Origin of the sequence: Corynebacterium sp. CCUG 61414, assembly GCF_024453945.1 — a bacterium.
GTDB lineage: Bacteria > Actinomycetota > Actinomycetes > Mycobacteriales > Mycobacteriaceae > Corynebacterium > Corynebacterium pseudogenitalium.
The window spans coordinates 1-55,422 of sequence record NZ_JAGPYU010000008.1; the positions used below are offsets into that span (position 1 = coordinate 1).

Here is a 55,422-nt window from a genome sequence, read left to right on the forward strand (position 1 = left end):
CCCTCCAAGCGGCCAGGCCGCTCGTCGGCAACGAGGGATAACTTAACCACGAACCAACAAACAACACAAATCGCCTGGGAGGGACCGGTTTTTAAGCGTTCTCATCGTTGACTCGTTGCACCTTCGCACCGAGTTCATTGAGCTGCTCCACAAACCGTGGGTAACCACGGTCAATGTGGTAGACATCGTGCACCGTGGTCTGCCCTTCCGCGACAAGGCCAGCGAGGACGAGTCCCGCGCCCGCACGAATGTCGGAGCTCCATACATCCGTGGAGGAGAGCGTCGAAACGCCACGAAGAGCCACATGGTGGCCATCGATGTTGGCGTCAGCGCCGAGGCGCATCATTTCGTCGACAAACCGGAAGCGCGCTTCGAAGACGTTCTCCGTAATGACTGAAACGCCGTCGGCTACCGCGGAAAGTGCAATCGCCATTGGTTGCAGGTCTGTCGGGAAGCCGGGGAACGGCAGGGTCTGGTAGTCGACGGCCTTGGGGCGTTGGTTCATGCGTACGCGGAAACCGTTGTCGTAAGTCTCCACCTGCGCGCCAGCCAGCTTGATCTTCTGCAAAGGAAGGTGCAGGTGACCTGGTGCAATGCCGGATACCGTGATATCGCCCTGAGTAATTGCAGCTGCGTAAGCCCAGGTTCCGGCAACAATCCGGTCGCCAACCACGGTGTGTTGCGTCGGCTCCAGCTTTTGGACGCCATCGATAACAATTGTCGACGTTCCCGCACCCTCGATCTTCGCCCCCATGGCCCGGAGTATGTCGCAAAGGTCGACGATCTCCGGTTCACGTGCCGCGTTTGAGAGTGTAGTACGCCCCTCAGCAAGAACTGCCGCGGTGATGATGTTCTCGGTCGCACCAACCGAGGGGAAGTCGAGTGCGATGTCTGCGCCGTGCAGCTGCTGGGCGCGGGCAACAACGGCTCCGTGCTCAATGTGTGTCGTCGCCCCGAGCTTCTCCAGGCCAGACTGGTGCATATCTAGAGGTCGGGACCCAATCGCGTCGCCACCAGGAAGGGCGACATAGGCCTCACCGCAGCGAGCGACAAGCGGGCCAAGCACCGCGACGGATGCGCGGAATTGCCGGACGGCTTCGAAGTCGGCGTGGGGAGAAACCTCGGCAGGAGCGTGGATGGTGACGACGGTGCCGTCGATATCTACGGAGCAGCCGAGTCCGACGAGGACGTCCCGCATGAGGGGGACGTCGAGAATTTCGGGGCAGTTAAATAGCGTTGTTGTACCTTCGGCGAGCAGCGCTGCCGCCATGAGCTTCAACACGCTGTTCTTGGCGCCGTCTACCTTTACGACGCCTTCAAGCCGGGTACCGCCAGAGACTAAAAATCGTTCTTTCACGGAACCCAGCGTACCCAACAACGGTTACGGCAACGCCCCGATGCGACGAGCTGCGTTAACGGCCTCGTAGCGGGTGTGGGCCCCAAGCTTGCGCATCACGCTGCGGAGGTAGGACTTCACCGTCTCGGCACCGATACCCATCTCGGCCGCGGCTTCAACATTGGTATGGCCGAGCGCAACACAGGAAAGAACGTCGAGTTCACGGGCAGAAAGCTTCGTCGTCTGCTTCACGCGCACCGGGGAAACCATCTGGTCACACAGCTGCTCGATTTCCTTGCGAAGATTCTCATCGCCCACACGATTTGCCAGCATGCGCAGCTTCGAGTGCGTGGAGCGAACCTGCTCCCACTCCGCACTGTTCATAACGCGACCCGTCTTCTGTCCGGCGCGCGCGCCGTCGCCCTGCCTCAGGGCGGTATTGACCGCGAGGTCCTGCTCGAGACAGCGAGCCGTCATAGCAACCTCTTCAATCACCTTGTCGCCCAAACGCACCGGCGAGTGCACACCCACGTAAAGGACGCCACGGATCTCGCGCTGGGTAATTACCGGGACTGCAACGATGGAGTGCAGGCCTTCGTCTTGAATCTGCTTGTCGTACTCGTGGGAGATGACATTCGCGCGTGTGTAGTCGGAAATACCCACCGCGCGGCGCGTAGCGACGACCCTTCCACCTACACCGGCACCTGACTCAATGACAAGCTCCTGCAGAGCTGGAGTGCGTAGTCCGATCCATTGCGTGATCTGCAAACGGTTATCTGCCAGAAGGGTGCCATACATGGCTACGGGGATACCGGTTGCGGTTTTCAGCGTGGTCAACGCTGCCCGGATGGCGTCGTCGTCTTCCTTAAGGCACTGTGCGTCGGTCAATGATCTCTCGCTTTCCACCCGTTCGAGTGTCCCCTGTTTAGGGACACTGCTTGTCGAACTTGACTCAAAGCCCTTTCATCATAACGCGTTTTCGGGGGTAGCCAAACTTTGCACTTGCCACACATTCACAGAAACACAACCCCGGAAGTAGGTGAACAAATCGGTCTATTTGACAAAGACTAGCTGGTTCATGTCGCGAGTGTATAATCGCGCAACAAGAACGCAACGTAAGCGAAACATACAGGTAAAGGAGTTATTTTCATGGCAAAGATCGCAAAGTCAGTATTGGACCTCATCGGCAATACGCCGCTCGTAGAGCTCAACGGCATCACTGACGGGCTCAAGGCACGCGTCCTAGCAAAACTTGAGTTTTACAACCCGGCAAATTCCGTCAAGGACCGTATTGGTGACGCTATCGTCCGCGCGGCGGAAGCCTCCGGCGAACTGAAGCCAGGCGGCACCATCGTGGAAGCGACATCGGGCAACACCGGCATCGCACTCGCGCTCACCGGCGCTGCGAAGGGCTACAAAGTCATCCTGACCATGCCGGAGACAATGTCGCAGGAGCGTCGCGTGGTCCTTCGCGCGTACGGGGCAGAGATCGTATTGACGCCAGGCGCGGCAGGCATGAAGGGGGCCGTCGATAAGGCGAACGAGATCGTCGAGACGACGGAAAACACAATCCTGGCCAGCCAGTTCGAAAATGAAGCCAACCCGCAGGTCCACTACGAGACCACCGGCCCCGAGATTTGGAACGACACTGATGGGGAGGTCGACATTGTGGTTGCCGGTGTCGGCACAGGTGGCACGATCTCTGGCTCCGCGAAGTACCTCAAAGAGCAGAAGGAATCCGTCAAGGCCGTCGCAGTCGAGCCAGCTGCTTCCCCACTGCTGTCCACCGGCGAGGCAGGCCCGCACAAGATTCAGGGCCTCGGTGCGAACTTCATCCCTGGCACGTTCGACCGCAACGTCATCGACGAGATTATTACAGTCTCAAACGAAGACGCCGTCGCCACCTCACGCGAACTTGCGCTGAAGGACGGTGTCCTCGGCGGCATCTCGGCGGGCGCAAACCTCAAGGCGGCGCTCGAACTCGCCGCCCGCGACGAGAACGAAGGCAAAACGATCGTCGTGATCATTCCGGACTTCGGCGAGCGCTACGTCTCCACCGTGCTCTACGAAGACATCCGCGACTAGACCCAACGGGCACGACGCCACCCCGCGGGTGGTCGTTGATAGGATCGCCACATGATCAAAACGGCCATCCGCGTGATTCACATGATCCGCGAGGACCTTGCCAACGCGAGGGACCACGACCCGGCGGCGCGAGGCGACCTCGAGAACGCCATCGTCTACTCCGGACTCCACGCCATTTGGACTCACCGCGTGTGCCACTGGATGTGGCAACGCAACCTGAAAGGGCCCGCGCGTGTGCTCGCCCAGGCCAACCGGTTCTTCACCGGTATTGAGATTCACCCCGGCGCCACCATCGGCCGACGCTTCTTCATCGACCACGGCATGGGCATCGTCATCGGTGAGACCACCGAAATCGGCGACGGCGTCATGCTCTACCACGGCGTAACGCTCGGCGGACAGGTGCTTACACAGACGAAGCGCCACCCCACCATCGGCAACAACGTCACCATCGGTGCCGGGGCGAAGGTCCTCGGCCCCATCACAATCGGAGACAACACAGCGGTTGGGGCGAATGCCGTCGTCACAAAATCGATCCCGGCGAACTCCATCGCCGTCGGCATTCCTGCCAAGGTCAGGGAGCGCCAAGAGTGCGAAACAAAGCACCTCGTCGACCCCGACAAGTACTTCGACCCGGGCAGCTACGTCATCTAATCCGCGCTACTTGACGAGGTCCGCGTACTCCGGGTTCTGCGCAATGTAGCGCGCCACAGCGGGGCACGTCGGAATAACGTTGAGACCCTCGGAGCGGGCGTCGTCAAGCGCGAACTGCATCAGCGGCTTCGAGAGGCCCTGGCCGCGGAACTTCGGGTCCACCACCGTATGTGGCAGCTCCCGCGCACCGTCGACGTCAGCGTACGTGGCAAACCCGGCCAATTGCCCGTCGACAAATATCTCGTAGCGGGACTCCTGGTCATTCCTCTTCAGCTCGGGCTGTACTGCGTCGTGCTGCGACAAATCAACGCTCCAATCCTCGGGGACAGAAACACAAAACCCCTCCACCGCAGTGAAGGGGTTGGAGTGTGGCCAGAGCCAGGATCGAACTGGCGACCCCACACTTTTCAGGCGTGTGCTCTACCGACTGAGCTATCTGGCCAGAACAACACAAGTGCTGTTCGCGACCCTGACGGGACTTGAACCCGCGACCTCCGCCGTGACAGGGCGGCGCGCTAACCAACTGCGCCACAGGGCCTTATTCAATTTCGTACTCACGGCCGCTACACGGTCGCTTGCACGAGTCGATACTTTACACAGAGCTCTCGAACACAAGCAAATCGCCAGCACAAACCATATTTTTCGACGCCACTTCACCTCTTCATGTAGGCAGGTTGGACAAAATAAAAAGAGCCGGAACGTTTCCGTTCCGACTCTTCAAACATGGCGACCCTGACGGGACTTGAACCCGCGACCTCCGCCGTGACAGGGCGGCGCGCTAACCAACTGCGCCACAGGGCCATATGTTTTTGTGTTTCAACCTTGCGGCTGAAGTACCCCCAACGGGATTCGAACCCGTGTTGCCGCCGTGAAAGGGCGGAGTCCTAGGCCTCTAGACGATGGGGGCCCGCTGCGTTAACAGCTCGACCATCATAAGCCGATGCAGAATAACATCACAAATCACCAGTACATAGCAAGTTTTCAAGGGTGATTCGTTAGCCAAAATTTGCAAAGTGTAGTAACAGGATTGTAGTAATCCTCGAAACGGGAGTGCGGACAAGAGTTACTACAATCCTGTTACTACACTTTAAGCTTCGCGCCGACTCAAGCCATTCTGCATCCAACAAAAAGCGCCACCGACCGAAGTCGCGTGGCGCTGAATGTGGGCCCTGCGGGGATCGAACCCGCGACCTGCGGATTAAAAGTCCGTAGCTCTACCAACTGAGCTAAAGGCCCGTGCGCAACAACTTAGCACAACTCAAGGGTGGGCCGAAATCGTAAACCCACCCCGAAATGACCCTTCAGGACGCTACCCCCATATATGGTCATACTCCCTGGAAGTTAGGGGTTTTCGGTGCCTGCTACGGTAAATATATGACCATAACCTTTATTGGTTGTTTACGTTGAAGGAGTCACAATGCCGCTAGATTTAGTCGATCTGTCAAGGTGGCAGTTCGGCATTACGACGGTCTATCACTACCTTTTCGTCCCACTGACCATGGGACTCGCGCCGATGGTTGCGATCATGCAAAGCATCTGGCACAAGACTGGCGACGAGCGCTGGTACCGCGCGACCCGTTTCTTCGGAAACATCTTCCTCATTAACTTCGCAATGGGCGTTGTCACCGGCATCGTCCAGGAGTTCCAGTTCGGCTTGAACTGGTCTGAATACTCCTCGTTCGTGGGAGACGTGTTTGGTGCACCGCTCGCCTTCGAGGGCCTGACGGCATTCTTCTTTGAATCCGTCTTCCTCGGAGTCTGGATTTTCGGTTGGGGCAGGTTGCCGAAGTGGGCACACCTTGCGTCGATCTGGATTGTTTCGATCGCCGTGAACATCTCGGCGTTCTGGATTATTACTGCAAACTCGTTCATGCAGCACCCGGTGGGCGCTGTGTTCAACCCGGAAACGAACCGCGCTGAACTGGTTTCTTTCAAGGCGTTGCTGACGAACCCGACGGTGCTGTGGGCATTCCCGCACGCGGTGTTCGGCGCTTGGATGCTCGCGGGCACGTTGGTGTGTGGCGTCGCTGGCTGGTGGATGATCCGCGAGGCCCGCAAGGGCGATCCGGATGGGGATGCCGCGACGGTGTGGCGTTCCTGCACCCGCTTCGGTGCGTGGGTCATCCTCGCTGCAACGGTGCTCATCACGCTGACTGGTGACGAGCTGGCCAAGCTGATGTTTACGCAGCAGCCGATGAAGATGGCGTCGGCAGAGGCACTGTGCCACACTGAGCTGGATCCGCACTTCTCGGTGCTTTCTATCTCGACGTACAACGACTGCGAGTCCGCAACCCAGCTGATCGGCCTGCCATTTGTGCTTCCGTTCCTGGCACAGGGCAAGCTTTCTGGCGTTGAGCTGCAGGGTGTGCTGGATCTGCAGCAGTACTACGAGTCGCTGTACGGCCCGGGCAACTACACCCCGAACCTGTTCGTGACGTACTGGTCCTTCCGCATGATGATCTTCTTCATCGTCGTTTCCGTCGTGATGGCGCTGGTAGGCCTGTGGGTGACCCGCGGCAAGCGCGTGCCTACTGCGAAGTGGCTGGGCACCTTGTGCCTGGTGGCGCTGCCGGCTCCATGGCTGTCGAACATTTCGGGCTGGATCTTCACTGAGATGGGCCGTCAGCCGTGGATCGTCCATCCGAACCCTGCGTTCCAGGGTGGGGACCACCCGGGGATGGAACAGAACATTCACATGCTGCTGGACTTCGGTGTTTCTGACCACCAGCCGTGGCAGGTGCTGCTCTCTATGGTGCTGTTCACGGTGCTCTACGGCATCGGTGCGGTGCTGTGGGTATGGCTCATTCAGCGTCAGGTCCGCAAGGGCATGGACCAGCCTGGACTGCACGAGGGCGACTCCAAGCGCCTGAAGGATGTGCTCTACGGCCCGAACGCCGAGACCGAGTTGGAGCCGTTGAGCTTCAAGTCTTCGCAGGAGTCCGGCGCAACCACAACCACTGCGGACAACAAGGAGCTATAAATCATGGACTTGCAAGTGCTTTGGTTTGTGATCATCGGAGTGTTCTTCACCGGCTACTTCGTGTTGGAGGGCTTTGACTTCGGTGTTGGCATGTTGTTGCCGTTCATGAAGGGCGATGAAATCGAGAACGACCGTCGTCGCACGGCTGCGATCAGGACAATCGGCCCGATCTGGGACGGCAACGAGGTGTGGCTCATTACGGGCGGCGCAGCGATTTTCGCGGCGTTCCCTGAGTGGTACGCCACGCTGTTCTCCGGCTTTTACCTGCCGCTGGTGCTCATCCTTATGGGCCTGATTGTCCGCGGCGTGAGCTTGGAGTGGCGAGTCAAGGTGGACACGCTGAAGTGGCGCAGGCTTTGCGACGCCGGCACGGCGTTTGGCTCCTACTTGCCTACGCTGCTGTGGGGCGTTGGTTTCACGAACATCGTGATGGGCGTTCCGCTCAACGAGCAGGGCCGTCTGGACTCCTTCTATGACGGCTTCCTTGGCCTGCTCAACCCGCTCGGCCTGCTGGGCGGCGTGGCGTTCGTACTGCTGTTCATGCTGCACGGTGCGACGTTCCTTGGGTTTAAGTCCCACGATCCGCTGCGTGCTGAGATGCACGCGTTTGCAAAGAAGTTCATCGCTGGCCCGGCGATTGTGGTTGGCGCAGCGTACCTGCTGTGGATCCAGCTCACGCTGGGCGCTGGCTGGACCTGGATCCCGCTGGTGCTCGCTGCAGTTGGCCTGGTTGTCTCCGTGGTCGCGATTGTTGGCAACAAGGACGGCTTGGCGTTCTGGATGACGGCGTTCGCGATTATCTGCTGCGCGATTGTCCTGTTCGGATCGCTGTTCCCGGACGTGATGCCGTCGACAAGCGACCTGTTCGCTGGCTGGGATATCCGCAACGCGTCCTCCTCGCCGTACACCTTGAAGGTGATGACGTGGGCGGCTGTGTGCCTCACCCCGATCGTCCTGGCGGGTCAGATTTGGACCTACTGGGCGTTCCGGAAGAGGGTGTCGGTCTAGGCTATGGCCTCGCCGATTGACCCCCGGCTACTTCGCCTCGTTCCGCCCGTGCGCCAACTCATTGTGCGCACGGGCGTTGCGCAAGCTGCAGACACGTTACTGCTGGTGGCCCGGGGTATTTTGATTGGGTTTGTCGCAGCGTCGGCGGTGACGGAGCGCGCGGTTCCGCGTGCCTCGTTGCTGTTGGCGCTTGCTGGCGTTGTTGTGGCCCACGGCGTGTTGTCGTGGGTAGCGCAGCGCTGGTCCGCCGATGCGGTCGGCGGCGTTGTAGAGGACTTGCGGACGAAGGCGCTGCGGGCGTTGGCGAAGCAGGACCCGCGCGTGGTGGAGCAGGATTCGGCGACGTGGCGCCATGTGCTCACGCGCGGAATTACGGACTTCCGCCCGTATCTCACGGAGTTCCTCCCCGCCCTCTTTTCGACGGCCATCGGCACCCCAATCGTGGTGGCCGTCATCTTCTACTTCGACTGGATCTCTGGCGTGTTTTGCCTGATTACGCTGCCGTTGATTCCGATGTTTATGGTGCTGATCGGCAAGTTGACGGCGGATCACACCAAACGCCGACTCGAGGTCACAGCTGGGCTGGGTGCTCAACTGTCGGACCTGTTGGCAGGTGCTCCGACACTGCGCGCTCTGCACGCCACGAAGCGTCCTGCGCAGCAGATCCGCCAAACGGGCCAAAAACACGCGGACTCCACGATGGGAGTGCTACGACTGGCATTCCTGTCCTCGTTCGCATTGGAGTTCATCGCGACGCTGTCGGTGGCGTTGGTCGCGGTGAGCATCGGCCTGCGGCTGGTGACCGGTTCGATCACGCTGCTGGCCGGGCTGACGGTGCTCATCATCGTCCCGGAGGTCTTCGCACCGATCCGCAGGGTCGGCGCGAGTTACCACGCCGCAGCCGACGGCCTGAGCGCCGCCGAGCGCGTCCTCGAGCTTCTCGACGCCCCCTCCGCCACCACCGGCTCCTACATCGCCGAGGAACCCGGTGTGCGGGTACGCAACCTGAGCGTGCGTGGACGAGACGGAGTCCGCCCGGATGGGCTCACCTTCGACGCCCCGCGCGGCCAGGTCACGGTGCTGACCGGCGCGAACGGTTCTGGTAAGTCAACCACGCTGTTGGCGGTGCTGGGCCAGTTGCCGGATGCAATGGTTGGGGGCGAAGTGGGCGTCGAGAAGAAGGTGGCGTATCTGCCTGCGACCCCGGCGATGGAGCCTGGGACCGTGGGCTCGAACGTGGCCCTGTTCGGCGCGCGCGGGGACGTCAGCCTGGTAGGCGTGTCCGAGGCACATGCTGTCGGCCCATATGGGGACGGCATTTCCGCAGGCCAGCGACAGCGCGTCGGCATTGCGCGCACGTTCGCCGCGGATGCGGACGTGTTCGTGTTGGACGAGCCGACCGCGCACCTCTCCCCCGAGTTAGTTGACGAAGTGATACGAAGGATGCGCGGGCTGGCGCAGCGGGGCGCTGCGGTGCTGGTTGCGTCCCATGACCAGCGGGTACTCGACGCCGCGGACCAGGTGGTGCAGGTATGAGTGACTTGAAGTTTTTGCTGCGCATCGCGCAGGTGCGTCCCCGCGACCTGATCAGCCCGGTCATCGCCGGTGCGATCACGCTTCTGGCGGCGCTGAGCCTGACGGTACTGTCCGGCTGGCTGATTACGCGCGCGTGGGAGATGCCGCCGGTGTTGGACCTCTCGGTGGCGGTGACGGCTGTGCGCGCGTTGGGTATTTCGCGAGCTGTGTTCCGCTACCTTGACCGGTTGGTGGCGCACAAGCTGGGCCTGCGCGCGCTGACGACGCTGCGCGCCACCATGTACGACGCCCAGGCGGCCGCCGGCCGTGTGGGCCGCGGCGAGGGCCAGGCGCTGCTGGTGGCGGATACGGAGCGCGTGACGGATTACATCGTGCGCACGCTCGTCCCGCGTGGCGTCGCCGTGGTGCTCACGGTGGTAGCCATCGTGGGCGCGGCGCTGCTGCACCCACTGGCGGCGGTAGTCATGGCGGGTGGGTTCGCGCTCACGGGCCTGCTCATCCCCTACTTAGCGACGCGCGCTTCGCGCAACACCTTCCTTGTCGAGGCAGAAAACGCTTTCACGCTGCAGCTCGACTCGGTGCTGCACGACAGGGTGGAGTACGCCGTCGCCGGCAAGGGCGACGCGCTGATAGAGCAAGCCGCGCAGGCCTCGGCGGATGCGAGCAAGGCGTGGGCTCAATCCACGCGCCCGGAGGCCACCGCGTCTGCAATCCAGGCGTGGGCCACGGGCATCTGCGCGCTGCTGATTACGTGGTTGGCCGTCGAGACGTATACGGGCAACCCGGTGTGGCTGGGCATGCTGGTAATGCTGCCGCTGGCGGCCTTTGAGGCGCACGGCCCACTCGCGGGGGCTGCGGTGCACGCGGACCAGGCGAAGCGCAGTGCCCACCGCCTGCGCGAGGTCGCGGACCGCGCCGAAGAGACAACGAAGCTCAGCGGCGGCCCCCTCCCCCACCCGGAGACCGGCGTGGCCGTGCGGGCGGAGGCGCTGCGCACCGTCTACGGCGACCAAGCATGGGACTTCGAGCTTGCCCCTGGCCAGCGGATGCTGGTGCGCGGGCCGTCCGGCTGTGGCAAGACCACGATGCTGGAAACGCTCGCTGGGCTGCTGCCCGTCGCCGGCGGGACGGCGGCCATCGCGGAGGGTGCGCGTCTGTTCGCGGAGGACGCCTGGGTGTTCGCCACGACGGTGCGGGAGAACCTGCTGGTTGCCAACGGCGACGCCAGCGATGCCCGCATGGCCGAAGCGCTGGAGGCGACCGGCTTCGAGTTCGACCTGGACTTCATGCTGGAAAACGGCGCGAACTCACTGTCCTCCGGTCAGCGCCGCCGACTGTTGCTGGCACGCGCGCTGGTCAGCGACGCCCCAATCCTGCTGCTGGACGAGCCAACCGAGCACCTCTCCATCGACGCCGCGGAGCACCTCCTCGACGTCCTGCTGCACGAACCGCTACCCGGCGCGCTGCCACAGCGCACGGTGATTGCGGTCGTACACGTCGACGGGCCCGTCGGCATCGAGGTTGCTGCCTCGCCGACGGGCCCGGATGCGGTGTCGTAGCTGGCGCTACTTCTTCATCGTGCCGGTTTCCATGATGCGGGTATGGAAATCGAACGCGTGACGCAGATCGTGTGGCGTCTGCTGGAACTTGCTCTTCGACGCCAGCTCCACGTACTCCTCGAGCAGTGGGCGGTAGTCGGGGTGAGCGATCGCGATCATCTTGGCCACACGGTCACGTGGAGCGAGGCCGCGCAGGTCAGCTACACCGAACTCGGTGATGAAGACCATCGCGTCGTGCTCGGTGTGGTCCACGTGGGAGACCATCGGGACGATGGAGGAAATCGCTCCGTCCTTCGCGGTCGCCGGGGAGATGAACGAGGAGATGTAGGCGTTGCGGGTGAAGTCGCCAGAGCCGCCCAGAGCGTTCATGATGCGGGAACCGTTGATGTGGGTGGAGTTCGCGTTGCCGTAGATGTCCGCCTCAATCATGCCGTTAGAGGCGATCAGGCCGGTGCGACGGATGACCTCCGGGTGGTTCGAGATCTGCTGCGGGCGCAGGATGATGGACTCGCGGTAGCGCTTGGCTTCCGCGTTCATCTTGTCTGCGTACTCAGGGGACAGTGAGAAGGACGTTGCGGATGCGACGGACATCTTGCCGGCGTCGATAAGGTCGACCATGCCGTCCTGGATAACCTCGGTGTACGCCTGGATGTTCTCAAACTTCGAGTCCATCAGGCCCGCCATCACGGCGTTCGGCACGTTGCCCACGCCGGACTGCATAACGTAGCCGTCGTAGGTGAGGCGGCCGTGGCGCACCTCGTGCTCGAGGAAGTCGAGGAAGCTCGCGGCGATGCGCTCAGAGGTCTCGTCCGGAGCCTTGAACGGCGCGTTGCGGTCCTCAGCGTTGGTCTTAACGACGGCGACGACCTTCTCCGGGTCGATCTCGATGTAGGTAGTACCGATGCGGTCGCCAGCCTTGGTGATCGGGATCGGGATGCGGTTCGGCAGTGGTGGCACGAGCCAGATGTCGTGCATACCTTCAAGGTCGAGCGACTGCCACTCGTTTACCTCGATGATGATCTTCTTCGCCGCGTTGAGGTACTCAACAGAGTTGCCGACAGACGAGGAAGGCACGATGTTGCCCTCCTCGGTAATGCGGACCGCCTCGACGATCGCGACGTCCACGTCGCCGAAGAACCCCTGCTCAACCATCATGCCGGAGTGGGACAGGTGGATGTCCTGGAACTTCATCTCGCCGGCGTTGATCTTGTTACGCATCTGCGGGTCAGACTGGTACGGCATTCGGTAGCGCAGCGCATTTGCTTCCGCCAGGACGCCGTCGCACTCCGGTGCCGTCGAGGCGCCGGTGAACAGGTCGATTGCGTACTCCCGGCCAGCGTTGTGCTCGTCGGTTGCCTTGGCTGCGATCGCAGCAGGCATTGCCTTCGGGTAACCAGCGCCGGTGAATCCCGAGATACCGACCTTATCTCCATGGTTCACGAACTGGGCAGCTTCCTCTGCAGTCATGACCTTGGCGCGCAGCTTGTCACTCGCGATACGCTCGCTCATTAAAAACCTCACTTCGTGTTGATGATTCAGATATCACACCACCATAATTGTGACTTAGGTCTTACGGCAGAAAACTACGCAAACATCCAGAAAGGTCACCCTCACTGGATACCCCCTACCGAGCGAAGCGGGCGTCGACAAACAAAAGGGACATCCGAATTGGACTGCGCAGGCAGTGGCGGGAACAATGGGAGCACTATGAATCCACATCTGAGCATCGGCGGCCTGGAGCTGAACTCCCCCGTCCTCCTCGCGCCGATGGCCGGCGTGACCAACATGCCGTTCCGCGTGCTGTGCCGCGAAATTGAGCAGGAGCTCACCGGCACCACCTCCGGGCTGTACGTCTGCGAGATGATCACCGCCCGCGCGATGGTCGAGCGCAACGAGAAAACGCTCAGGATGATCAGCTTCGCCGATGTGGAGCAGCCGCGCTCCATGCAGCTCTACACCGTGGACCCCGCCTACACGTACGAGGCGGTGCGCATGATCGTCGAGGAAAACATCGCCGACCATGTGGACATGAACTTCGGTTGCCCGGTGCCCAAGGTCACCCGGCGCGGCGGCGGGTCGGCCATCCCGTATAAGCGCAGGCTGTACGGCAACATAGTGGCCGCGGCTGTCCGCGCGGCGGAAGGTTCGGGGGTGCCAATTACGGTGAAGTTCCGCATCGGCATTGACGACGACCACCACACGCACATGGACGCGGGCCGGATCGCCGCCGAAGAAGGGGCGGCGGCCGTGGCGCTGCACGCGCGTACCGCCGCCGAGCGCTACTCCGGGGCGGCGCACTGGGACGAGATCGCCCGGCTGGTTGAGCACATGCGCGGCACGGGGCTGCCGGTGATCGGCAACGGGGACATCTTCGCTGCCAAGGATGCGACCGACATGATGGAGCAAACCGGCTGCCACGGCGTGGAGGTAGGCCGCGGGTGCTTGGGCAGGCCGTGGCTGTTCGCCCAGATTGGCGCGCAGCTGCGCGGGGAGCCTATCCCGCCGGAGCCGACGCTCGGGCGCGTCAGCGGCATCATCGCCCGCCACGCGGAACTGCTCGCGGAGCACGTCGGTGAGCAGCAGGCCTGCCGCGACATCCGCAAGCACACCGGCTGGTACCTGCGCGGATTCCCGGTTGGCGGCGAATTCCGCAAGGACCTGGCCCGGGTGGAAACGCTCGATGAGCTCGGGGCGCTGCTGGCGACCATCGCGGACTCCGAAGAACTCGCCGAACACGCCGACGACGCCCGCGGCCGCCAGGGTTCCTCCTCCAAGGTTGCGCTGCCTGAGGGCTGGCTCGACGATCCGGAGGACGCCACCGTGCCGGAGGGCGCCGAGATCGAGAACAACGGCGGCTAAGCCTTGCCTCGTTGATCAGGCCGTACCTATTACTATGGCGGGCATGCGTACCGCCTACCGTGAACACCTCGAAGCCTTCAACCGCGACCTGCTGCAGATGTGCGACACCGTGCGCGAAGTCATGCAGCTGGCGTCCACCGCGCTGCTGGAGCAGTCACTCGAGGACGCCGAGCATGCCCTCAATGCGTCCGACCCGCTCAAGGAGCTGAAGCTGCGCTGCGAGGAGCGCAGCATGAGCCTGCTCGCGCTGGAGAACCCGGTGGCGGGAGACCTGCGCCAGGTGCTGTCCTCTATCTATATCGTGGAGAACTTCTCGCGGATGGGCGCGATGGCGAAGCACATCGCGAAGCTGGCGCGGCTGCGGCACCCCTTCCCCGTGTTGCCGAATACGGAGCACGCCCCGATCGCTGAGATGGCCGCCCGCGTGGACGAAATGGTCAACATCACGCACGACCTGCTGCTCGACCCTGACGCGGACGTCGCTGTTGAGCTCAACGCAATCGACGAAGGTGTCGACGACCTCCACGACTACCTCAACGCCATCACAACGTCCGACTCCTGGGAGCACTCTGCCCGGGAGGCTGTCGATGTGGCGCTCGTCTCCCGCTACTACGAGCGCTACGCGGACCGCTGCGTGAACGTCGCAGGACGCGTCGTCTTCCTGGTCACGGGCCTAAACCCGAAGGAGTACATGAAGCAGCGCGACGAGGACGCGTTTGACCGCCACTCGAAGCTGGCGGCAATCGAGCGGCGGTTCAGAGCCAAGAAGTAGCGGCTAGCCGAAGCGGCCAGCGATGTAGTCTTCGGTTTCCTGCCGTGACGGGTTCTCGAAGATCGTGGTGGTGTCGTCGAACTCGATGAGCTGGCCAGGCTTACCGGTTGCTTCCAGGGAGAAGAACGCCGTCTTGTCGGACACACGCGCGGCCTGCTGCATGTTGTGTGTCACGATCACGATGGTGTAGTTCTCCTTCAGCTCGTGGATGAGTTCCTCCACGGCCAGGGTCGAGATCGGGTCGAGGGCGGAGCAGGGCTCGTCCATAAGCAAGACCTCGGGGCGCACCGCGATGGCTCTCGCGATGCAGAGGCGCTGCTGCTGACCACCTGAAAGGCCACCACCCGGCTTGTCCAGGCGGTCCTTGACCTCGTCCCACAGGTTCGCCGCGCGCAGGGAGCGCTCCGCGACGTCCTTGAGCTCCTTCTTGTTCTTCACCCCTGCCAAGCGCAGGCCCGCCACGACGTTGTCCTCGATGGACATCGTCGGGAACGGGTTGGCCTTCTGGAACACCATGCCGACGGTGCTTCGCACCGACACCGGGTCCACGTCCTTGCCGTAAATATTGTGGCCGTCCAGAATAATCTCGCCCTGCACGGAGGCGCCCGGGATCACCTCGTGCATGCGGTTGAGCGTGCGCAGCACGGTTGACTTGCCACAACCCGAAGGGCCGATGAACGCAGTGACTGCCTGCGCGGGAATCTCCATGGTGACGTCCTGCACCGCGTGAAAATCACCGTAGTAAATGTTGACGTCACGCATCTGAAGCTTCGACATATTGCACGTAATCCTTATTTCTTCACTGAAAACTTCGCGGCAATCAACCGCGCGAGCGCGTTGAGCACAACAACAATGATGAGCAGTGTGAGGGCCGAGCCCCACAGCCTGTCGGCGGCCGCACCCGTGCCGCCTGCCTTCCACATGTCCAGCATGAACAGCGGCAGCGAGGACTGCGGCTGACCAAACATGCCGACCCAGTTCACGATCGGCGTGGACCCAACCAGGATCAGCACCGGCGCGGACTCGCCCATCACGCGGGCAATCGCCAGCATGATGCCGGTGGTGATGCCGGAGAAGGCCGTCGGCACCACAACGCGCACGATGGTCTTCCACTTCGGCACGCCCAGGGCGTAGGACGCCTCACGCAGATCCATCGGCACCACGCGCAGCATCTCCTCCGTATTGCGCACCACCACGGGCAGCATCAGCAGGATCAGCGACAGCGCGACCGCGAAACCGGAGCGGGCCTGCCCCAGCACCGTAATCCACAGCGCGTAAATGAACAGCGCGGCAACAATCGACGGCACACCTGACAGGATGTCCACCATGAACGTGGTCAGCCTGCCCAGCTTCCCGCCCTTGTCATACTCCACCAGGTAGATCGCGGTGGCCACGCCAATCGGGATCGCAATTATCGACGCCACCAACGTCTGCGCCAGCGTTCCTACAATCGCGTGCAGCGCACCGCCGCCCTCCTTGGTGGCGCGGATACCGACCATGTCCGTGGTCCACCAGGTGACGTCGCTAATGGCGCCCCACCCGCGGCCGACCACCGTGACCAGCAACCACAGCAGCGGCAGCATCGCGAGCACCATCGTGGCAGCCACGAGCGTGCCCATCACAGCGCTTTTGATCGTGCGCGACTTCGCCACGGGGGTAAATGGCGACATAGGCTTTGTTGTCATTTACTTCTCCTCACAATCGCGCGCGCTGCAGCGTTGACCGCGAACGTAATCACGAACAGGACCAAGCCCGCCGCGATGTAGGCGCCAGCGCTAATCGGGTTGTTGAACTCCGCCGATGCATTCGCAATAGCGGTTGCGAAGGTGGTGCCGCCGTCGAAGAGCGAGCCGCGGAACAGCGGTGCCGGGGAAACCACCATGTACAGCGCCATCGTCTCGCCCAGCGCGCGGCCCAGCCCCAGCATGGAACCGGCCACGAAGCCGGACTTGCCGAACGGCAGCACCGTCATCCGCACCACGTCCCAGCGCGTCGCACCCAACGCCATCGCTGACTCGATGAGACCGCGCGGCGTCTGCGTGAAGATCTCGCGGGCGGTGGCTGCGATGATCGGCAAGATCATGATGGCCAGCACGATGCCACCGGTCAGGATGTTGCGGCCCGTCGCGAACGACGGCGAGTTTTGGTAGTGCGCGAAGAGGAAGAAGTCGCCTCCCCAGGAATGCACCCACTCGTAGAACTTGCCGAGCGCGGGTCCCAGCACTTTCGCGCCCCAGATGCCGTAGACAATCGACGGCACCGCCGCAAGCAGGTCCACCAGCACCGCGAGCGGGCGCACCATGCGCTTCGGCGCGAAGCTCGAAAGGAACAGCGCCACGCCGAGAGCGACCGGCATCGCGATCAGCAACGCGATGAGCGAGATCATCACCGTGGAGAAGAACAAGTTCGGGATACCGAAACGCATTGCGTCCAGGTTCGCCGTCTCCCACGGGCCCGAATACGTCAGGAACCCGAGGAAGCCACCCTCGTTCCGCAGCAGCGGTGGCAACGCCTCCAGCAGGAGGAATGCGCCAATCGCAGAAATGATGAGCGTGATTAAAACCGAAGAGGACGTCGATACGCCCTCGAAGACGCGGTCCCCGGCTCGGCGCCGGGGGCGCGCCTCAACTTGAGCTGTAGCCATTGTTACTGAATCGCGTTGATAGCCTCACGGAGACGCTCAGCGTGCGCGCCCGACACCGGGATGAAGCCCTCGGACTCCAGCTCGCTGTCCTGCGAGTCCAGCGCCACGTTCAGGAAGTCACGCACCATGCCAGCGGTTGCGGCATCGTAGCCAGCCGAGCACACAATTTCGTAGGTGGTCAGGATCAGCGGGTAGAAATCCGCATCCTTCGACGCGAACAGTGCCTCCGAGTCCACCACCATGTTGTGGCCCTCCGTGGAGAACTTCATGTGTGCCAGCGCGTTGCCCACGGTGGTGGAGTTCAGCTCAACCGGGCCGTTGCCGAAGTCAACCTTCGCAATCTTGTCTGCGAAGCCCGCCTCAACGTAGGTGATCGCGCCTGGGGTGTTTGCCACCTGGTCAGCGACACCGGTGGAGCCATTCGCACCGGAGCCGACCTCCGTCGGGAACGCCTTGCCCTTCGACTCCCACTTGCCATCCGACGCCGCAATCAGGAACTTCTGGAAGTTATCCGAGGTACCCGACTCATCCGCGCGGTAAACGACGTTGATCTTCTGATCCGGCAGCTCCACGCCCGGGTTGGACTCCGCAATCTTCGGATCATTCCAGTTCTTGATGACGCCCTGGAAGATCTCCACGATGTTGTCAACGCTCAGCGTCAGCTCGTCGACGCCCTCCAGGTTGTATGCAACCGCGACAGGCCCAATCACGAACGGCAGGTGCCACGCCTCGTTGCCACCGCAGCGCTCCGCCGCCTTTGCGACTTCCTCTTCCTTCAGTGGCGAGTCAGAGCCTGCGAAGACCACCTGGTTATCCAGGAACTGCTTCACGCCAGCGCCGGAGCCGGTCGGGTTGTACGCAAGCGTTGCCCCCGGAACGTCTGCCTCGTACACGGTACGGAAGTAGTCCATCGCGTTCTGCTGCGAAGACGCGCCCTCCGCCAGCAGCTGCCCAGTTTCGCCGGAAAGTTCGTACTCCCCTGCGACTGCAGCATCGGAACCGGGGGTATCCGTTGCGGAGGTGTCCGCCGCATTGTCTGCACCGTTGCCACACGCAACCAACGCGGCCGACGCTACCGCCAACGCACCGAATACTGCTGCAGAACGCTGATTTTTGAAATTCACGTGGAATACCTTTCCAAGAAATAGTGACCTTTAATGTTCGAGGAGTAACGCTAAAGCGTGATGGTGAACACTAAAGGCCCCTATTCGTGAACTTCACATGAATGTTGCGTGACGGTTGGGTTTAATCACCCGCCGCTGCCCCCGCCGCTTTATATACGACGTGGCGCTCCGCGACCTGGAATCCAAGCTCCTCGTAGCGCTTCACGGCCGGGGCATTGTCCGCCTCAACGTAGAGGATCACGGCCGGGCTTCCCTGCTCCGCGAGGTGAACCAGCCCCAGTTCCATCAATACGCCGCCAAGGCCGTGGCCGCGGAAGGCGTCCGCCAAGCCGACAACGTAGACCTCTCCGGTGCCGTCCGGGTGGCGCTTCGTCCAGTGGAAGCCCGCAAGCTCCTCGCCGCGGTAGAGCAGCCACACCCCGGCTGGGTCGAACCACTCCGCTTCCATCGCGCGGTGCAGGCGCTCGATATCCCAGCCGCCTTGCTCCGGGTGCCAGGAAAATGCCTGGTTGTTGGCTTCCAGCCACGACTTTTCGACGGCCCCACGGCCCCACTTCGCGCTCGCCTCGGTGAGGTTGAACGCCTCGTACCCCTCGGGCAGCTCCACGGGTTCAGCGCGCACCTCGTCCAGACGCATCACGAGCAGCTCGCGCACCGGGCGGAGCCCGAGGAGCAGTGCGACCTCGTGGGCGTCGGGCAGGTTGCCGTGGGCCCATAGGCCGGCGGCGGGGTCTTGGGCGAAGGCGGCGTCGACAAGGCTGCGGCCCATCCCCTGACCACGCGACTGCGGATCCACCGCGAGCTCCGCCGAACCGTCCGGGGCGAACCCTACTACTCCTACAACGTCGTCGCCCTGTCTGACTACCAGGTGGTTGTGGCCCAGGCGGGCGTCGTGAAGCCCATTGAGGAACTGCTCGGAAAAGGCGGCGATGCCGTCGTAGTCCGCGACGCGCTGCAGCATCGCCTCGACCTGTTTGGCCGTCTCCGGCTGTTCCGGCAGCGTGAGCGGTTGGGGGTGAAAGCGAGTGTTCGTCATGCCCCAAGGCTAGCGTGTGTGTACAACTAGAGACGTGAAGAAACGGTCGATCGCCCTCGGGCTCGTTGCGGTGCTGTGCGTCGGTGGCGCCGCCGACACCCTGTTCGCCTCCGGTGTGGAGCGCACGCTCTCGAGGCAGGCCGCGCAGCTCAACGGGCTCGAAGTAGCCCCCGAGGCCTACATCTCCGGATTCCCGGTGGCGCTGGCTGCTGTGACCGGAGCTGTGTCAAGGGTGAGCCTGCACTCCGTGGACGTGCCGGTGGCGGGCGTCGGCGTGGGCAACGCCGGGGTGGAGCTGATCAACCTGGAGCTGCCCGCAAACGCCGGGCAACGCTTGCGCCGCGCGGATCTCACCGGCGCGCAGGCCGACGTTGTACGCCGCACAGTGCGCCTCGACGGCGTCGCGTTCGGCCAGCTCCTCGGCATGACCGACCTCGACATCGCGCATCCCTACGACATCTCGCCCTCCGGCGGCACCGCGAGCGAAGCTCGCATGACCGGCACCGTCCCCGGCACGGACATTCCCACCACAGTCGTGGTCACCCTGCGCCTCGACGGCCCCACCTTCCGCATGCGGCCCAGCCAGCTTATCGACGTCCCCTCCGACCTCACCGACCGCGTCATCGACGCGTACACCCTGGACAGGGACACCCGCGACCTGCCGCTAGGCGGCCAGGCCGACAACGTGCAACTTTCCGGCGGCTCCATCGAGTTTTCCCGCGACCGCATCAACACCGTCGTGGAGGCCAGCGACCTCGCGCCGCTGGTGTAGGACGTTGTAGCCTGGTACGCATGAGTGAAAAACTAAACGGAAACGAAGCAGTCAACCTCGCCGCGGAGCAGTCGAAGGCGACTGCGCACCGCAATATCCCAGCGCTTGGGTTTGATGAGATGCCGCTGCCAGCGGACACGGCAAACCTGCGTGAAGGCCCCAACCTGCACGACGGCCTCTTAGCACTTCTGCCGCTGGTCGGCGTGTGGCACGGCGAGGGCCAGGCCAACGATAACGGCGACGAGTACGCGTTTGGCCAGCAGCTGGTCATCTCCCACGACGGCGAGAATTACCTCCGCTTCGAGTCCCGCATCTGGCGCCTGGACGAGGACGGCAAACCCACCGGCGCGGACCAGCGCGAGGTCGGCTTCTGGCGCATTTCCCTGAAGGACGAAATCGAGGTCACCCTCACCAACTCCCGGGGGCTCACCGAGATCATGTACGGCACACTGCTCAACGAGCGCGCATGGCAGCTGACCAGCGCGTCGACCATCGTGACGGAAACGGGCCCCGAGAACCACGGCCCCGGCAAGCGCGTCTACGGCCTGATGCCAAACAACAACCTCGGTTGGGTTGACGAGCGCGCCGTCGACGGCGAGATGGTCCCCTACATGTCCGCCGAGCTCAAGCGCGTCGCCGGCTAAGCACTAGGGCTTACAGGCTTTTACAGGCCGAGACTCGCGTCGAGCGCCTGCTGCACCAGCTCCTGGATCTCCCGAGCGTTCTCGGGGGCCGGGAGCTTTTTGTCATTCAGGCGCTTCACCCTCGTCGCCATCCGCGTGGAGCTCACCAGCCACACCGACTCAGCCTTGAACAGCTCATTGAGGTAGATGTCTTTCTGCTTGCACTTCCAGCCGCGCTCGGATGCGTACTCGAACAGCGCGGCCTGCGTCGTGCCCGGCAGGATGCCCGGCCCCGGCTTCGGCGTGCGGATCCGCCCGCCCTTCTTCACCACGATCACCGTCGAGTTCGCACCTTCCAGCACGCGCTCGGTGGTGGGGTCGATGTAGATGACGTCGTCGTGCCCGTGGCTCTTCGCCCAGCGCAGCGCAGCCATGTTCGCCGCATAGTTCAAGGTCTTCGCGCCTACCTGCATCCACGGCACTGCGTGCTCACCGGTGTCCAGGGAGTAGCCACGCGAGGTCGTCATCACCGATACCCCGCTCTTGCGCTGTTTCAGGGCAGTCTCGTCGATGGGGCGCACCGTCAGCCACGCCGTGGGCACCCCGGTGGTTTCGCGGCCGCGCGTCATCGTCCACACGCAGCGCGCGTCCACTTCCTCCGGCTCGCTGCCACGCTCGCGCACGTAGTCGGCCACCGCCTCATTCGTCGCCTTCACCCAGTGGTCCACCCCCGGGTCCGGCAGGTCGAGTGTGCGGGCGCTTCGCCGGAAACGCTCAATGTGGGCCTCAAGGTTGGCGGGCACCCCCTTCCGGATCAGGATGGTTTCGAAGATGCCGTCGCCACGCGTGACGGCGGCGTCGTCCCAAAACACGTGCGGCATGCTGGCGTTTTGGCGTCGAATAGAACCGCCGAACGGTTCCACAAGATAGATCACTGGAGCTGGTAACAAGTGCGACGAACCCATGCGTTCATAGTATCCCGCTACGATGGTGGATGTGTTGAACTCTTCTCCACTTTTGCAACGCCCTGGCGCCGCAGAGTTTGCGGGCACGACGCCGCTCGACGCGAAGGGGGTCGCCTGGCACTACGGGGAGCCGCTCGGCGAACAACGCGCCATGGACACCCAGCCCGTCATCATCGACCGCTCGCAGCGCCGCGTCGTCACGGTCGCGGGGCCCGACGCACCAGAGTTCTTAAACAATCTCCTCTCACAAAAGCTTGACGACGCCCCCTCCGGCTTCGCAGCCTCCGCCCTCGACCTCGACGCGCAGGGCAGGATCCTCCACCACGCCGACGTCTTCTACGACGGCGCCACGTTCTACCTCGACCTGCCAGCCGCGCAATACGAAACCTTCACCGCGTTCCTGCGCAAAATGGTGTTCTGGTCCGACGTCACCATCACCGACACCGACCTGGCGATCCTCACGCTCATCGGCCCAGCCGACGCCACGGAAGCCCTCGCGTCGATGGACTGCACGGCGTTTTCCCGGCGGGTGTCCCCGTGGACTGCGCACGCGCGCTTCGACATCGCGGTCGAACGCGATCGGATCGAAGAGGTCGTCGATGCGCTGGTGGAACGCGGCGGCGTGCTCGGCGGGCTGATGGCGTTTACCGCCGAGCGGGTGCGGGCCGGCGAGCCCGAACTCGGCGCCGACTGCGACGAAAAAACCATCCCGCACGAAGCCCCGCGCCTGATCAACCGCGGCGACCGGATCGCCGCCGTCCACCTGGAGAAGGGCTGCTACCGCGGGCAAGAGACCGTCGCGCGCGTGGAAAACATTGGCCGCTCCCCTCGGCTCATGGTGATGTTGCAGCTCGACGGCTCCGCACCCACCGAGCCAGAGATCGGTGCAACCATCCGGGCGGGCGGGCGCGCGGTTGGCACGCTGGGCACCGTTGTCCACGACGCCGACTACGGCCCCATCGCACTCGCCCGGCTAAAACGGTCCGCACTCAACGCCGGCACTGACGTCGACCTTGACATCGATGGCGTTTCCGCCCGCATCGACCCCGATTCCCTCCCTACCGACGAGGGCGAGAAAGCCGGGCGCAAGGCACAACAACGGCTGCGCGGCAACTAGGTCTCAAATTGGGGCCCGGTGCGGGCTCTTGCCGGGGCCCGCTGGGCAAACACACAGGTCACCCCGTGGAGGGGAATTTTTGGAACGTTCGCGCTATTATGTCCTACAGGACAATTAACGAATCGAAAAGCATGAGGCCGCTCCCTGCCCGGGAGCCGCCCAGAAGAACCACCTCAAGGGGGTCACGCAATGGGTCGCGGACGCGCCAAAGCAAAGCAGACCAAGGTTGCTCGCCAACTCAAGTACAACTCTCCTGAAATGGACCTCGAGTCGCTGCAACGCGAGCTCGCAGGCAAAGCTCCGAAGAAGAGCTGGGAAGAGGACGACGACTACGAGGTAGATGACCAGTACGCCGATTACGCCGACTGGGATGCGTACGGCACCTCAGACCGCTAAACGTCCAACGCTTACAAAGAACACCTGCTGCCCATCCGGGCCGCGGGTGTTCTTTTGGTGCCTTAACACTCGTTCAGAGGCTGCTGGCACCAAAGAGACACCAAATTCCTTGGTTTTAGGTAGAGGCCTGGCGTTTTCCCTGGTCGCTGGTCGGGCGGGAGAGAATTTGGTGCACACACGGGAGCACGAGTGCCAAAGGACGCAATTCCAAAACAGGCCACTTACATATCCACAGGTCACAAAAGGGCTAGATAAAACTGGGTGCGTCCTTTGGCACTGAGGCCACTAAGGAGACACCACATTCCTGCACAGCCAATCAGCGACCTGGGCTTTTGTGAAGTCCGGTGATTGAAATTGCGGAATGTGGTGCGTGATTCCTAAGAATGCTGGCCCCGAAGTACCGCGCGGGCATCCTCCCCGGCCTCGGCCGTGCGGACCTCGCCGAGGACCCAGCTGTCGATGCCGCGGTCCTTCAGCAGCGCCAACGCCTGGTCACGCGCTTCTGGTGCCACGACGGCCACCATGCCGATACCCATGTTGAAGGTCTTCTCCATCTCCTCGACGGGGACGTCGCCGACGGATTGGATGGTCTGGAAGATCGGACCGGGGGTCCAGGTGGAGCGGTCCATGTCTGCGACCAGGCCTTCAGGGATGATGCGCTCCATGTTGCCGGCCAGGCCACCTCCGGTGACGTGGCAGAACGTACGCACGTCGCACTCCTTGGCAAGCGCCAGGCAGTCAAGGGCGTAGATCTTGGTTGGTTCCAAGAGCTCCTCGCCGAGGGTGCGGCCGAGGGCGTCGACGTGGCCGTCGAGAGGCAGCCCGGCGCGCTCGAGCAGCACGTAGCGTGCGAGTGAGTAGCCGTTGGAGTGCAGGCCGGAGGACGCCATCGCGATGATGGTGTCGCCCTCGCGGACCTTGTCCGGGCCGAGGAGCTCGGAAGCTTCGACGACGCCGATTGCGGTGGCGGAGACGTCGTAGTCGTTGACGTCCATGACGCCTGGGTGCTCCGCGGTCTCGCCGCCGAGCAGTGCGCAGCCCGCCTGGACGCAGCCCTCGGCGATGCCGGAAACAATGTCGGCGACCTTCTCGGGGACGACCTTGCCGATCGCGATGTAATCCTGCAAGAAAAGTGGCTCCGCGCCACAGACGACAAGGTCGTCGACGCACATGGCGACCAGGTCGATGCCGATGGTGTCGTGCTTGTCCATCGCCTGAGCGACGGCCAGCTTGGTACCGACGCCGTCGGATCCGGCCGCGAGCAGCGGCTCCTTGTACTTGCCCAAGGCGAACAGGCCGGCGAAGCCGCCGATGCCACCCTGGACCTCTGGGCGGGAGGCGCGCTTGGCAAGGGGCGCGAGCAACTCTACGGCCTTGTCGCCGGCTTCGATGGAGACACCTGCGGCCTCGTAGGACACGCCCGAGTCAGCTGGGGTGTTGTGGTGGGTCATGATGCGTTTTCACCTTTCTGAAGACGACGAACAAGATCTGCGTTGTGGTTGCCCTCCGGGAGCCCGAGTGGGTACTCGCCGGTGAAGCAGGCCGCGCAGAGGTTGGAGGCTGGCTGGTTGGTGGAGGCGATCATGTCCTCAGTGGTGACGAACGCCAGGGAGTCCGCACCCACCATGGTCCTGATGGACTCGGCAACAACTTCTTCGTTGCCACCGCGCCCGTGGTTGGCGATGAGTTCGCCGGGGCTGGCGAAGTCGATGCCGTAGAAGCACGGCCACTTCACTGGTGGCGAAGCGATGCGCACGTGCACTTCGGCGGCGCCGGCCTCGCGCAGCATCCGGATCAGTTTGCGCTGGGTGTTGCCGCGCACGATGGAGTCATCCACGACGACGAGCTTCTTACCCTCGATGACTTCGCGCACCGGGTTGAGCTTCAGTCGCAGGCCCAACTGGCGCAGCGTGTCCGAGGGCTGGATGAAGGTGCGGCCCACGTAGGCGTTCTTCATCATGCCCTGCTTAAACGGGATGCCGGACTCCTCGGCGTAGCCGATTGCTGCCGGGGTGCCGGACTCTGGGACCGGCATGACCAGGTCAGCGTCGACGGGTGCGACGCGGGCCAGGCGGCGCCCGATGTCGATGCGGGCGCTGTTGACGGATTGGCCGTCGACAACTGAGTCGGGCCGGGCGACGTAGACGTACTCGAACACGCAGTGCGCGTGCGGTGCGTCGGCGAAGCGCTCGGAGTGGACGCCGGTCTCGTCGATGGCGATGAGCTCGCCTGGTTCGATGTCGCGGACGAAGGAGGCGCCCACGATGTCCAGCGCACACGTTTCGGATGCGACGACCCAGCCGCGTTCCAGGCGGCCGAGGCACAGTGGGCGCACGCCGTGTGGGTCGCGGGCCGCGTAGAGGGTTTTACCGTCGGTCACCATGAAGCAGAACGCACCCTTGACGCGCGGCAGGAGTTGGCGCGCGGAGTCCAGGAGGGTGACGTCGTCGCGGATGGCGTCGGCAAGCAGGGCGGAGACGACCGCCGTGTCGGAGGAGGAGCCCTGGCCCTCTACCCCGTCGGCGGGGATGAGCTTGCGCTCCACGGCCTCGCGCTGCAGCTCCACGTAGTTGGTCAGGTTGCCGTTGTGTGCCAGCGCGACGTCGGTGCCGTTGGGGCTGACGCGGTACATCGGCTGCACGTTGTCCCACGAGTTGTTGCCCGCCGTGGAATACCGGGTGTGGCCGATGGCGACGTCGCCTTGCAACGCGCCGAGCGTCGGCTCGTCAAAGATTTGGCTGACCAGCCCGATGTCCTTGAACACCACCACTTGGTCATGGTCGCCCACAGCGATACCTGCGCCTTCTTGGCCGCGGTGCTGGAGGGCAAATAGTCCGAAATATGTCAGTTTTGATACGTCTTCACCGGGCGCCCAAACGCCGAACACACCGCATTCTTCGCGCGGAGTGTCATCCCCGATGTATTCCTCTTCGGTTCGCACGTGCTCTACTCTAACGAACACCTAGGGGTGAAGGGGTAGAACTGGCAGCCCTTTTTGGACTTCGTGGGCTCGGGAGCCGGAGGCGTCGATACGCCCGGCGCGAACTTCTTCCTCGAAAGTGGCACAACCTGTGGCGATTCGCAGCCAGGTGGTCGGGTCCATTTCCACGACGTTGGGCGGGGTGCCGCGGGTGTGGCGGGGGCCTTCGACGCACTGCACCGCAACAAACGGGGGTACTCGCAGCTCTACTGTGTGTCCGGGCATCTCGTGGGCGAGGGTACGGGCGGTGCGTCGCACGGCGTCGGCAAGCAAAGCCCTGCCGGGCTTGTCGACGCCCTCTTCGTCCAACAGCCAGTCCTTGATTGCCAGGACGGCCGCTCGTGTCGCTGCCGGGTCCACCTCTGTCTTCTTCGGTGCCTTCCTCTGTGCCATGGATTTCATATTATGCTGTGGTGCCATGAAGTCTCCTTCCATCACGCTGCGTTTCATGGCGGCTCCTACAGATGTTCTCCACGCGGGCGCCCAGGGTGTTTCGGGTGGCCGTGTGTTGCAGTGGATCGACAAGGCGGCATACGCGTGTGCCGCGCAGTGGTCTTCGACCTACTGCGTGACTGCCTACGTCGGCCACATCCACTTCACCCGACCGATTCCGTCGGGTCACATTGTGGAGGTCCGTTCCCGGATCGCGATGACTGGCCGCACTTCCATGCACATCGTCAACGAGGTGCTCTCGGCAGACCCACGGGAAGGTGTTTTCACCCGCGCGTGCGACTGCCTGGTGATTTTCGTGGCAAAGGATACAGCTGGGCGCCCAACCCCGGTGCCGACATTTACGCCTGAGACCGATGAGGAACGCCGCGTGGAAGCCGCCGCGATCTCCCGCATCGACCTGCGCAAGGCCATCGAGGCGTCCATGCTGGAACAGACCTACACGGACGACTCCACCGCGCCGCGCACCATCCACCGCTTCCTGGCCAAACCGACCGACATCAACTGGGGCGGCGATGTGCACGGCGGCACCGCCATGGAGTGGATCGATGAGGCCGGCATGGCCTGCACGATGGAGTGGTCCGGGGAACGCACCGCAGCGGTGTACGCCGGCGGCATCCGCTTCTACAAGCCGATCCACATCGGCGACCTCATCGAGGTGGAAGCGCGCCTGACCAGGACAGACTCCCGCTCGATGCACACTTCCATCTTTGTGCGATCGGGGGATCCGCGCGGCGGACGCGAGTCGCTCCAGAACGCGATTCACGCCACGGTGACCTACATCGGTATCGACATCGACGGCAACCCGCTGGCCGCGCGCAAGTTCACCCCAGTCACGGACGAGGACAAGCGCCTCTGGGAGCACACGCAGACGCTCAAGGACCTGCGGGCACAGTACGAGCCGGAGCCGCTGGTGCGCCCAGACGATGCGCAGCAGCGCGTCGACTAGTGGCGGCTATGTCAGTGCTGAAGCGAACCGCTGCGCTGCTGGCCGCGAGCGCCTGTGTGGCCGGTTCACTGGTTGGCTGCGCGGCGCCCCAGCCGAAGACGGCGACCGCGCTGCAGTTCCGCCAGTCCGCCGCCGTCACGCTCCTCGGCGATAAGGGCGGGGCGTACCACTTCCGGGCACGCGTAGAGAACCCCCGCGTCATCTCAGGGCAGGAGGCACGCAGGCGTGTCGGCAACTACACCAACGCCGACACCGCGCTCGCCGACGTGACCCAGCTGCGCTGCTTCGACATCAGCTACGTCTACACCGGCGGCACCGCAGGCGACGGCCCCGACGAAAGCGTAGCCAGCCCCGACATCACCATCGTCGGTGAAGGCAACGTGGCGGCGAACCGCGTGCGCAACTTTGCCACCCAGCTCTGCGACACCGTAGAGCTCCCTGGCCTACCGCGAAACCCGCAGGACCTCGTCCCCAACCAGACCTACAACCAGACCTTCGTCAGCTTCTCCGTCGACGATGCCTCCCAGCCCGGCGTTGAGGCAACAGGCCTGCGCATGGAAACGCCGTCAGGCACCGTAATGACCTGGCGGCATAACCTCTAAATCGCGCTAACTACAGCGCGGCGTTCGGGGCCGTCGCGTTGCCGAACAGTGCCGGCAACGTATTCGCCCACGCGTCGGCCAGCGCGGCCACGGCGACGGAGTGCTCACCGAAGGTGATCTGGCCGTCGTCGGTGGTGGTGCCCAACACGTGCGCTGGGACGCCGGCAGCGTTGGCACGCTCGATGGTGGCGTCGACAAGCGATGGATCCACCGCGACGAGCACGCGGGAGGCGGACTCGGAGAACAGCGCGGTGAACGCGTCCTCGTGGACCGCCGAAAGGTCCAGCTTGGCGCCCTTGCCGGAGCCCAGCAGCATCTCGAAGACAGCCTGGGACAGGCCACCTTCTGAGAGGTCGTGCGCGGCAAGGATGTCCTTGTTCGCGTGCAGCAGCTCGCCGAGGCGCTCCTCGTTGGCAAGGTCTACCTGTGGCGGCAGGCCGCTCAGGCCCTGGCCGGAGATGTCCTGCCACACCGAGCCGCCGAACTCCGCCTTCGTGTCACCCAGCACGAGCAAGGTCTGCTCGCCCTCGCCCTTCGGCAGGCGGTGCGGGATGGCGGCGTTGACGTCCTCGATCACGCCGAGCACGCCCACGACTGGGGTCGGAAGGATTGGGGTCTCACCGGTCTGGTTGTAGAAGGAGACGTTGCCACCGGAGACCGGGATCTCCAGCTCAGCCGCACCGTCGGCGAGGCCGTGGACGGCTTCGCGGAACTGCCACATCACGTCGGGGTTCTCAGGGGAACCGAAGTTGAGGCAGTTCGTCACCGCGACCGGCTTCGCGCCGGTGACCACAACATTGCGGTAGGCCTCCGCAAGCGCGAGGCGCACACCCATGTTCGGGTCCAGGTAGGCGTAGCGGCCGGACGCGTCAGCGGAAATCGCCACACCGCGCGAGGTCTCCTCGTTGATGCGCAGCACGCCTGCATCCGAGTACTGGGCCTGCACGGTGTTGCCGCGCACGTAGCGGTCGTACTGCTGCGTGATGAAGTCGCGGGAGCACAGCGCCGGGGAGGCAACCATTTTCAGCCAGGCAGCCTCCAGGTCCTCCGAAGTATCGACGTCCGCCTTCGCCTGCACGCCATCAAGCCATTCGGGGCGCGCGTACGGGCGGTCGTAGACCGGGCCTTCGTCGATCGATGACGGCGGCGCGTCCAGTACCAGCTCGCCCTTGTGGTAGACGAGGTAGCGGTCCTTCTCATCGGTGACCTCACCAATCACGGCCGCACCGACCTCCCACTTCGCGCAGATCTCCATGAAGCGATCCACGTTCTCAGGGGTGACCACGGCGCACATGCGCTCCTGGGACTCGGACGCCAGGATCTCGGCGGCGCTCATATTCGCCGCGCGCAGTGGCACGTTGTCCAGGTTGACGGTCATGCCGCCGTCGCCCGCCGCAGCCAGCTCGGAGGTAGCACACGCCAAGCCGCCGCCACCGAGGTCCTGAATACCGACGACAACGCCGGCCTTGTACAACTCCAGGCAGCACTCGATGAGGACCTTCTCCGCGAACGGGTCGCCAACCTGGACGGCTGGGAGCTTGCGCTCCTCGCCTTCCTCGAAGGTCGCAGAGCCCAGCACCGACACGCCGCCGATGCCGTCAAGGCCCGTGCGGGAGCCGAAGAGGACCACCTTGTTGCCAGTGCCGGATGCGAACGCCAGCTTCAGGTCCTCGACCTTGAGCGTTCCCACGCACAGCGCGTTGACCAGCGGGTTACCCGCATATGCTTCGTCGAAGACGGTCTCGCCGCCAATGTTCGGCAGGCCCAGCGAGTTGCCGTAGCCGCCAACGCCGTGCACCACGCCAGGCAGGACTCGCTTGGTGTCCGGCGCGTCAGCAGGGCCGAAGCGCAGCTGGTCCATCACCGCGATTGGGCGCGCGCCCATCGCCATGATGTCGCGCACAATGCCGCCCACACCCGTCGCGGCACCCTGGTAGGGCTCCACGAAGGACGGGTGGTTGTGGCTCTCCACGCGGAAGGTCACCGCGTCGCCGTCGCCGATGTCGACGACGCCCGCGTTCTCGCCGATACCGGCCAGAATTTTCGACGCCATCTCCTCCGTCATCGTCTCCCCGAAGTAGCGCAGGTGCACCTTGGAAGACTTGTAGGAGCAGTGCTCGGACCACATGACGGAGTACACCGTCAGCTCCGCATCCGTCGGGCGGCGGCCCAGGATGCGCTTGATCTTTTCGTACTCGTCGGTCTTCAGGCCGAGTTCCGCGTAGGGCTGCTCCAGTTCAGGAGTCTGCGCGGCGTGCTCCACCGTGTCATTATGTACAGTCATTGTTTCCCTACGCTCCGATCGAAGAAATAGCGGACAAGAACAACCCGAGCCCGTCCGTCGACGGCCCCGTGAGCGCCTCAATCGCGTGCTCCGGGTGCGGCATGAGCCCAACGATGCGACCGTTTTCGCTCGTCACACCAGCAATCGCGTTGATGGAACCGTTGAAGTTATCCGTGTAGCGGAACACCACGCGGCCTTCCTTCTCCAGCTGCTCAATGGTCTCGGCGGACGCCTGGAAGCGGCCCTCGCCGTGCTTCGCCGGCACGAGGATCTTGTCCCCCTCGTTGAAGCGGTTCGTCCACGCGGTCTCCGCGTTGGCCACCTCAAGGTAGGTGTCCACGCAGTGGAAGTTCAGGTGCTGGTTGCGGGTCAGCGCGCCCGGCAGCAGGCCAGCCTCGGTGAGGATCTGGAAACCGTTGCAGATGCCCAGCACCGGCATGCCCTTCTTCGCAGCCTCCACCACAGCGCCCATCATCGGGGCCTGTGCGGCGATGGCTCCGGAACGCAAATAGTCCCCGTAGGAAAACCCACCGGGGACCACGACGGCGTCAACACCCGTCAAATCTTCATCAGCGTGCCACAGCGACTTCGGCTGTGCGCCAGCCAGGCGAACTGCACGCAACGCATCGACGTCGTCGAGCGTGCCTGGGAACGTGATTACACCGATGGTTGCCGTCATCGAACAACCTCGAAGTCTTCAATCACCATATTTGCCAGAAGGGTTTCGGCGACGCGCTTGAGCTCATCGTCGGACACGGTGTCGTCGACTTCGATTTCAAAGCGCTTGCCCTGACGCACGTCCTCGACACCGTTCACCCCGATTCTGCCCAGCGCTCGCAGGACAGCTTGGCCCTGCGGATCCAAAATTTCAGCCTTCGGCATGACATTTACCACGACTTTTGCCATGAGAATCCTTCGTGTCTCGGAGGTCATTACGACGAAGACAGTATAACGAACGGATCCCTCCCGCGGGAGTCCTTTATTTTGCGGCTGCTAGACGGTGCACGCCCCCGAGTGTACGAGCGTCCAGGCGTACTCAAACGCGGTCTGCTTCCACTTCTCGTAGCGGCCGGACACACCGCCGTGACCGGCGGACATCTCCGTCTTAAGCAGAATCTCCCCGCCCGTAGCTATCTCACGCAGCTTCGCCACCCACTTCGCGGGCTCCACGTACAGCACGCGCGTATCGTTCAGGCTGGTCACTGCAAGGATGTCCGGGTAGCGCTGGGCTGTGATGTTCTCATACGGGGCGTAGGAGGCCATGTAGTCGTACACCTCCGGGTCATGGTACGGGTCGCCCCACTCCTCCCACTCCACCACGGTCAGCGGCAGCTCCGGCATGAGGATTGAGGTCAGCGGGTCCACAAACGGCACGATCGCCTGGATGCCCGCGAACTTCTCCGGGGCCATGTTCGCAATCGCGCCCATCAGCATCCCGCCCGCCGATCCGCCCTCAGCAACGAGCGTGTCGTAGGAGCTCACGCCCGCGCGCACCAGCTCGTCGGCGCACGCGATGAAGTCGGTGAACGTGTTCTTCTTCGTGAGCATCTTGCCGTTGTCGTACCAGCCGCGGCCCATCTCGCCGCCGCCGCGCACGTGGGCGCACGCCCACACCATCCCGCGGTCCAGCAGCGACAGCCGCGCCACGGAGAAGCCCGGATCCACCGAGGACTCATAGGAGCCGTAGGCGTAGAGCAGCGTCGGGTGCGGATGAGCCATGTCCAGGTCCGCGCGGTGCACCACGGAGATCGGCACCTGGGTTCCGTCGTCGGCCGTAGCCCACATGCGGCTGGCAACGTAGTCGGCGGCGTCGTAACCCCCAAGCACCTCCTGCTGCTTCAGCAACGTCAGGCCGCGGGTGGCCACCTGGTAGTCGAACAGCTGGGCCGGCTGCGTAAACGAGGTGTAAGTCAGCCGCACCACCGGCGCGTCCCACTCAGGGTTTCCGCCCAAGCCCACGGTGTAGAGCTCCTCGTCAAACTCGAGCTCGCGCAGCGCGCCGAAACTGCCGCCCTCCACGGGTGCCACCGCAAGCCTGCTAATGCCGCCCGAGCGGTAGGCACAAAACAGGAAGTCCCGGTACGTATCGACGCCCTCTACGCGCACGTCCGCGCTGTGCTCCACGAACGTCTCCAGCTCAGTCAACGGCACCCGCGCATCCACCGGGCAGGTCCCTACAGCGAAGTTGGGGCCGGTGGCGTTGTGCGTGACCACCCAGTACCCGCGCCCGGCGAGCTCCGCGTAATCCAGGTCGTACTCCACGCCTTCCTCACGCGGCCACAGCACCTCGAACTCGGCGGTCGGCGTCTCCAGGGGTACCGCGCGCCACTCGCTGGTCAGCTTCGAGCTGGCCACGATGTACAGGAACTGCTCGGCGCGGTCCCCGCCCACGCCGAGGTTGAAGCGCTCGTCGTCCTCCTGGTAGACCAGCACGTCCTCCGACGCCGCCGTGCCCACCTCGTGGCGCCACACCTGGTGCGGGCGCCACGCGTCATCAACGCGCAGGTAAAACAGGTACTGCTCCCCCGCCCACGTCGCGCCGTAAAAGGCGCCTTCGATGGTATCCGGCAGCAGCTCGCCGGTCTCCAGGTCCTTGATGCGCAGGTCGAAGCGTTCGTCGCCGGAGGTGTCCGTCGAAAAGGCGAGCAAGCGCCCCGACGTAGATACCGCTGACGCGCCGAGTGAGAAGAACTCATGGCCTTCGGCCATCTCGTTGAGGTCAAGCAGCACCTGCTCCCCCGGCAGCGGCGAGCCGTCCTCCGGCAGCGTCGGCGGCGTCCACGGGTCGTCGCCGACCCGCACGCGGCAGGACACGCCGTAGCTCTTACCCTCGATAGTGCGGCCGTAGTACCACCAGTCTCCGTTGCGCTGCGGCACGGACATATCAGTCTCCTTGATGCGAGACTTCATCTCCTGGTAAACCTGCTCCGCGAGCGGGGTAAATGGGGCAGTCACCTCCGCGGTATACGCGTTCTCCGCCTCCAAATAGGCAATGGTCTCCGGGGACTGCTTGTCCCGGAGCCACTCATAATTATCGACGAACTCGCGTCCATGAAACACGCGAGTCGTAGGGTGTTTTGCTGCCACTGGCGGTTGCGCGCTGAAATTCGTCATAGGCGACGAGTCTACGCGCAACCTCACGCCTTAGGCACGCGCCCCCGGCCAGTCCCCAAACTTCTCGCCGCTGAGGCGCTCGTACGCCTCGATGTAGCGGTCGCGGGTCGCCTCCACCACGGAACCAGGCAGCTCCGGTGGCTGCGTGTTCTCCGCAGGGTCCCAGCCGGACTTCGGGCCGGTGAGCCAGTTGCGCACGTACTGCTTATCAAAGCTCGGCTGCACCTTGCCTTCCTCGTACGTATCGGCTGGCCAGTAGCGGGACGAATCAGGCGTGAGTACCTCGTCCGCAAGGACCAGGTTGCCTTCCTCGTCGACGCCGAACTCCAGCTTCGTGTCCGCCAGGATGATGCCCTTGGTCTCCGCGTACTCCGCAGCCTTGGTGTACACCTCCAAGGTGAGGTCGCGCAGCTGGGCAGCGAGCTTCGCGCCCACCTTCTCCTCCACATACTCGAACGTCACGTTCTCATCGTGGTCGCCCTGCGCGGCCTTCGTCGCCGGGGTGAAAATCGGCTCCGGCAACTTCGAGGCCTCAACCAGGCCCTCGGGCAGCTTCACGCCGCAGACCATACCGGTGCGGTCGTACTCTTTCTTGCCCGAACCAGTCAGGTAACCGCGAGCGACGCACTCGAACGGAATCATCTTCAGCTTCTTCACCACGTACGAGCGGCCGAGGACCTCCTCCGGAATCCGGGGATCATCAACCGGGCCCGCCAGGTGATTTCGCACACCCGAAAGCAGGTCGAAGAAGAACATGGACGTGGCAGTCAGAATCCGGCCCTTATCCGGGATCGCCGGCTCCAGCGAGAAGTCGAACGCCGAAATACGGTCGGATGCCACCATCAATAACGTTTCGTCATCCACCTCGTAAATCTCGCGGACTTTGCCGCCAGCCAGGTGGGTATAGTCAGAAAGCTCTGGACGCATGGACATAAAGGTTACAGAATCTCCCCTGGTTTGTACGCAGCGGCGTCCGGGTGGGCGTCGATAAGCTGTTGGATACGAGCGCACACGTTGCTGACCTGCGACTCCGCCGAGCCAATGAACGCGTGGCGGTCAGCCAACGCATCCTGCAGCTGCTCTTTGTCGAGCGGGAGGCGCTCATCAGCGGCGAGGCGCTCAATGAGGTTTTGTTCAGCGCCATTTTCGCGCATATCAAGCGCCATCGCAACCGCGTGCTCCTTGATAATCTCGTGCGCCGTCTCGCGGCCCACACCCGCGCGTACCGACGCCATCAAGATCCTCGTCGTGGCCAAGAACGGCAGGTAACGGTCCAGCTCACGGTTGAGCATCGCCGGGAACGCACCGAACTCATCCAGCACAGTGAGAAATGTCTCAAACTGGCCGTCGATAGCGAAGAACGCGTCAGGCAGGGCCACGCGGCGCACCACCGAGCAGAACACATCGCCCTCGTTCCACTGCTGCCCAGCAAGGTCAGCGACCATGGTGAGGTAGCCGCGCAGGATCACCTGGAAGCCACCGACGCGCTCACAGGAACGCGCGTTCATCTTGTGCGGCATCGCCGAAGAACCAACCTGGCCCTCCTTGAAGCCCTCCGTCACCGTTTCGTTGCCGGCCATCAGGCGGATCGTGGTCGCGAGCGATGACGGACCCGCTCCCAGCTGTACAATCGCCGAGATCGCGTCAAAGTCCAAGGAACGCGGGTAGACCTGGCCGACCGAGTCAAAGGTGCGCTCGAAGCCCAGGTGGCGTGCCACCGACTGCTCCAGCTGACGCAACTTCGCCTCGTCGCCGCCCATCAGGTCCAGCATGTCCTGTGCAGTACCCATCGGGCCCTTGATGCCGCGCAGCGGATAGGCCGCCAGCAGCGTCTCGATGCGCTCAACCGCTACCAGCATCTCATCCGCCGCCGATGCGAAACGCTTGCCCAGCGTCGTGGCCTGCGCCGCAACGTTGTGCGAACGCCCCGCCATCACCAGGGTGGAGTACTGATCCGCCCGGTTCCCGATCGCCTTGAGTACCGCAACCGACTTGTCGCGAATCAGCTCCAGCGAGCGATAAATCTGCAGCTGTTCGACATTCTCGGTCAGGTCACGGCTGGTCATCCCCTTATGGATGTGCTCGTACCCGGCCAGCGCGTTGAACTCCTCAATGCGCGCCTTCACGTCATGTCGCGTGACCTTCTCACGCTCAGCGATAGAGCCCAGGTCCACCTTGTCGACGACCGCTTCGTACGCAGCGATCGCCTCCTCGGGAATCTCAACCCCCAGCTCACGCTGCGCCTTCATCACGGCGATCCAGAGCTGACGCTCCAGAATGATCTTGTGTTCTGCGCTCCACAGCGTCGCCATTTCCGGCGACGCGTAGCGGTTCGACAGGACGTTGCTATTGTTCGGTTTCAACAGTTTCTCAGCCACGACGCTGATTATCGCACAACGTCCCGACACGCGCGCTAGATACGGATTTCTCCCTCAATCGCGCGCCGTCCAATGTCCTTGCGGTAGAAGGAACCCTCGAGCGAAATCTGCTTAATCGCCTGGTAGGCAGCATCCACCGCATCCTGCAGCATTACGCCCTTACCCAGCACGTTGAGCACGCGCCCGCCGGCAGAGACGTACTCCCCATCCTTGGTCGCGGTACCTGCGTGCAACACCACGTCGGGGTTGTCCAGGTCGGCGCCCCTAATGACGTCGCCGGTCTTGGGGTGCTCCGGGTAATCCTTCGCCGCCAGCACCACCGTCGCAGCGTAGCCGTCCTCCCACTCCAACGGCGGGAGCGTATCGAGGCTGCCCGTGGCCACAGCATAGAGGACGTCGACAAGCGGGGTACGCAGCAGGCTAAGCACCGGCTGAGTCTCCGGGTCGCCGAAGCGCGCGTTGAACTCCACCACCGACGGGCCCTCCGGACCCCACGCGGCGCCGACGTACAGCAGGCCCTGGTACGGGATGCCGCGGGCGACCATCTCGCGCGCCACCGGCCGCGCAATCTCGTCCACGATGCGGTCCACGCCACCCTCCGGCAGCCAAGGAAGCGGCGTGTACGCGCCCATCCCACCAGTGTTCGGGCCCTCATCGTTGTCGTAGGCGCGCTTGTGGTCCTGCGCCGGCAGCAGCGGCACGACGGTCTCGCCGTCCACCAGGCAGAACAGCGACACCTCCGGGCCCTCGAGGAAGGACTCGAACAGCACCGGGTTGCCGGCCTCAATCACCTCGCGAGCGTGCGCGCGGGCCTCGGCAGCATCAAGCGTGACGACGACCCCCTTGCCGCCAGCCAGCCCATCATCCTTGACCACGTAGTGCGGGCCGAACGCCTCAAGAGCATCGTCGATCTCCTCGATGCGCTCCACGCGCTGCGCGCGGGCCGTCGCCACACCAGCAGCGGCCATGACGTCCTTCGCGAATGCCTTCGACCCCTCCAGCTGCGCCGCGGCCTTCGTCGGGCCAAACGCTGGAATGCCCGCGGCCTGCAGCGCGTCCACCGCACCCGCCACCAACGGCACCTCAGGGCCAATCACGACAAGCTCAGCGTCAACGTCTTTCGCCAGCTCGACGACCGACTCAGGCGAAGCGACGTCGACACTCCTGACCTCAGCAAGTGATGCCATGCCGGCGTTTCCCGGCGCGACAGTGAGCTCGTGTCCTGCAAGACCTTTCAACAGGGCGTGTTCACGGCCGCCCGAACCGATAACAAGGATGCGCATGCCCACTAACTTACCGGTAACCTAGGCGCTATGAGCACTGTGTTTACAAAGATTATTCAAGGTGAAATTCCAGGCCGCTTCGTGTACAAGGACGAGGACGTCGCCGCGTTCCTCACCATCGAGCCGATCGCGTACGGCCACACGCTGGTCGTTCCCGTCAAAGAGATCGATAAGTGGACCGACATCGAGCCAACGCTGTGGGCAAAAATGAATGACGTTGCCCAGCGAGTAGGCAACGCCATCATCGAAGTATTCGGCAGCGAGCGCGCCGGCTACCTCATCGCCGGCTTCGAAGTGCCGCACGCACACATCCACGTCTTCCCCGCCAACGACATGTCCGGCTACGACCTGTCCACCGTGATGAAGATGGACGAAACCGACCCGGCCAAGATGGACGAGGCCGCGGAGAAGCTGCGCGCAGCACTCGAGGCTTAAACCTTCGGGCCCTTCTCCATCATCGGGAGGGAAATGGTGAACGTGGAGCCCTCACCCGGCGCGCTTTTCACCGTAATGGTGCCGTCGTGTTGCTCGATGAGGGACTTCGCGATCGCCAACCCCAACCCCGAACCGCCGCCGGAAGCGCGGTTCCTGGAGTTGTCCGCGCGGTAGAACCGCTCGAAGATGTGCTCCGCGTCCTTCTCCTCCATACCGCAGCCGTCATCAATCACTTCAATGATGATGCGGTCCAGGTTCTCCCGCAACGCCACCGTGACCGACGCGTCCTTGCCCGCGTGCTTGAACGCATTGACAATCAGGTTCAGCAACACCTGATGCAGCCGCGACGGGTCACCGTTGACCGTCGGCACCGAGGTGGCATTGTTCTCAATCGTGAGCGAACGCTCCGGGAACGCCGCCTGCGCAGAGCTCACCGCCGAAGTCACCATCTCCAACACATCCACCTGGCGCTTATCCAGGCGAGTGCCCTCCGCACGAGTCAACGCGAGGAGATCCTCCACCAGCAACTGCATGCGGGCAGACTCCTCCTCAATCTTGCCGATGACCATGTCCGCGTCCGGCGCCATACCCTTCCGGTACAGCTCCGCATACCCGCGCACACTCGTCAGCGGAGTACGCAGCTCATGAGACGCGTCACCCACAAAGCGACGCATCTGCTCCTCCTTCAGCTGCGCATCCTCCACGGACTCCTGCAGCTGCTGCACCATCGTGTTCATCGCATATGACAACTTGCCGACCTCAGTCTCCCTCGACCACACCGGCACCCGGCGCTTCGTGTCTCCGTCGGCAATTGCAAGCGCAGTGTTCTCTACCTCACGCAACGGGGCCAACGCCTTACGAATATAGGTGCGCCCCGCGCACGCAATCCCCACCACGGCAAGGAGCCCAAATGTCGTTTCCACAATCGCAAGCCAACGCAGCACGCGGTGCTCTGCGTCGAGCTCCTTCGCGACATACTTCACAGTGCCGTCCGGCATCTCGCGTGACATCGCGCGCCACTTCACGCCCGGCGCCACGCCTTTCGACGGCACCGTCACCGCCTTATCTTGTTGCCTGACCCTCGAAAGGTCCGGCGGCGTATCCACATACACCGGGCTCCACGACGTCCCGAACTGCGGATACCACGTCTCCTGATAAAAATCGCTCGGCGCACCCGACGACGGCACCCACGTCACCTGACCAACCCACGTGTCCAACCCCTCGCTGAGCTGGTCGTCGACACGCTGATACAAAATGCTGCGCATGAAGATGTACACCGCCGAGAAACTCACCAACAGCGCCAGCGTGGCAATCGCCAACACCAACGCCACCAGCTGCTTCTGCAGCGGCTTCGTCCTCGAGTACGCAAGCGCATGAAGCCGACGCCTACTCATCGGTCACCTACGCCTTACTTACGAGGTGTACGCAGCACATAGCCGACGCCACGCACCGTATGAATCAACGGCACATCCCCATTGTCTACCTTGCGACGCAAGTACGAAATATACGACTCAACCACGTTGCCGTCACCACCAAAGTCGTAGTGCCACACGTTATCCAGAATCTTCGCCTTCGACAGCACAACCTCAGCATTCAGCATCAAGTAGCGCAGCAGGTTGAACTCCGTCGGCGACAACTCAATGATCTCGCCCGCCTTCGTCACCTCGTGCGTCTCATCATTCAACGTCAGATCGGCGTACCGCAGCGTCGTATCCTCATCCGCATCCTCCGTCACCTTGCCGCGACGCAGAATCACACGCAGACGAGTAATGACTTCCTCCAAGGAGAACGGCTTCGTCACATAATCATCAGCGCCAATAGTCAGGCCGTGGATCCGATCCTCCACCGCATCCTTCGCCGTCAAGAACAGCACCGGGCCATCAATGCCCTCACTGCGCAGCTTGCCCAACAGTTCAAAGCCGTCCATCCCCGGCATCATCACATCAAGGATGAACGCGTCCGGACGGAAGTCCTTCACCTTCTCCAGCGCCTCCTGGCCAGAGCCCGCACTCTCGACCTCAAAGCCCTGGAACTTCAAAGAAACCGTCAACAACTCAACGATATTCGGCTCATCGTCAACAACGAGCACCTTTACAGGCTTCGTAGCCTCAGACATGTACAGTTCACTCCTTCATACACCAGGGCATTTCGCGTTTCCCTTAGATTTCTCTCGGGAACTGCGTCGGCCGCCATGAATGGCTTCCACGCCCATGAACATAACTGCCTCTATCTAACGCCGTTTCTCTGAACGTTTCCTGTACGCCCCCTGCATGTGGGTGAGTAAAACAGGGATAGTCCGCCGGGAGAGGCGGGGTTGGGGCCGGTTGGATTTCGTTCCGGTCGACCTCTTAGCGTCGACCAATGCAGGTCGTCGGGAATGACTGTGCATTGCCTGGGCACCAGATCTCACCGCCATCAAACGCTGAACTGGGGAAACGTCGCTTGGCCTTGGCGGAAAATGGGGAAATTGGTGCACCGGGGCGATTGCGGGGCGTCGGGCATCAAAATAGTCAGGCACACCAACGCAAACACCCCCTACCCGTTATCCCAGGTAGGAGGTGTTGTGCAGAGCTAGAGACGAGACTTGAACTCGCAACCTACGCATTACAAGTGCGTTGCGCTACCGATTGCGCCACTCTAGCAGCGCTGAAGAGTCTACACTAACGTTCACTCGTTTACCGAAATCCCACTTCCTACCTCCACCGATGCCCTTCAGCGTCCCGACGAGCCCGGCAGGGTCGGTGGGGATGAACCCGGAAAGGGTGGTGGCTCCGGCGTCGAAGAGGATGGAGCTCATCGGGGTCGATGGGCCGACGATGATGGTGTCCAGCCCGGAGGCGAGTTCCAAGAGACGTGGCATCGTTTTGTTCACGAGGGCAGATGCAGTGATGAAGACTGCATCGAGGTCTGGGGCGAGGTATTCGAAGGCGGAGTCGGGGTAGTCGCCGGGGCGTTGGACCCGTTCGAAGACGTAGAGGTCGGCGACGTCGCGGAGGGTGCGCTCCAGGCCTGGGAAGTGCCCGACGACGCCAACGCGCTTGCCGACGTAGTGGGAGGCGTAGGCGACGAATGCGTCCGGAGCTTCGGCGAAGTGGGATGCGTCGCGGTTCACCCAAGCATTGATGGCGGCGAGGCCGACGCCGGCTTCGGCGAAGTTCCACGATGTGACCATGGAGGCGGCGTCGATAAGAGGGCGTCCGATTGGGGACTCGGAGAGGACGGGGCGGCCGTCGCCGGGGTAGACGGCGGCGATGCCGACGTGGCCGTCGGAGGTGCGGAGCCAGGCCCAGTGGGGTGCGATGCCGAAGTCGGTGACGGTGATGGCGGTCGGGGTGGCGTCGATAAGTTGCTCGTAGAGTTGCCAGGTCATGTGGCCATTCTAGGCGTGTCGGGGTGGCTTGCTAGGGTCGAATACGTGAACTTGAATTCGCTGTGGGAGTTTGTCCGCGGGTCACGCCAACACGTGGCGACGATTGACGCGGCACGAACGTCGCCGCCGCCGTCCGTGCTTGCCCCGATTGATCTGACGGATACCGCGCAGGTAGCCGGGGTGATGAATATTGCTGCGCGCATTGGGGAGATCCTGATCGCGAATGGCACGACGTCTTCGGATGCGATTGCGCAGATTCACACAGTGACGTCTTCGTATGGTCTGCACTACTGCCATGTGGACATCACGGTGAACACGATCATGATTAACACGATTATTGGGGTGCATAAGCGTACCCCGGTCAACGTGTTCCGCGTGGTCACGATGATGAGCGAGAACTACCACAAGCTGCAGGAGGCGGACCGGCTGATTCGCTCGATTCGTTCGGGCGCCACGCCACCGGAGCTTGCGGAGAAAATCCTCGACGATATTGATAACTCCCCTATCCCGTGGCGCAACACGCGCTACCTGGCGGGTTGGCTGGTGATGGGCGCGGCGGTCGCGATTTTGCTGGGCGGGGACCTGTTCATGTCCGCGATTGGCGGGCTCACAGCGTTTCTCATCATGGGATTTAACAAGATTTTGTCCCGCAACTCCCTGCCTTACTTCTTCCACTGCGCCATCGGCGGCTTCTTGACGACGATCCCGGCGGCGCTGTTCTACGAGGTCGCGCCGATGATCGGCAAGACGATTGTGCCCAGCCAAGTGATCGCGGTGGGCATCGTGGTCCTGTTGGCGGGTCTGACCTTGGTGCAGTCGCTGCTTGACGGGGTGACGGGCTCGCCGGTGACGGCCTCGGCGCGTTTCTTCCAGACACTGCTGTTTACCGGCGGCATCGTGGCTGGTGTCGCGATTGGGTTGAACACGTGGGAGCTCATGGGCCTGGGCTTGCCTCCGCTGGAGACAATGCTGGGGACCCCAACGTTTAGTGGTGCGGCGGCGCGTATTGCGGGGAGTACGTTGGCGTCGGCGTCATTCGCGGTGACGTGCTTCGCGGAGCGCCCCGCGGTGGTGGTGGCGGCGTTTACGGCCGCCGCCGGTTCGAGTATGTATTACCTGTTTTTAATCCCGATCGGCTCCGGTGCTCTGATGGCGACAGCGGCGTTGGCGTTCGTCGTCGGCCTTGCTGGTGGTTTGATTGCCCGCCGTTTCCTGATCAACCCGGTGATCACGGCGGTGGCTGGTGTGACCCCGTTCCTGCCTGGCTCTGGTGTGTATCGCGGGATGTACGCCATGATGAACGAGCAGATCGTGGTGGGCCTGACCAACCTATTCATGGCGGTCGGCACCTGTATGGCGCTGGCTGGCGGTGTGGTGTTTGGCGAATGGGTGGCGCGCCGTCTGCGTGCCCCGCAGCACTACATTCCGTACGAGGCTTTCAAGCGGGCCGGGCGCTTCACGTTCCAGCAGATCCGCCGACGGAGGCCCCCAGGCGGGCTTCGTCACTAATATTGGCGTAGAATCGTTGTGCTAGTAATGCGCGTCATACAAGGAGGAACCCGTAGTGCCACCCAAGATCACCGACTCTCGCCCCTCGCCTGAGGCGCTCCACGCCGTTGAGGAGCAGACAGCATCTGGTGCTCGCAGGATTGTTGCTACCTACGCCGAGGACTTTTTTGATGGCGTGACCTTGATGTCCATGCTCGGTGTCGAGCCACAGGGCTTCGTGTACAAGAAGTACGCGGAGGAAGTCCTGGGCGCTGAGGAAGAGGAAGAGCCGAAGAAGGCGACCAAGAAGAAGGCTACGAAGAAGAAAGCCACCAAGAAGAAGGCTTCTAAGAAGAAGGCCACGAAGAAAAAGGCCACCAAGAAGAAAGCAACAAAGAAAAAGGCCACCAAAAAGAAGACTGTAAAGAAGAAGTCGTAGTTGTGAATGAGTTCGTAGTGGTGGCTAACCGCCTGCCCGTCGACCGTGTCGAGGGCGGGTGGAAGGCATCACCCGGCGGGCTCGTGGCTGCGCTCGCACCCGTGTTGCGGGCACGCGCCGGTTGCTGGGTGGGGTGGTCCGGCGCGGTGGATGAACCGGTCGCGCCGTTTCGCTTTGATGGCATTGACCTGCACCCGGTGACGCTGGACGCCCAGGACTACGAGGAGTTCTACGAGGGTTTCTCCAACTCGACGTTGTGGCCGCTTTACCATGACTTGATCGTGGCCCCGCAGTACAACGAGCAGTGGTGGCAGCGCTACCGTGACGTTAACGTCCGCTTCGCGCGCGCGACCGCCAAGGTGGCGGCGCAGGGAGCGACGGTGTGGGTGCAGGACTACCAGTTGCAGCTGGTGCCGGGCCTGCTGCGCGAGATGCGCCCCGACCTGACCATCGGGTTCTTCCTGCATATTCCATTCCCCTCCCCCGACCTGTTCCGTCAGCTCCCGTGGCGCGAGGAACTCATCGGCGGACTCAACGGCTGCGACCTGGTGGGGTTTCAGCGCGAGGCGGATGAGCGCAACTTCCGCGCACTCGTCGGCGACGATAACAACAGCCCGCGCAGTGGAACGTTCCCGATCTCGATTGACCCGGCGGCGGTGCAGGTTGGCTCGCCGGAAGCGGTGGCGAAGCTGCGGGAATCGGTAGGGAATCCTGCGGCCCTGATGCTGGGGGTGGACCGCATGGACTACACGAAGGGCATCCTGCAGCGTTTGCTCGCGTTTGAGCAGCTGCTCGAGGAAGGTGTCGACGCCACCCTGATCCAGCTTGCTACCCCGTCGCGCGAGCGTATCGAGCACTACCGCAAGACCCGCCGCCAGGTCGAAGAGGCCGTGGGCAGGATTAACGGCCGCTTCGGCTCGGTGGGTCGCCCTGTGATCCACTACATGCATCGCGGTGTGTCCAAGCAGGAGCTGGGCACGTTCTATGCGGCTGCGGACGTGATGTTGGTGACGCCGTTTAAGGACGGCATGAACCTGGTGGCAAAGGAGTACGTGGCCTGCCACCCGGACGGGGACGGCGCGTTGGTGCTGTCCGAGTTCGCCGGCGCGGCCGTGGAGCTGCACGATGCGTATTTGTGTAATCCGTTCGAGGGGGCGTCGATACTTCGGGCGATGCGGGAGGCACTTGACCCGGATCCGGAGCGGATGCGGCGGATGTACGCGCGCGTGTTGGGGCACGATGTGCACCGGTGGGCCGCGGAGTTTTTGCAGGAGGTTGCGCGATGAAACGGCTGGTTGTTGCAGGTGCAGCACTGGGGCTGGCGGCGTGTTCGCCGGCGCCGCCGGTGTGGCAGGTCGTTGCGGTGTATACGTCGCCGGACACGCCGGGGGATGTGCCGGATCGGGCGAATGTGAGCATCGACGGTTCGAAGCTGACGGGCTCGACGGGATGCGGCAAGGTTGAAGGCGACGTCACGGTCACTGAAGACACGCTGACGGTCAACGAGATTTCTTTCGCCGACACGGCGGGCTGCGAGGGGGCGGCGCGCTACACGCACGATCAGCTGGCGTCGCTGGTGGTGCCGGAGGCCACGTTTCGCATCAACAATGTCAGTGACACCGAGAAGGTGCTCACGCTCGAGGGCGACGACGTGAACGAACCGAGCATGCGGGTGATGATGCTGTGAGTTCCATCGCCTACTTATCGACGGCCCCTTCGCTCCTTGTCTGCCTCGACTTCGATGGCACCATCAGCGAGCTGAACCCTGACCCTTATGCGGTGAAACCGCACCCGGTGGCGCTGGAGGCGATTGAGCGCCTGGCACACGCCCCGAATACGGAGGTGGCGATGCTGTCCGGCCGTCACCTGGAGGGTCTGCGCAGGGTGTTCCCGCTGCGGAACCCGGTGGTGTTGGTGGGTTCGCACGGCGCGGAGCCTGGCCCGGAACTTACGCCGGAGGACGTCGAGTATTTGGACGCAATCGAAAAGCAGCTGGAGGCGATCGCGGTTCCGCCTGCGTACGTGGAGGTCAAGCCGTACCAGCGGGTGCTGCACGTCGCGCCCGTGGGGGACGCGGCGGAGCGCGAGCGCATGCTGGCGGAGGCGCTGCGAATTCAAACGCCTCGCCCTGTCACGCCGGGCAACAACGTGGTGGAGTTTTCCGCGGTGGACGTGTCGAAGGGCTCGTGGCTGCGGACCCACAAGCAACGCTTTGCTGCGACGCTTTTCGCGGGCGATGACGTCACGGACGACACAGCGCTTGCGGTGCTGGGGCCTGCGGATGTGGGGATCAAGGTAGGGGTCGACGTCGCAGGCGTGGACGAGATGGCGGCCTTCCTGAAGGCGCTCACCGACGCTCGTTGTTGATATTCATTTTCAATACCACGTACAATGGCGGCCATGTTTTCACGACGCTTCATTGGCATCCTTGCTGCATCGACGCTCGCACTGAGCGCCTGCAGCAGCACTGACAGCACCGGCGACACCGCAGCTGATGCCGCCGACGGCCAGATCGTGGCCACGACGCAGGTGTGGGCGGACGTCGCGAGCCTGGTGACGGGCCAGGACGTCCCCGCGATCATCTCGAATACCTCGGTGGACCCGCACGACTACGAGCCGACGGCCGCCGACCTGGCGCAGGTGGCGAAGGCGGTGCTCGTGGTGGCCAACGGCGGCGCCTACGACGCCCGCATCTACGGCGCGGCGGAGGACGCGAACGTGGTCTCCGCGCTGCCGCTGACGGAGGCGCACGAGCACGAGCACGGCGAGCATGGCCATGACGACCACGACCATGAGGGCCACGACCATGACCACGCCCACGAGGAGAACGAGCACATCTGGTACTCCACCGCGGCGATCGCGAAGGTGGGCGCGGACCTCGCGCAGCGCACTGATGGCAACACGGACGCGCTCGATGAGAAGCTTGAGCAGCTGCAGGCGAAGCTGGACAGCCTCAAGGCGGCGCGCGTGGCGCAGACGCACCCAATCGCGGACGCGATCATCGAGGAGTCCGCGCTCGAGGACGTCACTCCGGAGTCCTTCCGCCACGCAACGCTGAACCACTCGGAGCCGTCCTCGGCGGCGCTCGCGGAGTTCATCGCTGCACTCGAGTCCGGCGAAATCGACATCCTGATTAACAACCCGCAGAGCCCGAACGGTGTCTCCGACAAGCTGGTTGAGGTGGCGAAGGCCAACAACGTGAAGGTCGTTGACATTTACGAGACCCCACCAAACGGCGAGAACTTCTTCGACTACTTTGCCAAGGCGCTTGACGAGCTCTAATGCTGCACCTGACCAACGCTTCCTGTGATCCCCTGTGGCACGACATCAACCTTGATGTCGCCGCGGGGGAATTTGTCGCTGTGCTGGGCCCGAACGGTAGCGGCAAGTCCACGCTGCTCGGTACGATCCTGGGCACGCGGAAACTCAGCTCAGGCACGATTTCGGCACCGAAGAACATCGGGTTTATCCCGCAGCAGCGCATGTTCCCGCCGGAGTTGCCGGTGCGGGTGCGCGACCTGGTGTCGCTCTCGCTTGAGCACCGTCCGCTGCGTCGGCCGAGGAAGGGGGACGTCGATAAGCTGTTGGACAGCGTGGGCGCGCTGCACCTTGCCGACGCCCGCGTGGGCACCCTGTCGGGCGGCCAGCAGCAGCTGGTGCGACAGGCGCAGGCCTTTGCGAAGCAGCCCGACCTCATCCTTGCCGACGAGCCCCTGCTCTCCCTGGACGTGGCGCGCCAGCGCGACTTCGTGTCCCGGCTGCACGCCGCGAAGGTCGCGGTGGTGATGGTGACGCACTCCATCGATCCGGTGATCGACATCGTGGACAAGGTGCTCTACCTGGGGCCGAACGGGCACGTGGTCGGCAGTGCCGACGAGGTGCTGCGCTCCGAGGTCCTCAGCGAGCTGTACGGGGCTCCGGTGGAGGTCGTGCGCGTGGGTGGAAAGACGGTGATCCTGTAAATGCTGGAGCAAACGCAGTACCTGCTCGGGTTCGATTTCGTGATCACTGCGCTGATCGCCTGCGCGATGCTGGGCGTGCTCTCCGGGGTGATTGCGCCGCTGATCGTGATGCGGAAAATGTCATTCGCGGTGCACGCCACCTCTGAGCTCGCACTGATGGGTGCCGCGGTTGCCCTCGTGACGGGCCTGAACCTCAGCCTGGGGGCAGTCGTCGGCTCGATTGTGGCGGCGATCGTGCTCGTGCTTTTGGGGCTTCGCAGCGACACTGATTCGTCTGTGGGCGTGGTGATGAGCTTCGGCATGGGCATCTCCGTGCTGTGCATCCACCTCTACCCCGGCAACTCCACCACGGCGATGGCGCTGCTCACCGGCCAGATCGTTGGGGTGAGCAGGGAGAACCTCGGGGTGCTGACGGCCACCACGCTGCTGGTCGTGGTGGCCGTGATGGTGCTGTGGCGTCCGCTGCTGTTCGCCTCTGTAGACCCGGAGATGGCGGCCGCCAGCGGGGTACGCGTGAAGATGCTGGCCACGCTGTTCGCCATCCTGCTCGGCATGGCGGCCGCCCAGACCGTGCAGATCGTGGGCGTGCTGCTGGTGATGGCGCTGCTGATCACGCCCGGCGCGTCCGCGGTGGCCATTACGGCGCAGCCCGCGGCGGCGGTGGCGTGGTCGGTGCTCTTCGCGGAGCTCGCCGCCGTGGGCGGCATGCTGCTCTCGCTGGCGCCCGGCCTGCCGGTGAGCGTGATGGTGGCGTTTGTGTCCTTCGCCATCTACCTCGTGTGCCGGGCGGTGGGCTACTTCACGCGGCGCTGACGTGCGAACTCGCTGAGCACCACGCCCGCCGCGACGGAGGCGTTCAGGGACTCTACCCAGTCGGTCGTCGGGATGGACATGATCACGTCGCAGTTTTCCCGTACGAGTCTGGAGATGCCCTTGCCCTCCGAGCCGACAACGATGACCACCGGGTCGGTGGCGCCCTCGAAAGTGTCCAGTGTGTGCTCGCCGCCCGCGTCGAGGCCCACGACCATGTAGCCGTTGTCCTTGAACTGCTTGACAGTACGGGTCACGTTGGTCACACGCGCGACAGGCAGGCGAGCCGCCGTGCCCGCCGAGGTACGCCACGCCACGCCCGTCACCTGCGCGGAGCGGCGCTCCGGGATGATCACGCCGTGGCCGCCGAACGCGGCCGTCGAGCGGATCACCGCGCCAAGGTTGCGCGGGTCGGTGATGTTGTCCAGGATGACGAACATGCCGGTCTCCCCGCGGTCCGCCACACCCGCGACCAGGTCGAAGACGTCCGCGTACTTGTACGGCTGGATCTTCAGCCCGATACCCTGGTGCATGCCGTTGCCGGTCATCATGTCCAAGTCGTGGCGGTCCACCTCCTGCACCGGGATGTTGCGGGAGTTCGCCAGGGTGACGGCCTCGCTGAGGCGGTCGTCGTGCCCGGTGCCGCGTGCCACGAACAGCGCCTCGGCTGGCACCTTGGCGTGCAGGCACTCCACGACGGGGTTGCGGCCAACAACCATGTCCGGCAGCTCGCGCTCGTGGCGGCCCTGGTCGCGGCGCTTGCGCTCCAGCTTGCGCTTGTGCGCCGCGTGGTAGACGCGGTCCTCGGCCTTCGGGGTTGCGCCCTTGCCGCGCAGCCCGCGGCGACGCTGCCCGCCCGAGCCCTTCGTGGCGGTCTTCTTGTTCTTCTTCTGCTTATCGGGGCGGTGGTATGGCTTGGCCATTAGTTCTCCTTCAGTTGCCACTGCGCGCCGTCGGCGGTGTCGGTGACCTCGATGCCTGCGGCGGCAAGGCGGTCACGCACGGCATCGGCCGCGGCCCAGTCCTTCTCGGCACGCGCGGCGGCCCGGCGCTCAAGCTCGGCACCAACCAACACATCAAGTGCCTCGGTTACTCCATTATTTTTCGACGCCCCATCGTCCCACACACCGGGGTCCACACCCAACACCGCGGCCATCGCACGCACCTGAGCAGCCAACTCGCCAGCCCTGGCGGTGTCGTGCGCGGCGAGCGCCTTGTTGCCTTCGCGGACCACGTTGTGGATTTCGGCGAGCGCGCGGGGCACGGAGAAGTCGTCGTCTAGCGCCTGGGCGAAGCCTTCCGTCCAGGTGGTCGACTCGGGCGTGCCGGCGCGATGCACGAAGTCCTCGATGCGGCGGTAGCCCGCCGCGGCCTCCTGCAGCGCCTCCGGCGAATACTCCAGCACGCTGCGATAGTGCGCGGATCCCAGGTAGTAGCGCAGCTCCACCGGGCGCACGGCGTCCAGCATGTTGTCGATGCTCAGCACGTTACCCAGCGACTTCGACATCTTCTCGCCCGCCATGGTCACCCAGTGGTTGTGCATCCAGTACTGGGCGAAGCCATCACCCGCGGCGTGGGACTGCGCCTGCTCGTTTTCGTGGTGCGGGAACTGCAGGTCCAGACCGCCGCCGTGAATGTCGAACTCGGCGCCCAGGTACCAAGTGGACATGGCGGAGCACTCCAGGTGCCAGCCGGGGCGGCCGTCGCCCCACGGGGTCGGCCAGCTCGGCTCGCCAGGTTTGGCGGCCTTCCACAGTGCAAAGTCGTGGCTGCCGCGCTTGCCGTGCACGTCACTTTCGCCCTGGTTCATCTCCTCGACACGGTTGCCGGACAGGGAACCGTAGTCGTCGCTCGCCTTCGTCCAGGCGGCCACGTCGAAGTAGACGGAGCCCTCGGAGGCGTAGGCGAAGCCGGCGTCGATAAGCCGCTGCATGTAGTCGACCATCTGGGTGACGTGGCCCGTGGCGCGCGGCTCGACAGACGGCGGCAACACGCCGAGGGTGTTGTAGGCGCGCGTGAACTCGCGCTCGTACGTACTGACCCACTCCCACCACGGCCGATCGTGCTCGGCGGCCTTGTTTAAGATCTTGTCATCGATGTCGGTGACGTTGCGCACGAACGCGACGTCGTAGCCCTTGGCCGCGAACCAGCGGCGCACGATGTCGAACGCCACCCCCGAGCGCAAGTGCCCGATATGCGGGGCGGACTGTGGCGTGGCCCCGCACAAGTAGATGGAAACGTGGCCCTCACGCAGCGGGCGGAATGGACGCAGCGTGCGCGTCGCGGTGTCAAAAATCTGTTGGGTCTCGGCAGTCACGGCCCTTAGCTTAGTGCAACCAGCGCAGTAGCGACGGCAGCGCGCCCCTCACCCGAACCGGTGAAACCCATGTGGTCCGTCGTAGTCGCCGTCACCGACACAGGGGCGCCGAGCGCCTCCGAGAGCACGCGCTGCGCTTCCTCGCGCACCGGGCCCATCTTCGGGGTCTGGCCAATCATCTGCACCGACACGTTGATCAACTGGTGCCCATGCTGCTCGAGCAACTCCCGCAGCTCCTTGAGCAGCTGCGTGCCCCGCACTCCGTCATACTCCGGCCGACCCACCCCGACGAAGGACCCCAGGTCCCCCAGGCCCGTCGCCGAAAGCACCGCATCCACCACGGCGTGGCTGACCACGTCGCCGTCCGAGTGCCCCTCGCAGCCGTCTTGGCCCTCGTGGAGGATGCCCGCGATCCAGCACGGTTTCCCGGCCTCGATCTGGTGCGCGTCAAACGCTGTACCGACCCTGAACTGTGGAGAATCTGTGTGCGACGTCATGCGCGCAAGCCTACCGCGTACTCCCCGACGGCACCTCAAAGATTGTCGGCTCAGCCTCGTCCGTAATGCTCTGCGCCAGGCGCATGTCAATCGGCGTGGTGATCTTAAACGCCATCGGGTCCCCCTGCACCGTGTGCACGTCCACGCCGAACCACTCCATCAGGCTCGCGTCATCCGTGGCGACGAAGTCCGGCGTCCCCTCGTAGTACGCGCGGTTCGCGGCGAGCAGAGAACGCAGGTCAAAGCCCTGCGGCGTCTGCACCGCCCGCAGCGTCGAGCGATCCGGGGTGCCGACGACGCGCCCAGCTGCGTCGATCTCCTTAATGGTGTCGACGACCGGCAGCACCGGCACCACCGCATCCGCGCCCTCGAGCACGGCGCGGGCGACGCGCGCGATCATACCGGGCGGGGTCAGCGCCCGGGCGGCGTCGTGGATCAGCACGCAGGCGTCCTCGTGCTCGATCGCTTTGAGACCCTCGTAGATAGAATCGGCGCGCTCCGCGCCCCCGTGCACGAAGCGGACGTCGTGGCCTCGCAGCGTGGTGCGCGCGATCTCCTCCATCTCGGGGCTGACCACCACGATGATCGAGTCCACCACCTCGGCGGTCTCCATCGCGGTCACCGAGCGCTCCAGCAAGCTGCGCCCACGCAGCGGCACGAACGCCTTCGGCACGCTCGCGCCGAGCCGCGTGCCCTGGCCTGCCGCAGCGACGACGGACACTACCCTGCGAGACATTTGGCTACGTCCCGCTACTTCTCGTCGTCCTCATCGTCGTCGAAGCTGAGGTCATCCAGGTCGATGTCATCCTCGTCCTCAACCACCACGTCAGGCGCGAAGGAAATACCGGCCTTGACCTGCTCCTCAATAATCTTGCGGACGCCCTCTTCCAGCTCCTCGACCTTCTTCTCGTCGACTGGCTCCGCCAGCGCGAGTTCGCCGACGAGGATCTGGCGCGCCTTGCCCAGCATGCGCTTCTCGCCCGCAGACAGGCCCTTGCCCTGGTCACGGCGCCACAGGTCGCGGACGACCTCCGCCACCTTATTAATGTCACCGGACGCGAGGCGCTCCTGGTTCGCCTTGTAGCGGCGGGACCAGTTGCCGGCCTCCTCGACGTCAGTCTCGCGCAGCACCGAGAAGACCTTCTCCAGGCCCTCCTTGCCGACGACGTCGCGCACACCGACAAGCTCGGTGTTCTTTACAGGAACGCGGACCTCAAGGTCCGACTGGAGGATCTGCAGTACGAGAAAGTCGAGCGTTTCTCCGCCAATTTCGCGCTGCTCGATGTCGGCGATGCGTGCCGCACCATGATGCGGATAGACAACCACTTCTCCGACTTTGAATTCCATGAACACTCCTTGAGGATGACAACCGGCTCAGTAACCTCACCACCCTACCATTACGGGCCGTAATGGGGACGCGCACCCGCGATGCGCCGAACTCAACTAAAGTTTAACCCCACCCGCGCCGCCTGGGCCTGGTACGCGTGAGGAAACTGTGAAAAGTCTAGGTCCAGGCGCTAGGGTTGTGCGGAGAAACATATATGTGAAACAAGAACGATGGAGGACACCCACGTGAAGTCCCTGAAGCCGGTTTTCGCGCTCGCAACCGCACTGCTCATGGCCGGATGCTCCGCAGGCCAAATCACTCAGACCTCTGACCAGGTGGCTGCAGTTGACGGCGCCAACGTCGAAACCGAGAACGGCGAGCTGGCCGTGCAGGACGTCACCGTCGTCCTCGACGAGACCGGCTCCGCAGCACTGAAGTTCAGCGCGCTGAACCAGGACACGTCGATGACGTCGCACTCGCTGCGCTCCGTTTCCGTCGATGGCACCCCGGTCAGCATCGAATCCTCGAAGGAAATCGGCTACAACTGCGTGCTTGTTGGTGACTCCGCTGCAGGCTTGGACCGCATGCCGCAGGATGACGGCAAGAACTGCATCGAGTACATCCGCACCGCCCTGCCGAACGACAGCTTCGCGTACGGCGGCACCGTGCCTGTGACCTTCATGTTCGACACCGGCACCCTCGAGGTCAACGCCCCGGTTTCCGCTCCGCTGCTGCCTTCCGGCCAGGTCCACCGCGACCTGAACAAGTAAGGCTCTATGGCGAAGAAGCCTCGGGTGATCCACACCTGTTCTGAGTGTGGATACTCCTCTCCTAAGTGGCTCGGCCGCTGCCCTGAATGCGGCTCTTGGGGGACATTGCAAGAATCAGCGCCGGTGGTTACCGCCACCCGCGCGACGGGGGTCTCCAGTGCGCCGCGTGCCGCTGCACTCACGCCGCAAACGCCTGCGCGCCCAATCACAACTATCGACGCCGCTGCGACCAAGACGGTGCGCTCCGGCATCGGCGAGCTTGACCGGGTGTTGGGCAACGGCGTCGTGCCTGGGTCGGTGGTGCTCATGGCGGGCGAGCCGGGCGTCGGCAAGTCGACGCTGCTGCTTGAGGTGGCCTCGCGCTGGGCGGCGACCGATGGGCGCAAGGCGCTCTACGTCACCGCCGAGGAGTCGGCGGGGCAGGTCCGCGGGCGCGCCGAACGCACCGGCGCACTGCGGGAGCGCCTCTACCTGGCGGCCGAGTCCAACCTGGACATCGTGTTTGGTCACGTGGAGCAGATCAAGCCCTCGCTGCTCATCGTGGACTCGGTACAGACGATGCACGCTCCCGGTGTGGAGGGCGTGCCGGGCGGCGTGGCGCAGTCCCGCGCGGTCACGGCCGCGCTGACCACGCTAGCGAAGACCACTCACCTGCCGATTCTGCTGGTAGGGCACGTGACCAAGGACGGCAACGTCGCGGGCCCGCGCGTGCTCGAGCACCTGGTGGACGTGGTACTGAACTTCGAGGGCGACCGGCAATCAAGCCTGCGTATGCTGCGCGGTATCAAGAACCGATTTGGCGCGACTGATGAGGTGGGCTGCTTCGAGCAGACCGCCGAGGGGATCCGCGAAGTACCGGACCCGTCCGGGCTGTTCCTCTCCCACCGCGGCCGCACCCCGGATGGTTCCGCGGTGACCGTGGCGATGGACGGGGTGCGCCCAATGCTCGCGGAGGTGCAGGCGCTCACCGTGGACCCGGTGAACAAGTCGCCCAGGCGCGTGGTCACGGGCCTGGACGGCAACCGCGTGCCGATGGTGCTGGCGGTCCTGCAGGCGCGCTGCGGGCAGCGCACGAACGACAAGGACGCCTACGTGGCAACCGTGGGTGGGGTGCGCATCACGGAGACCGCGACCGACCTAGCGGTGGCGCTGGCGACCTGGTCGAGCCTGCACGAGACACCGCTGCCACCAAAGACGGTGGTGATCGGGGAGGTCGGCTTGGCCGGCGAGATCCGGCGGGTGCCGAACCTGGGCCGTCGCCTGCAAGAGGCAGCACGCCTGGGATACGAGCACGCAATCGTGCCCGCGGGCGAGTCCCTGCAGGTCCCGGGCCTGCGAATTGAGCAGGTGGCCACGGTTGGCCAGGCTATCGCTACACTTGCACAGCATGAGTGATGACACGATGCGCGCCGCCCTCGAGCGCCTCGCCCCCGGCACCGCACTTCGCGACGGCCTCGAGCGAATCCAACGTGGCCACACCGGTGGCCTCATCGTCCTCGGCGACGGGCCGGAGGTCGTCGAGATTTGCGACGGCGGCATCGCCTTCGACGTCGCCTTCCAGCCACCGCTGCTGCGCGAGCTGTGCAAGATGGACGGCGCCGTCGTTTTATCCGCCGACGGCTCCCGCATCACCCACGCCAACGTGCAGCTCGTGCCCAGCCCGCACTTCCCCACCAGTGAGTCCGGCACCCGCCACCGCTCCGCGGAACGCACCGCGCTGCAGACCGGCAGGCCGGTGATCTCGGTGTCGGCGTCGATGAATACGGTGACGGTGTACGCGGGTGGGCGTCGCCACCGCTTGGAGGAGCCGGCGGTCCTGATGGGCCGGGCGAACCAGGCACTGTCCACGGTGGAGCGCTATCGCCAGCGCCTCGACATGTCGAACCACCGCCTGTTCGTGGCAGAGATGAACAACTATGCCACCGTCGCCGACGTGCTCAACGTGCTGCAGCGCCAGCTGATGCTCGAGCGCGCCGTCACCGATCTGGAGCTGAGCATCGTGGAGTTGGGTGTCGACGCCCGCCAGCTCAGCCTGCAGCTTTCCGAGCTGGAGGGCAACAACGCCCACGACGTTGAGATGCTGGTGCGCGACTACATCGCCACGACCACCGTGCCCACGGACGAGCAAGTCCACCAGGCCCTCGAGGCCTTGGACACCCTGCCAGATTCGGAGCTGCTGAACACGACCACGCTGGCGCGCCAACTGGGGCTGCCGGCCAACGAGGAGAACCTAGTACAGGCGCTGATCCCACGTGGCTACCGGGCGCTTGCGCGCGTGCCTCGCGTGCAGAAGTTCTTGATGGACCAAATCGTGGCCGTCTTCGGCACGCTGCCCGCCATTTTGGAGGCGCAGCCGGAAGACTTAAGCTCCGCCGACCACGTGACCAGCCTGTGGGCGCGCCACATCTACGAGGGGCTGCGCCGCCTCAGCTAAGTCAGGTTGAACGGGACTGCGTCGGAGGCGTTGTCGCCGATCACGGTGTGCAGGTAGTAGGACCCAGCAG

The 55,422-nt window shown here is 63.8% G+C and carries 55 protein-coding genes and 6 tRNA genes (1 of these 61 only partly in view); 26 read left to right on the forward strand and 35 right to left on the reverse strand.

The features are described from left to right. Positions 1-91: 91 nt before the first annotated feature. Positions 92-1,357, reverse strand: coding sequence for a UDP-N-acetylglucosamine 1-carboxyvinyltransferase (gene murA / locus KBX14_RS07045; protein WP_256042162.1), 1,266 nt, complete (start codon positions 1,355-1,357; stop codon positions 92-94). A 24-nt stretch (positions 1,358-1,381) separates the two neighbouring features. Further along, a complete protein-coding gene (gene ramA / locus KBX14_RS07050; protein ID WP_070478053.1) occupies positions 1,382-2,224 on the reverse strand; it encodes an acetate metabolism transcriptional regulator RamA in 843 nt (280 codons plus the stop codon). 261 nt (positions 2,225-2,485) lie between these two features. Here ramA and cysK point away from each other — a divergent pair, with 261 nt between their 5' ends. Beyond that, on the forward strand, positions 2,486-3,421 hold the full coding sequence (gene cysK / locus KBX14_RS07055) for a cysteine synthase A (protein WP_070361960.1): 936 nt from the start codon (positions 2,486-2,488) through the stop codon (positions 3,419-3,421). Positions 3,422-3,472: 51 nt separating this feature from the next. Further along, on the forward strand, positions 3,473-4,072 hold the full coding sequence (gene epsC / locus KBX14_RS07060; RefSeq protein WP_071573159.1) for a serine O-acetyltransferase EpsC: 600 nt from the start codon (positions 3,473-3,475) through the stop codon (positions 4,070-4,072). Positions 4,073-4,078: 6 nt separating this feature from the next. Here epsC and KBX14_RS07065 read toward each other — a convergent pair whose 3' ends face one another. The 6 genes from KBX14_RS07065 to KBX14_RS07090 form a co-directional block, all read right to left on the reverse strand. Next, positions 4,079-4,375 (reverse strand): GNAT family N-acetyltransferase, encoded by a 297-nt coding sequence (locus KBX14_RS07065; protein WP_070361958.1) that lies wholly within the window; start codon positions 4,373-4,375, stop codon positions 4,079-4,081. A 66-nt stretch (positions 4,376-4,441) separates the two neighbouring features. Beyond that, positions 4,442-4,514: transfer RNA gene (locus tag KBX14_RS07070), tRNA-Phe, on the reverse strand. Positions 4,515-4,536: 22 nt separating this feature from the next. After that, positions 4,537-4,610: transfer RNA gene (locus KBX14_RS07075), tRNA-Asp, on the reverse strand. A gap of 186 nt (positions 4,611-4,796) precedes the next feature. Further along, positions 4,797-4,873 (reverse strand) — tRNA-Asp (locus KBX14_RS07080). Positions 4,874-4,906: 33 nt separating this feature from the next. After that, a tRNA-Glu gene (locus KBX14_RS07085) sits at positions 4,907-4,979 on the reverse strand. Positions 4,980-5,235: 256 nt separating this feature from the next. After that, a tRNA-Lys gene (locus tag KBX14_RS07090) sits at positions 5,236-5,308 on the reverse strand. Between the two features lie 181 nt (positions 5,309-5,489). On the opposite strand from KBX14_RS07090, the gene KBX14_RS07095 reads away from it, so the two are divergent. The 4 genes from KBX14_RS07095 to cydC are packed head-to-tail and all read left to right on the forward strand — an operon-like array spanning position 5,490 to position 11,155. Beyond that, on the forward strand, positions 5,490-7,052 hold the full coding sequence (locus tag KBX14_RS07095) for a cytochrome ubiquinol oxidase subunit I (RefSeq protein ID WP_070361957.1): 1,563 nt from the start codon (positions 5,490-5,492) through the stop codon (positions 7,050-7,052). A 3-nt stretch (positions 7,053-7,055) separates the two neighbouring features. Further along, a complete protein-coding gene (gene cydB, locus KBX14_RS07100) occupies positions 7,056-8,060 on the forward strand; it encodes a cytochrome d ubiquinol oxidase subunit II (protein WP_256008636.1) in 1,005 nt (334 codons plus the stop codon). A gap of 3 nt (positions 8,061-8,063) precedes the next feature. Beyond that, positions 8,064-9,596, forward strand: a complete 1,533-nt coding sequence (locus KBX14_RS07105) for an ABC transporter ATP-binding protein/permease (protein ID WP_256042163.1) — start codon at positions 8,064-8,066, stop codon at positions 9,594-9,596. After that, positions 9,593-11,155, forward strand: coding sequence for a thiol reductant ABC exporter subunit CydC (gene cydC, locus KBX14_RS07110; protein WP_256042164.1), 1,563 nt, complete (start codon positions 9,593-9,595; stop codon positions 11,153-11,155). The genes KBX14_RS07105 and cydC overlap by 4 nt, the downstream gene beginning before the upstream one ends. Positions 11,156-11,161: 6 nt before the next feature. Here cydC and KBX14_RS07115 read toward each other — a convergent pair whose 3' ends face one another. Continuing rightward, positions 11,162-12,664 (reverse strand): acetyl-CoA hydrolase/transferase family protein, encoded by a 1,503-nt coding sequence (locus KBX14_RS07115; RefSeq protein ID WP_256042165.1) that lies wholly within the window; start codon positions 12,662-12,664, stop codon positions 11,162-11,164. A 198-nt stretch (positions 12,665-12,862) separates the two neighbouring features. On the opposite strand from KBX14_RS07115, the gene dusB reads away from it, so the two are divergent. Both dusB and KBX14_RS07125 read left to right on the forward strand, forming a co-directional pair. Next, a complete protein-coding gene (gene dusB / locus KBX14_RS07120) occupies positions 12,863-14,014 on the forward strand; it encodes a tRNA dihydrouridine synthase DusB (RefSeq protein ID WP_070361952.1) in 1,152 nt (383 codons plus the stop codon). Positions 14,015-14,057: 43 nt separating this feature from the next. After that, a complete protein-coding gene (locus KBX14_RS07125; protein WP_070363440.1) occupies positions 14,058-14,786 on the forward strand; it encodes a PhoU domain-containing protein in 729 nt (242 codons plus the stop codon). Positions 14,787-14,789: 3 nt separating this feature from the next. Here the strand turns inward: KBX14_RS07125 and pstB are convergent, their stop codons facing one another. The 5 genes from pstB to mshD form a co-directional block, all read right to left on the reverse strand. Next, on the reverse strand, positions 14,790-15,563 hold the full coding sequence (pstB, locus tag KBX14_RS07130; protein ID WP_070361951.1) for a phosphate ABC transporter ATP-binding protein PstB: 774 nt from the start codon (positions 15,561-15,563) through the stop codon (positions 14,790-14,792). A 14-nt stretch (positions 15,564-15,577) separates the two neighbouring features. After that, entirely contained in the window at positions 15,578-16,471 is an 894-nt protein-coding gene (gene pstA / locus KBX14_RS07135; protein WP_370687079.1) for a phosphate ABC transporter permease PstA, read from the reverse strand. Further along, positions 16,468-17,430 carry a phosphate ABC transporter permease subunit PstC gene (pstC, locus tag KBX14_RS07140; RefSeq protein WP_070361949.1) on the reverse strand — a complete coding sequence of 321 codons (963 nt, stop codon included), beginning with the start codon at positions 17,428-17,430 and terminating at the stop codon, positions 16,468-16,470. Before pstC ends, pstA begins: the two co-directional genes overlap by 4 nt. Before the next feature lie 2 nt (positions 17,431-17,432). Further along, positions 17,433-18,554, reverse strand: a complete 1,122-nt coding sequence (gene pstS, locus KBX14_RS07145) for a phosphate ABC transporter substrate-binding protein PstS (RefSeq protein WP_256042166.1) — start codon at positions 18,552-18,554, stop codon at positions 17,433-17,435. A 121-nt stretch (positions 18,555-18,675) separates the two neighbouring features. Further along, positions 18,676-19,590, reverse strand: a complete 915-nt coding sequence (mshD, locus tag KBX14_RS07150; RefSeq protein ID WP_256008633.1) for a mycothiol synthase — start codon at positions 19,588-19,590, stop codon at positions 18,676-18,678. 34 nt (positions 19,591-19,624) lie between these two features. Between mshD and KBX14_RS07155 the strand changes: the two genes are divergently transcribed. Both KBX14_RS07155 and KBX14_RS07160 read left to right on the forward strand, forming a co-directional pair. Further along, positions 19,625-20,362, forward strand: coding sequence for a DUF2993 domain-containing protein (locus KBX14_RS07155; protein ID WP_256008632.1), 738 nt, complete (start codon positions 19,625-19,627; stop codon positions 20,360-20,362). A 20-nt stretch (positions 20,363-20,382) separates the two neighbouring features. Beyond that, positions 20,383-21,006 (forward strand): FABP family protein, encoded by a 624-nt coding sequence (locus KBX14_RS07160; RefSeq protein ID WP_256042167.1) that lies wholly within the window; start codon positions 20,383-20,385, stop codon positions 21,004-21,006. Between the two features lie 20 nt (positions 21,007-21,026). Here the strand turns inward: KBX14_RS07160 and KBX14_RS07165 are convergent, their stop codons facing one another. Beyond that, complete coding sequence (locus tag KBX14_RS07165; RefSeq protein WP_070478072.1) at positions 21,027-21,950, reverse strand: aminodeoxychorismate lyase; 924 nt, start codon at positions 21,948-21,950, stop codon at positions 21,027-21,029. 31 nt (positions 21,951-21,981) lie between these two features. Here KBX14_RS07165 and KBX14_RS07170 point away from each other — a divergent pair, with 31 nt between their 5' ends. Both KBX14_RS07170 and KBX14_RS07175 read left to right on the forward strand, forming a co-directional pair. Continuing rightward, positions 21,982-23,067 (forward strand): folate-binding protein YgfZ, encoded by a 1,086-nt coding sequence (locus KBX14_RS07170; RefSeq protein ID WP_256042168.1) that lies wholly within the window; start codon positions 21,982-21,984, stop codon positions 23,065-23,067. Positions 23,068-23,256: 189 nt separating this feature from the next. Continuing rightward, positions 23,257-23,463 carry a DUF3073 domain-containing protein gene (locus tag KBX14_RS07175; RefSeq protein WP_070361942.1) on the forward strand — a complete coding sequence of 69 codons (207 nt, stop codon included), beginning with the start codon at positions 23,257-23,259 and terminating at the stop codon, positions 23,461-23,463. A 377-nt stretch (positions 23,464-23,840) separates the two neighbouring features. Here the strand turns inward: KBX14_RS07175 and purM are convergent, their stop codons facing one another. From purM to KBX14_RS07190, 3 genes are read right to left on the reverse strand one after another with little or no spacing between them, the layout of a single operon-like run. Further along, positions 23,841-24,914 carry a phosphoribosylformylglycinamidine cyclo-ligase gene (gene purM / locus KBX14_RS07180; protein ID WP_256042169.1) on the reverse strand — a complete coding sequence of 358 codons (1,074 nt, stop codon included), beginning with the start codon at positions 24,912-24,914 and terminating at the stop codon, positions 23,841-23,843. Continuing rightward, positions 24,911-26,404, reverse strand: a complete 1,494-nt coding sequence (gene purF, locus KBX14_RS07185; RefSeq protein ID WP_256001033.1) for an amidophosphoribosyltransferase — start codon at positions 26,402-26,404, stop codon at positions 24,911-24,913. The genes purM and purF overlap by 4 nt, the downstream gene beginning before the upstream one ends. 21 nt (positions 26,405-26,425) lie before the next feature. Then, positions 26,426-26,863, reverse strand: coding sequence for a sterol carrier family protein (locus tag KBX14_RS07190; protein ID WP_168156162.1), 438 nt, complete (start codon positions 26,861-26,863; stop codon positions 26,426-26,428). On the opposite strand from KBX14_RS07190, the gene KBX14_RS07195 reads away from it, so the two are divergent. Further along, the gene (locus tag KBX14_RS07195; RefSeq protein ID WP_330166371.1) at positions 26,862-27,842 is read left to right on the forward strand and encodes a hotdog domain-containing protein; all 981 of its coding nucleotides are present in this window, start codon (positions 26,862-26,864) and stop codon (positions 27,840-27,842) included. The two genes, KBX14_RS07190 and KBX14_RS07195, sit on opposite strands and share 2 nt — an antisense overlap. Positions 27,843-27,850: 8 nt before the next feature. Further along, positions 27,851-28,444 (forward strand): hypothetical protein, encoded by a 594-nt coding sequence (locus KBX14_RS07200; RefSeq protein WP_256042170.1) that lies wholly within the window; start codon positions 27,851-27,853, stop codon positions 28,442-28,444. Between the two features lie 10 nt (positions 28,445-28,454). On the opposite strand, the gene purL is transcribed toward KBX14_RS07200, so the two are convergent. From purL to purD, 7 genes are all read right to left on the reverse strand, one after another. Continuing rightward, positions 28,455-30,728, reverse strand: a complete 2,274-nt coding sequence (gene purL / locus KBX14_RS07205; RefSeq protein ID WP_256042171.1) for a phosphoribosylformylglycinamidine synthase subunit PurL — start codon at positions 30,726-30,728, stop codon at positions 28,455-28,457. 7 nt (positions 30,729-30,735) lie between these two features. Further along, entirely contained in the window at positions 30,736-31,407 is a 672-nt protein-coding gene (gene purQ / locus KBX14_RS07210; RefSeq protein WP_070478088.1) for a phosphoribosylformylglycinamidine synthase subunit PurQ, read from the reverse strand. Then, positions 31,404-31,634: a phosphoribosylformylglycinamidine synthase subunit PurS gene (purS, locus tag KBX14_RS07215; protein WP_070361934.1), complete on the reverse strand. Its 231-nt coding sequence runs from the start codon at positions 31,632-31,634 to the stop codon at positions 31,404-31,406. The genes purQ and purS overlap by 4 nt, the downstream gene beginning before the upstream one ends. An 87-nt stretch (positions 31,635-31,721) precedes the next feature. After that, a complete protein-coding gene (locus KBX14_RS07220) occupies positions 31,722-33,842 on the reverse strand; it encodes a S9 family peptidase (protein ID WP_256042172.1) in 2,121 nt (706 codons plus the stop codon). A gap of 30 nt (positions 33,843-33,872) precedes the next feature. Next, entirely contained in the window at positions 33,873-34,769 is an 897-nt protein-coding gene (locus KBX14_RS07225; protein ID WP_070363439.1) for a phosphoribosylaminoimidazolesuccinocarboxamide synthase, read from the reverse strand. A gap of 11 nt (positions 34,770-34,780) precedes the next feature. Beyond that, positions 34,781-36,229, reverse strand: coding sequence for an adenylosuccinate lyase (gene purB, locus KBX14_RS07230; protein ID WP_070478235.1), 1,449 nt, complete (start codon positions 36,227-36,229; stop codon positions 34,781-34,783). 26 nt (positions 36,230-36,255) lie between these two features. Then, positions 36,256-37,503 (reverse strand): phosphoribosylamine--glycine ligase, encoded by a 1,248-nt coding sequence (purD, locus tag KBX14_RS07235; RefSeq protein WP_256042173.1) that lies wholly within the window; start codon positions 37,501-37,503, stop codon positions 36,256-36,258. Positions 37,504-37,533: 30 nt separating this feature from the next. Between purD and KBX14_RS07240 the strand changes: the two genes are divergently transcribed. Continuing rightward, positions 37,534-37,938 carry an HIT family protein gene (locus tag KBX14_RS07240; protein ID WP_256042174.1) on the forward strand — a complete coding sequence of 135 codons (405 nt, stop codon included), beginning with the start codon at positions 37,534-37,536 and terminating at the stop codon, positions 37,936-37,938. Here the strand turns inward: KBX14_RS07240 and KBX14_RS07245 are convergent. The 4 genes from KBX14_RS07245 to KBX14_RS07260 all read right to left on the reverse strand — a co-directional run bounded on the left by KBX14_RS07245 (position 37,935) and on the right by KBX14_RS07260 (position 41,308). Continuing rightward, positions 37,935-39,332: a cell wall metabolism sensor histidine kinase WalK gene (locus tag KBX14_RS07245; protein WP_256042175.1), complete on the reverse strand. Its 1,398-nt coding sequence runs from the start codon at positions 39,330-39,332 to the stop codon at positions 37,935-37,937. The genes KBX14_RS07240 and KBX14_RS07245 overlap by 4 nt on opposite strands. A 14-nt stretch (positions 39,333-39,346) precedes the next feature. After that, positions 39,347-40,054 carry a response regulator transcription factor gene (locus tag KBX14_RS07250; protein ID WP_070361930.1) on the reverse strand — a complete coding sequence of 236 codons (708 nt, stop codon included), beginning with the start codon at positions 40,052-40,054 and terminating at the stop codon, positions 39,347-39,349. A gap of 453 nt (positions 40,055-40,507) precedes the next feature. Then, positions 40,508-40,580: transfer RNA gene (locus KBX14_RS07255), tRNA-Thr, on the reverse strand. After that, on the reverse strand, positions 40,559-41,308 hold the full coding sequence (locus tag KBX14_RS07260) for a Rossmann-like domain-containing protein (RefSeq protein ID WP_256042176.1): 750 nt from the start codon (positions 41,306-41,308) through the stop codon (positions 40,559-40,561). Before KBX14_RS07260 ends, KBX14_RS07255 begins: the two co-directional genes overlap by 22 nt. Before the next feature lie 183 nt (positions 41,309-41,491). On the opposite strand from KBX14_RS07260, the gene KBX14_RS07265 reads away from it, so the two are divergent. Genes KBX14_RS07265 through KBX14_RS07300 form a run of 8 tightly spaced genes read left to right on the forward strand, consistent with a single transcriptional unit; the run spans position 41,492 to position 48,010 of the window. Beyond that, a complete protein-coding gene (locus tag KBX14_RS07265; RefSeq protein ID WP_256472805.1) occupies positions 41,492-42,817 on the forward strand; it encodes a threonine/serine exporter ThrE family protein in 1,326 nt (441 codons plus the stop codon). Between the two features lie 55 nt (positions 42,818-42,872). Next, on the forward strand, positions 42,873-43,235 hold the full coding sequence (locus KBX14_RS07270) for a hypothetical protein (protein WP_070361929.1): 363 nt from the start codon (positions 42,873-42,875) through the stop codon (positions 43,233-43,235). A 2-nt stretch (positions 43,236-43,237) separates the two neighbouring features. Then, the gene (locus KBX14_RS07275) at positions 43,238-44,521 is read left to right on the forward strand and encodes a trehalose-6-phosphate synthase (protein ID WP_256042177.1); all 1,284 of its coding nucleotides are present in this window, start codon (positions 43,238-43,240) and stop codon (positions 44,519-44,521) included. Further along, positions 44,518-44,922 (forward strand): META domain-containing protein, encoded by a 405-nt coding sequence (locus tag KBX14_RS07280; RefSeq protein WP_256042178.1) that lies wholly within the window; start codon positions 44,518-44,520, stop codon positions 44,920-44,922. Before KBX14_RS07275 ends, KBX14_RS07280 begins: the two co-directional genes overlap by 4 nt. Next, a complete protein-coding gene (locus KBX14_RS07285) occupies positions 44,919-45,602 on the forward strand; it encodes a trehalose-phosphatase (protein ID WP_256042179.1) in 684 nt (227 codons plus the stop codon). Before KBX14_RS07280 ends, KBX14_RS07285 begins: the two co-directional genes overlap by 4 nt. 33 nt (positions 45,603-45,635) lie before the next feature. After that, positions 45,636-46,517 carry a metal ABC transporter solute-binding protein, Zn/Mn family gene (locus KBX14_RS07290; protein ID WP_256021450.1) on the forward strand — a complete coding sequence of 294 codons (882 nt, stop codon included), beginning with the start codon at positions 45,636-45,638 and terminating at the stop codon, positions 46,515-46,517. Then, a complete protein-coding gene (locus tag KBX14_RS07295) occupies positions 46,517-47,197 on the forward strand; it encodes a metal ABC transporter ATP-binding protein (protein ID WP_256042180.1) in 681 nt (226 codons plus the stop codon). The genes KBX14_RS07290 and KBX14_RS07295 overlap by 1 nt, the downstream gene beginning before the upstream one ends. After that, positions 47,198-48,010 carry a metal ABC transporter permease gene (locus KBX14_RS07300; protein ID WP_256042181.1) on the forward strand — a complete coding sequence of 271 codons (813 nt, stop codon included), beginning with the start codon at positions 47,198-47,200 and terminating at the stop codon, positions 48,008-48,010. Here the strand turns inward: KBX14_RS07300 and rlmB are convergent. Genes rlmB through KBX14_RS07325 form a run of 5 tightly spaced genes read right to left on the reverse strand, consistent with a single transcriptional unit; the run spans position 47,992 to position 52,168 of the window. Then, positions 47,992-48,930, reverse strand: a complete 939-nt coding sequence (gene rlmB / locus KBX14_RS07305) for a 23S rRNA (guanosine(2251)-2'-O)-methyltransferase RlmB (protein ID WP_070478108.1) — start codon at positions 48,928-48,930, stop codon at positions 47,992-47,994. The genes KBX14_RS07300 and rlmB overlap by 19 nt on opposite strands. Then, positions 48,930-50,324: a cysteine--tRNA ligase gene (gene cysS / locus KBX14_RS07310; RefSeq protein ID WP_256008624.1), complete on the reverse strand. Its 1,395-nt coding sequence runs from the start codon at positions 50,322-50,324 to the stop codon at positions 48,930-48,932. The genes rlmB and cysS overlap by 1 nt, the downstream gene beginning before the upstream one ends. A gap of 5 nt (positions 50,325-50,329) precedes the next feature. Then, complete coding sequence (gene ispF, locus KBX14_RS07315) at positions 50,330-50,821, reverse strand: 2-C-methyl-D-erythritol 2,4-cyclodiphosphate synthase (protein ID WP_256042182.1); 492 nt, start codon at positions 50,819-50,821, stop codon at positions 50,330-50,332. 10 nt (positions 50,822-50,831) lie between these two features. Further along, positions 50,832-51,557, reverse strand: coding sequence for a 2-C-methyl-D-erythritol 4-phosphate cytidylyltransferase (ispD, locus tag KBX14_RS07320; protein ID WP_256042183.1), 726 nt, complete (start codon positions 51,555-51,557; stop codon positions 50,832-50,834). Between the two features lie 14 nt (positions 51,558-51,571). Then, positions 51,572-52,168, reverse strand: a complete 597-nt coding sequence (locus tag KBX14_RS07325) for a CarD family transcriptional regulator (RefSeq protein WP_070361918.1) — start codon at positions 52,166-52,168, stop codon at positions 51,572-51,574. A gap of 210 nt (positions 52,169-52,378) precedes the next feature. Between KBX14_RS07325 and KBX14_RS07330 the strand changes: the two genes are divergently transcribed. Genes KBX14_RS07330 through disA form a run of 3 tightly spaced genes read left to right on the forward strand, consistent with a single transcriptional unit; the run spans position 52,379 to position 55,352 of the window. Then, positions 52,379-52,918 (forward strand): hypothetical protein, encoded by a 540-nt coding sequence (locus KBX14_RS07330; RefSeq protein ID WP_256042184.1) that lies wholly within the window; start codon positions 52,379-52,381, stop codon positions 52,916-52,918. A 6-nt stretch (positions 52,919-52,924) separates the two neighbouring features. Further along, on the forward strand, positions 52,925-54,313 hold the full coding sequence (gene radA, locus KBX14_RS07335) for a DNA repair protein RadA (RefSeq protein ID WP_256042185.1): 1,389 nt from the start codon (positions 52,925-52,927) through the stop codon (positions 54,311-54,313). After that, entirely contained in the window at positions 54,306-55,352 is a 1,047-nt protein-coding gene (disA, locus tag KBX14_RS07340) for a DNA integrity scanning diadenylate cyclase DisA (RefSeq protein ID WP_256042186.1), read from the forward strand. Before radA ends, disA begins: the two co-directional genes overlap by 8 nt. Here the strand turns inward: disA and KBX14_RS07345 are convergent. After that, positions 55,349-55,422, reverse strand: the end of a protein-coding gene (locus tag KBX14_RS07345) for a hypothetical protein (RefSeq protein WP_070975548.1). Its footprint extends 619 nt past the window's final position; 74 of the gene's 693 nt are visible here — the last part of the coding sequence; its start codon lies beyond the right edge, outside the window; the stop codon is at positions 55,349-55,351. The genes disA and KBX14_RS07345 overlap by 4 nt on opposite strands.

What these genes read in the sequence shown, in the direction of transcription:
- cysK (WP_070361960.1), top strand. Translation starts at nt 2,486, where the DNA reads ATGGCAAAGATCGCAAAGTCAGTATTGGACCTCATCGGCAATACGCCG.
- epsC (WP_071573159.1), top strand. Translation starts at nt 3,473, where the DNA reads ATGATCAAAACGGCCATCCGCGTGATTCACATGATCCGCGAGGACCTT.
- KBX14_RS07095 (WP_070361957.1), top strand. Translation starts at nt 5,490, where the DNA reads ATGCCGCTAGATTTAGTCGATCTGTCAAGGTGGCAGTTCGGCATTACG.
- cydB (WP_256008636.1), top strand. Translation starts at nt 7,056, where the DNA reads ATGGACTTGCAAGTGCTTTGGTTTGTGATCATCGGAGTGTTCTTCACC.
- KBX14_RS07105 (WP_256042163.1), top strand. Translation starts at nt 8,064, where the DNA reads ATGGCCTCGCCGATTGACCCCCGGCTACTTCGCCTCGTTCCGCCCGTG.
- cydC (WP_256042164.1), top strand. Translation starts at nt 9,593, where the DNA reads ATGAGTGACTTGAAGTTTTTGCTGCGCATCGCGCAGGTGCGTCCCCGC.
- KBX14_RS07115 (WP_256042165.1), bottom strand. Translation starts at nt 12,664, where the DNA reads ATGAGCGAGCGTATCGCGAGTGACAAGCTGCGCGCCAAGGTCATGACT.
- dusB (WP_070361952.1), top strand. Translation starts at nt 12,863, where the DNA reads ATGAATCCACATCTGAGCATCGGCGGCCTGGAGCTGAACTCCCCCGTC.
- KBX14_RS07125 (WP_070363440.1), top strand. Translation starts at nt 14,058, where the DNA reads ATGCGTACCGCCTACCGTGAACACCTCGAAGCCTTCAACCGCGACCTG.
- pstB (WP_070361951.1), bottom strand. Translation starts at nt 15,563, where the DNA reads ATGTCGAAGCTTCAGATGCGTGACGTCAACATTTACTACGGTGATTTT.
- pstA (WP_370687079.1), bottom strand. Translation starts at nt 16,471, where the DNA reads ATGACAACAAAGCCTATGTCGCCATTTACCCCCGTGGCGAAGTCGCGC.
- pstC (WP_070361949.1), bottom strand. Translation starts at nt 17,430, where the DNA reads ATGGCTACAGCTCAAGTTGAGGCGCGCCCCCGGCGCCGAGCCGGGGAC.
- mshD (WP_256008633.1), bottom strand. Translation starts at nt 19,590, where the DNA reads ATGACGAACACTCGCTTTCACCCCCAACCGCTCACGCTGCCGGAACAG.
- KBX14_RS07160 (WP_256042167.1), top strand. Translation starts at nt 20,383, where the DNA reads ATGAGTGAAAAACTAAACGGAAACGAAGCAGTCAACCTCGCCGCGGAG.
- KBX14_RS07165 (WP_070478072.1), bottom strand. Translation starts at nt 21,950, where the DNA reads ATGGGTTCGTCGCACTTGTTACCAGCTCCAGTGATCTATCTTGTGGAA.
- KBX14_RS07175 (WP_070361942.1), top strand. Translation starts at nt 23,257, where the DNA reads ATGGGTCGCGGACGCGCCAAAGCAAAGCAGACCAAGGTTGCTCGCCAA.
- purM (WP_256042169.1), bottom strand. Translation starts at nt 24,914, where the DNA reads ATGACCCACCACAACACCCCAGCTGACTCGGGCGTGTCCTACGAGGCC.
- KBX14_RS07195 (WP_330166371.1), top strand. Translation starts at nt 26,862, where the DNA reads ATGAAGTCTCCTTCCATCACGCTGCGTTTCATGGCGGCTCCTACAGAT.
- KBX14_RS07190 (WP_168156162.1), bottom strand. Translation starts at nt 26,863, where the DNA reads ATGGCACCACAGCATAATATGAAATCCATGGCACAGAGGAAGGCACCG.
- KBX14_RS07200 (WP_256042170.1), top strand. Translation starts at nt 27,851, where the DNA reads ATGTCAGTGCTGAAGCGAACCGCTGCGCTGCTGGCCGCGAGCGCCTGT.
- purL (WP_256042171.1), bottom strand. Translation starts at nt 30,728, where the DNA reads ATGACTGTACATAATGACACGGTGGAGCACGCCGCGCAGACTCCTGAA.
- purQ (WP_070478088.1), bottom strand. Translation starts at nt 31,407, where the DNA reads ATGACGGCAACCATCGGTGTAATCACGTTCCCAGGCACGCTCGACGAC.
- purS (WP_070361934.1), bottom strand. Translation starts at nt 31,634, where the DNA reads ATGGCAAAAGTCGTGGTAAATGTCATGCCGAAGGCTGAAATTTTGGAT.
- KBX14_RS07220 (WP_256042172.1), bottom strand. Translation starts at nt 33,842, where the DNA reads ATGACGAATTTCAGCGCGCAACCGCCAGTGGCAGCAAAACACCCTACG.
- KBX14_RS07225 (WP_070363439.1), bottom strand. Translation starts at nt 34,769, where the DNA reads ATGCGTCCAGAGCTTTCTGACTATACCCACCTGGCTGGCGGCAAAGTC.
- purD (WP_256042173.1), bottom strand. Translation starts at nt 37,503, where the DNA reads ATGCGCATCCTTGTTATCGGTTCGGGCGGCCGTGAACACGCCCTGTTG.
- KBX14_RS07240 (WP_256042174.1), top strand. Translation starts at nt 37,534, where the DNA reads ATGAGCACTGTGTTTACAAAGATTATTCAAGGTGAAATTCCAGGCCGC.
- KBX14_RS07245 (WP_256042175.1), bottom strand. Translation starts at nt 39,332, where the DNA reads ATGAGTAGGCGTCGGCTTCATGCGCTTGCGTACTCGAGGACGAAGCCG.
- KBX14_RS07250 (WP_070361930.1), bottom strand. Translation starts at nt 40,054, where the DNA reads ATGTCTGAGGCTACGAAGCCTGTAAAGGTGCTCGTTGTTGACGATGAG.
- KBX14_RS07260 (WP_256042176.1), bottom strand. Translation starts at nt 41,308, where the DNA reads ATGACCTGGCAACTCTACGAGCAACTTATCGACGCCACCCCGACCGCC.
- KBX14_RS07265 (WP_256472805.1), top strand. Translation starts at nt 41,492, where the DNA reads ATGAATATTGCTGCGCGCATTGGGGAGATCCTGATCGCGAATGGCACG.
- KBX14_RS07280 (WP_256042178.1), top strand. Translation starts at nt 44,518, where the DNA reads ATGAAACGGCTGGTTGTTGCAGGTGCAGCACTGGGGCTGGCGGCGTGT.
- KBX14_RS07290 (WP_256021450.1), top strand. Translation starts at nt 45,636, where the DNA reads ATGTTTTCACGACGCTTCATTGGCATCCTTGCTGCATCGACGCTCGCA.
- KBX14_RS07295 (WP_256042180.1), top strand. Translation starts at nt 46,517, where the DNA reads ATGCTGCACCTGACCAACGCTTCCTGTGATCCCCTGTGGCACGACATC.
- KBX14_RS07300 (WP_256042181.1), top strand. Translation starts at nt 47,198, where the DNA reads ATGCTGGAGCAAACGCAGTACCTGCTCGGGTTCGATTTCGTGATCACT.
- rlmB (WP_070478108.1), bottom strand. Translation starts at nt 48,930, where the DNA reads ATGGCCAAGCCATACCACCGCCCCGATAAGCAGAAGAAGAACAAGAAG.
- ispF (WP_256042182.1), bottom strand. Translation starts at nt 50,821, where the DNA reads ATGACGTCGCACACAGATTCTCCACAGTTCAGGGTCGGTACAGCGTTT.
- ispD (WP_256042183.1), bottom strand. Translation starts at nt 51,557, where the DNA reads ATGTCTCGCAGGGTAGTGTCCGTCGTCGCTGCGGCAGGCCAGGGCACG.
- KBX14_RS07325 (WP_070361918.1), bottom strand. Translation starts at nt 52,168, where the DNA reads ATGGAATTCAAAGTCGGAGAAGTGGTTGTCTATCCGCATCATGGTGCG.
- KBX14_RS07330 (WP_256042184.1), top strand. Translation starts at nt 52,379, where the DNA reads ATGGAGGACACCCACGTGAAGTCCCTGAAGCCGGTTTTCGCGCTCGCA.
- radA (WP_256042185.1), top strand. Translation starts at nt 52,925, where the DNA reads ATGGCGAAGAAGCCTCGGGTGATCCACACCTGTTCTGAGTGTGGATAC.
- disA (WP_256042186.1), top strand. Translation starts at nt 54,306, where the DNA reads ATGAGTGATGACACGATGCGCGCCGCCCTCGAGCGCCTCGCCCCCGGC.